Below are 55,679 nucleotides of genomic sequence, written 5' to 3'. Positions count from 1 at the left end.
GCCGCGGATCAGGCTGACGAGCAGCGGGAAGGGCGCGTAGTCCACCTGCATGACGCGCTGCTTGGTCATGGTGCGGTCGCCGCGCGTCAGCAGGTACTGGATGTGGTCGTTGTCCACGATCAGCCGCAGCTCCTGGCGCGACTTCCAGGCCTTCCTGCCGAGGATGACCAGCGGGTCCTCGACGCCGGAGGCGAGGTAGGCCTCGATCAGGCGGCCGACGTTCTTCTTGGGCTCGATCGCGCCGAAGAAGAGGAAGTAGCGCCTGAACTCGAGCCCGAAGCTGCCGGCGACCTCGATTTTCACCTCGTCGAGCGGCTTGTCGGCGTACTTCGCCGGGATCTCGACGCTCTGGTAGGTGTTGGTGACCTTCTCCTCCGGCACGCCGAGCAGGTTGACGATGTCGCGCCGCGAGCACTCGGAGACGGTCACGATGTGGTCGGCGCGGCGGGCGAGCTGGCGCACCAGGCGGAAATAGAGCCGCTTGTTGTCGAGCGTCGTGTAGGGCAGGCGCAGCGGCACCAGGTCGTGCATCGTGTAGACGTTGCGAGCCCCCGCGACCTTGAGCGCGAGCGGATAGGTCCAGTGCATGACCTGCGGCGGGGAGCGGAAGTGCACGTTCATCCGGCTGCGGTAGATCCGGAAGTGCAACTGCGAGGTCAGGAACAGGTTCTGCACGTTCCAGAGATGGTCGAAATGCGGCAGGCGACTCTGGAACTGCGCGCTGATCACGCGCCCGGTCACCGGCACCCGAGTCGCAATCTCGCCGAACGGCGTGCTCATGATACGGCGGATCGTGTGCACGATGCGCTGGAGCTTCGACGGGCGGCCGACCAGCGGGTCGAAGAAGGCGATCTCGCGGATCAGCGGATTGAGCGAGATGGTCGAGCCGCGCGTACCGTAGAGCACCCCGACCTCGGCGCCGATGTCGCGGAGCGCGAAGGAGAGGTTGCGGGCATAAGTCGCCACCCCCGTGCCCTGCTCGAGCGCCAGGTTGTAGCCATCAATGTAGATGCGCGGGCGGCGGTTCTGGTCGCGGGTGGGGGAGAAGAACAATGGTCCTGCCCGTTCCGGTTGCACAGGCGCATGCGGAGCCGGGAGCGCGCCGCGCCGGGAAGATCGCCGCAACCTGTCGTTTGCGCAAGGCGCCGTCAAGCGCGCTTGGCGGGAGGCGCCGTCGGATGCGGGTCGAAGCATTCCGCTGGAAGGCGGCAAGCTCGGATGGCGTGCCGCTCCGCCGCGCCCTGGCGATCGGCCCGGGCGTGGCCGCCGGGCTGGGCGGCGCAGCGGCAGCCCGATCCCCGGAGACGCGCGGCAGCGCCGCGATCCCGCCCCGGCGGCGGGCCCCGGAACCGGCGCCGGCGGCAGCGCCTGGGCGGCGATGCCCCAGTCGCGTTCGCGGACGGCGGCGCCCCTGACGCGGACGTCCGGAACGCCCGCGCGACGCACGAGAGGGTGCGGGGGTTTGCGGCCGCGGTCCGACGGTATGCGGCGGGAAAGACGACCGCGCCCGGCTGGACGGCGGCAGCCTGCCATGGTCGGCTCCGCCGAGGCCGCCTGCCAGGCGGCCAGCGGGCCGGCGGATGGCGGCGGCGACTTCCATGGCCGAGCGAAGGGGGCAAGGATGAACCGAATCGACCTCACGGGCCGGGTGGCGGTGATCACGGGCGGGGCGCGCGGGATCGGCTACGCGGTGGCGGAGCGGGCGCTTGCCTCGGGCGCCGCCGTCGCGCTGTGGGATGCCGATGCGACCAGGCTCGAGCAGGCCCGCACGGCTCTGGCGACGGCGGGTGCCGTGAGCGCGCACGCCGTCGAGCTGACGGACGAGACGGCGGTGGCGGCGGCGACGCGCGCCACCCTCGCCGCGCATGGCGGGCGCATCGACGTGCTGGTCAACAACGCCGGCATCACCGGCGGCAACGCGCCGAGCTGGGAGATCGCGCCGGCCGAATGGCGGCGCGTGATCGAGGTGAACCTGGTCGCGCCCTACCTGGTCAGCCGCGCCGTGGTGCCGGAGATGATCCGCGCCGGCTACGGCCGGGTGGTGAACATCGCCTCGGTCGCGGGCAAGGAGGGCAACCCGAACGCCTCGCACTACAGCGCCTCGAAGGCCGGCCTGATCGGGCTGACCAAGTCCATGGCCAAGGAGCTGGTAGGCAAGGGCGTGCTGGTGAACTGCGTCACGCCCGCAGCGGCGCAGACGGAGCTCTTCCGGCAAATGAGCGAGGCGCAGATCGCCTACATGCTCTCGAAGATCCCGATGGGCCGCTTCGTGCGGGTCGAGGAGATCGCCGCGCTGGTGTGCTGGCTCGCCTCCGAGGAGTGCTCCTTCTCCACCGGCGCGGTGTTCGACATTACCGGCGGCCGCGCCACCTACTGAGGGCGGCGCCGCACGCGTCAGAACATCCCCGGCCGCGCCGAGGCGTGGTGCTCCTTGAGCACCGCCTCGGTCTTCGGGTCGATCTCCTTGAGCACGACGTCGTAGCCCCATAGGTCGGCGAGGTGCTGCAGCACGAGGCGCGCGTCCTCGGCGTCGAGCAGCCGCCGGTCGGGCGCGCGGTGATGCAGGATCAGCCTGCGGTCGCCGGCGAGGTCCACGTCCACGACCTGGATGTCCGGGTCCTGGTGGCCGACGTCGTACTGCCGCGAGAGGGCGCGGCGCACGCGGCGGAACCCGCGCTCGTCATGGATCGCCGCGACCTCGAGGTGGTCCTCCTCGGAGTCGTCCACGAGGTAGAACAGACGCAGTCGCCGAATCAGCGCGGGGCTCAGGAACTGCGAGACGAAGCTCTCGTCGCGGTAGTTCGCCCAGGCGTGGCGCAGTACGCCGAGCGCGTCGCCACAGCCCGCGAAGTCGGGGAACCACTCGCGGTCCTCCTCGGTCGGGCTGGTGGCGATGCGCGCGATGTCCTCCATCATCGCGAAGCCGAGGGCGTAGGGGTTGATGCCGGAGAAGCGCGGATCGTCGAATTCCGGCTGGAACACGACGTTGGTGTGGGAGTGGAGGAATTCCATGAAATGGCCGTCCGAGATCTGCCCGCGCTCGTGCAGCCGATTCATGATCTGATAGTGCACCCAGGTGGCGCAACCCTCGTTCATCAGCTTGGTCTGCGACTGCGGGTAGAAGTACTGCGCGACGTGGCGGACGATGCGCAGGATCTCGCGCTGCCAGGGCTTGAGACGCGGCGCGGCCTTCTCGAGGAAGTAGAGGATGTTCTCCTGCGGCAGCTCCAGCAGCGCCCGCCGCCGGGCCTCGTCGAGCGAGGGTGCGGGGGGGCCGCCCGGCTTCGCCGGCACGGTGCGCCAGAGGTCGTTGAAAACCCGCTCCTCGTGCTCGCGCCGCTCGCGCTCGCGCCGCTCCTCGGAGCGCAGGTCCGGGCGCTTGCGGCGCGGGTAGCGGTGCACGCCGTGGCTCATCAGCGCGTGGGCGGCGTCGAGTACCCGCTCGACCGCGGCGTGGCCGTGGCGCTCCTCGCACTGCGCGACGTAGCCCTTGGCGAAGTCGAGGTAGGGCAGGATGCCCTCGGCGTCGGTCCACTGGCGGAACAGGTAGTTGTTCTTGAAGAAGTGGTTGTGGCCGAACGCGGCGTGCGCGATCACCAGCGCCTGCATCGTCGCCGTATTCTCCTCCATGATGTAGGAGATGCACGGCGAGGAGTTGATGACGATCTCGTAGGCGAGGCCCTGGAAGCCGCGGCGGTACAGCCCCTCGTTCCGGGCGAAGCGCTTGCCGAAGGACCAGTGCCGGTAGAGCAGCGGCATGCCGTTCGAGGCGTAGGCGTCGAGCATCTGCTCGGCGCTGATCACCTCGATCTGGTTCGGGTAGGTGTCGAGGCCGAGCTCGCCGAGGGCGATCTCCTCGATCGCGTCGTACACGCGCCGGATGGTGGCGAAGTCCCAGTCGGCGCCCGGATAGAGCAGGCGACCGAAACCGCCGTCAGCGCTCATGGCGTGGCCCTTGCCTCCTTCGTCGCGTCGGCTCCCTTCCGGAACAGGTCGCGGAAGACGGGGTAGATCTCGCGGCGATGGCGCACCTTGCGCATCGCGAGCGGATGGCCCTCCTTGCGCAGCGTGCCGTAGGTCCGCCAGAGGTCGCTCTCGCGGGGGATGAAACCCACCGGGTGCATGCCGTCCTCGCGCCCGACCTCGAGATAGGCGTAGTATTGGCAGATCGGCAGGATCTGCTCGGCGAGCAGCCGCGCCGTGCGCTCGTTGTCCGAGGTGGTGTTGTCGCCGTCCGAGGCCTGCGCGGCGTAGATGTTCCAGTCGCGCGGGCTGTAGCGCGCCGCCACCACCTTCAGCATCTCCTCGAGCGCGGTCGAGACGACCGTGCCGCCCGTCTCGGGGCTGCGGAAGAAGGTCTCCTCGTCCACCTCCTTCGCCTCGTGGGTGTGGCGGATGAAGACGATGTCCACGTGGCGGTAGCGCCGCTTGAGGAAGATGTAGAGCAAAAGGTAGAAGCGCTTCGCCAGGTCCTTCATGTGCTCCGTCATGGAGCCGGAGACGTCCATCAGGCAGAACATCACCGCCTGGGCGATCGGCTTCGGCTCCGGCAGGAACTGCCGGTAGCGCACGTCGATCGGGTCGATGTAGGGGATGCGCTGGCTGCGCCGCCGCGCCTGGGCGAGCTCCTGCAGCGCCGCCTCCAGCCGCTCGGCGTCGCCGAGCATCTCGGCCGCGTCGCGCTCGGCCTCCAGCCGGTCGACCTCGCCCGGCTTGGGGCGTCGGAGCGCGATGCGGCGCGAGAGGCTGTTGCGCAGCGTCTTGACCAGCGCCAGATTGGCCGGCGAGCCGGAGATCGAGTAGCCGGCGCGCCGCCAGGTCCTCGCCTCCCCGTCGGTGAACCGGCGCTTCGCGAGGTCGGGAAGCTCGAGATCCTCGAGGAACAGATCGAGGAACTCCTCGTGGGTGAGGGCGAAGCGGAAGGCGTCCTCGCCGCCGCCGTCGGGGCTGCCCTCGCTGCCGCCCGCCCCGCCGCCGGCGGGCGGGCGGGGGATGGTCTGGCCCTCGACGTACTCCTTGTTGCCGGGGAGCACGTGCTCGCGCCGTCCACCGGGGGCGCGATGGAAGGTCGGCTCGCGCACGCCCGAGCCGGGGATCGTCACGGTGGCGCCCTGCTCGGAGTCCTTCACGCTCCGGCTGCCCGCGCTCTCGCGCACGGCCTCGCGCACCAGCGCCTTGGCGCGGCGGAGGAAGCGCTGCCGGTTGGCGAGGCTCTTCCCGCCGGGATTGAGGCGGCGATCGATGATGTACATCGCACTCCGCTCCGCGTGGGCCTTTTCCGCGCCTGGGCGTCAGCCCGCCTGCTTCACCCGCATGTACCACTCGACCAGGCGGCGGACCTGGCGCTGGGTGTACCCGCGGGAGACCATGCGCTCGACGAACTCGGCGTGCTTCTTCTCCGTCTCGCTGTCGCGCTTCGAGCCGAAGGAGATCACCGGCAACAGCTCCTCCACCTGGCTGAACATGCGCCGCTCGATCACCTCCCGGATCTTCTCGTAGCTGGTCCAGGAGGGGTTGCGCCCGCCATTGTTGGCGCGCGAGCGCAACGCGAACTTCACGACCTCGTTCCGGAAGTCCTTCGGGTTGGCGATGCCGGCGGGCTTCTCGATCTTCGTCAGCTCCAGGTTGAGCATCTCGCGGTTGAGGAGCTGCCCGGTGTCCGGGTCCTTGAAGTCCTGGTCCTCGATCCAGGCGTCGGCGTAGGCGACGTAGCGGTCGAACAGGTTCTGCCCGTAGTCGTGGTAGCTTTCGAGGTACGCCTTCTGGATCTCGTTGCCGATGAACTCCGCGTAGCGCGGGGCGAGCTCGCCCTTGATGAACTCCAGGTAGCGCTTCTCGGTGTCCTCCGGGAACTGCTCGCGCCGGATCTGCTGCTCCAGCACGTACATCAGGTGCACCGGATCGGCCGCGATCTCCTGCGTGTCGTGGTTGAAGGTGGCGGCGAGCACCTTGAAGGCGAATCGGGTGGAGATGCCGTCCATGCCCTCGTCCGGCCCGGCGGCGTCCTTGTACTCCTGGAGCGAGCGGGCGCGCGGGTCGGTCTCCTTCAGGCTCTCGCCGTCGTAGACGCGCATCTTCGCGTAGAGGTTGGAGTTCTCGTGCCGGCGCAGGCGCGAGAGCACCGAGAAGCGGGCCAGCATCTCGAGCGTGCCGGGCGCGCAGGGGGTGCCGGCGAGCTCGCTGCCGCGCACGAGCTTCTCGTAGATCTTCTGCTCCTCCGTCACGCGCAGGCAGTACGGGACCTTGATGACGTAGATGCGGTCGATGAAGGCCTCGTTGTTGCGGTTGTTCTTGAAGGTCTGCCACTCCGCCTCGTTGGAGTGGGCCATGATGATGCCCTGGAAGGGGATGGCGCCGATGTTCTCGGTGCCGATGTAGCTGCCCTCCTGCGTCGCGGTCAGCAGCGGGTGCAGCATCTTGATCGGCGCCTTGAACATCTCGACGAACTCGAGCAGGCCCTGGTTGGCGCGGTTCAGGCCGCCGGAGAAGGAGTAGGCGTCCGGATCGTTCTGCGCGTAGGTCTCGAGCCGGCGGATGTCCACCTTGCCGACGAGCGAGGAGATGTCCTGGTTGTTCTCGTCGCCCGGCTCGGTCTTGGCGACGGCGATCTGGCGCAGGCGCGAGGGGTGGACCTTCACCACCCGGAAGCGGGAGAGGTCGCCGCGGAACTCGTCGAGCCGCTTCACCGCCCAGGGGCTCATGAACCCGGTCAGCCGCCGGCGCGGGATGCCGTAGCGGTCCTCGAGCACGGGGCCCATGCGCTCCGGGTCGAAGAGGCCGAGCGGGCTCTCGAACACGGGCGAGATCTGGTCGCCCGCCTTGAGCACGTAGATCGGCTCGACCTCCATCAGCGCCTTCAGGCGCTCGGCGAGCGAGGACTTGCCGCCGCCGACCGGGCCGAGCAGGTAGAGGATCTGCTTGCGCTCCTCGAGCCCCTGCGCGGCGTGGCGGAAGAAGCCGACGATCCGCTCGATCGTCTCCTCCATGCCGTAGAACTCGGAGAAGGCCGGGTAGCGCCGGATGGTGCGGTTGAGGAAGATGCGCCCGAGCCGCGGGTCCTTCGAGGTGTCGATGACCTCGGGCTCACCGATCGCGGCGAGCATGCGCTCGGCCGCGCTGGCGTACATCATCGGATCGCGCCGGCAGCCTTCCAGGTACTCGGCGAGAGAGAGCTCGGTCTCCCGCCGCTGCTCGTAGCTGCGCGCGAAACTGGCGAACAGGTCATCCACGGCGTAAGACGTGATCAGCATCAACCGGCCCTCCGGAGGCGGCGCGTCCACTGGAACGCCCGCGGAATTGCTTGGCTGACATCCGCCGGGTCAATTGACCGTGGCCGATAGTCCCCTGGCCGACCCGGTCGGCGCCGCGCCCACCGCGTAGCGTGCCGCGCGATCGCCCTCCCCCATGCACTCATCATACCACTGACGTTGTTGCCAATGCGACAATGCCGTGGTGTCCGTGCGACGAAGCGCGCCGTCGGCACCACGGTTCCCCCACCCGCCCCATCCGCGAGCGCCGCGCCGCCGCATGGCGGCATCGCGGGCCCCGCGCCATTCGCAGGACTCGCCGCCCGAGTCGGGAATGCGGCGTGCAACGTCTCCCCGCGCCCCGCGCGGAACGCAACGGCGCGGCAGCACTGCAGCGCGTCGGCTGCCAGCCGCCGGCCGCGCCACCGAGGCCGGCGGTCCTCGCGCTGCCCGTTCCCGCGGCGCGTTGCCTTCCGCGCGGGCAGCGCCGATGCTCCCGCCATCCGCATCGAACCGGAGAGGCCGCACGCCCGATGTCCGCCACGCAGCAGCAGAAGATCGCCCTCGTCACCGGCGCCGGCTCCGGCGTCGGCCGCGCCTGCGCCCTCGGCCTGCTCGCCGCCGGCTGGGCGGTCGCCCTGGCCGGCCGCCGCCGCGCCGCGCTCGAGGAGACCGTCGCCCTCGCCGGGGAGGAGGCGCGCTCCCGCGCCCTCGTGGTGCCGGCCGACGTCGCCGACCCGGCCGCGGTCGACTCGCTCTTCGCCGCGATCCGGCAGCGATTCGGCCGGCTCGACCTGCTGTTCAACAATGCCGGCGGCAACGTGCCCGGCACGCCCTTCGAGGACCTGAAGGTCGAGGACTGGAACCGCGTGGTCGCGGTGAACCTGACGGGGTCCTTCCTCTGCGCCCAGGCGGCCTTCCGAATGATGAAGGAACAAACGCCCCGCGGCGGCCGCATCATCAACAACGGCTCGATCAGCGCGCATGCCCCGCGCCCCGACTCGGCACCCTACACGGCGACCAAGCACGCCATCACCGGGCTGACCAAGAGCATCTCGCTCGACGGGCGGAAGTACGACATCGCCTGCGGGCAGATCGACATCGGCAACGCGGCCACTCCGATGACCGAGCGCATGCAGCGCGGGGTCAAGCAGGCCAATGGAGAGGTGATGGTCGAACCGACCATGGATGTACGGCATGTCGCAAATGCACTCGTACACATGGCGTCGCTGCCGCTGGATTCCAACATCCAGTTCCTGACGATCATGGCGACGAAAATGCCCTTCATCGGGCGCGGCTAGCGGCGCGGGGCGGGCGCAAGCGCCCCCCTCCGGCACCGCCCATGTCGGCGGGCCGGCTTCCGGCGCCCGCGCCGGAGGCGGCGCCGGGGCGCCGGGGCTCCGGAGCGGCGAGGATGCAAGGCGGCTGCCATCCGCGTGCCGCATGCGCCTCGGCCTCCCGGCCTGCCTGCGGTCGGCAGGCCGCCAAGCTCAGCGTAGGCGCGCGGCGGCCGCATTTCAAGGTATTATTTCCTAATCCCGACGCCCTGTCTCGCGCATCAGCGCCGCCTCGCAGCCGCTGCGCCATCGTCCGCGCCGGACCGGCCCCGGGCGGCGCCCGGACCAGGCTGACATCGCGGCCTCCACGGCGGCATAAAGGGCGGCGGAAAGGCCCGTTCCGCCCGCCGGCACGCCCGCGTCGGCGGCCGGACGGCCGCGCGGACACGACACGAGGAAGACGTCACCATGTCGGCCCAGCTCCAGCCCCCCTCCGGCGAGGCCGGTCCGGCCGCGCCACCCCTCCTGCTGCGCCGCGACGAGGGCGGCGGGGTCCATGTCCTCACCCTGAACCGGCCGGCGGCGCGCAACGCCCTCTCGCTCGCCATGCTCGACGCGCTCGCCGCGGCATTCGCGGAGATCGCCGCCGACCCCGCGGTGCGCGCCGTGGTGCTCGCCGCCGAGGGGCCGGTGTTCTCCGCCGGGCACGACCTGCGCGAGCTCACCGTCCGCCGCGCCGACCCGGACCGCGGCCGCGCCTTCTTCGAGACCACCATGACGCGCTGCGCCGAGGTGATGCAGGCCATCACCGCCCTGCCCCAGCCCGTAATCGCCGCCGTCCAGGGCGTCGCCACCGCCGCCGGCTGCCAGCTCGTCGCCACCTGCGACCTCGCTGTGGCCTCGACCGAGGCGCGCTTCTGCACCCCCGGCGTGGACATCGGCCTGTTCTGCTCGACCCCGGCGGTCGCCCTCTCGCGCGCGGTGCCGCCGAAGCCGGCGATGGAGATGCTGCTGCTCGGCGAGATGATCCCGGCCGAGGAGGCGCGGCGCATCCACCTCGTCAACCGCGTCGTGCCGCCGGAGCAGGTGATGCCGACCGCGCTCGACCTCGCGCGGCGGATCGCGGCGCGCTCGGCGCTGACGATCCGGCTCGGCAAGCGGAACTTCTACCGCCAGCTCGGCCGGCCGCTCGGCGAGGCCTATGCGTGCTCCTCGGCCGTGATGGTCGAGAACCTGCTGGCGGAGGACGCGGCGGAGGGCATCGGCGCCTTCCTCGGCAAGCGCAAGCCGGTCTGGAGGGACCGCTGACCATGCCCACCGCCGGTTACGACGCGCTGCCGCGGGTCCCCGCCAACCACCAGCCCCTGACGCCGCTGCTGTTCCTAGAGCGCGCCGCGCAGGTCTTCCCCGAGCATCCCGCGGTGCTGCACGCCGGGCGGACGCTAGCTTACCGGGAGTTGCGCGACCGCTGCGTGCGCCTCGCCCACGCGCTGACCCGGCGCGGCATCGGGCGCGGCGACACGGTGGCGGCGCTGCTGCCGAACGTCCCGGCCATGCTCGAAAGCCACTACGGCGTGCCGATGGCCGGGGCCGTCCTCAACACCATCAACACGCGGCTCGACGCCGGCACCATCGCCTACATCCTCGACCACGGCGAGGCGAAGGCGATCCTCGTGGACAAGGAGTACATGCCCGTGCTGCGGGCGGCGCTCGCCAGGTGCTCGGCGCGGCCCCTGGTCGTCGAGGTGGACGACCCCCTGGCGCCGGAGGCGGCGCGGGGCGAGACGCTGGGGGGCGTGCCCTACGAGGCATTGCTGGCCGAGGGCGACCCCTCCTTCGACTGGCCGATGCCGCGCGACGAGTGGGACGCGATCGCCCTCAACTACACCTCCGGCACGACCGGCCGGCCCAAGGGGGTGGTCTACCACCACCGCGGGGCGCACCTGCTGGCGGTGGGCAACGTGCTCTCGGCAGGGCTGGGGAAGCATCCCGTCTACCTGTGGACCCTGCCGATGTTCCACTGCAACGGCTGGTGCTTCCCCTGGACGATCTGCGCCGTCGCCGGCACGCACGTCTGCCTGCGCGCCGTGCGCGGGCCCGACATGTGGCGCCTGATGGCCGAGCACGGCGTGACCCACATGTGCGGCGCGCCGATCGTGATGGCGACGCTGCTCGGCACGCCCGAGGCGGAGAAGCGTCCCCTGCCCCGCCGGGTGCAGTTCGTCGTCGCCGGCGCGCCGCCGCCCGAGGCGGTGCTCGCCGCGATGCGCGCCGCCGGCTTCGCCGTCTGCCACGTCTACGGCCTGACCGAGGTCTACGGCCCCGCCGTGGTGAACGAGTGGCATGCCGAGTGGGAGGCGCGGCCCGCCGCCGAGCAGGCCGCGCTGATGGCCCGTCAGGGGGTGCGCTACCTCGCCCTCGAGGGGCTGGAGGTGATGGACCCCGCCACGATGCGCGCGGTCCCGGCCGACGGCGCGACGCTCGGCGAGGTGATGATGCGCGGCAACGTGGTGATGAAGGGCTACCTCAAGGACCCGGCCGCGACCGAGGCCGCCTTCGCCGGCGGCTGGTTCCACACCGGCGACCTCGCGGTCCGCCACCCGGACGGGTACATCCAGCTCAAGGACCGCTCCAAGGACATCATCATCTCGGGCGGGGAGAACATCTCCTCGATCGAGGTCGAGGATGTGCTGTTCAAGCATCCGGCGGTCGCGCTCGCCGCGGTGGTCGCGAAGCCGGACGAGAAGTGGGGCGAGACGCCCTGCGCCTTCGTCGAGCTGAAGCCGGGCGCGAGCGCCACCGCGGAGGAGCTGATCGCCTTCTGCCGCGAGCGCCTGGCGCACTTCAAGGTGCCCCGCGCGGTGGTGTTCGCCGAGCTGCCGAAGACCTCGACCGGCAAGATCCAGAAGCACGTGCTGCGGGAGATGGCGCGCGCGGGCGGCTGAACCGCCGGCCGCCCCGCGCCGGCCCGCTCAGGCGCGGCGCCAGCCGAGCGGCACGTGGCGGAAGGGCAGCGCGGCGAGGTCGAGCGCGGCCGGCCCCGGGCAGTCGCACTCGACGATCGCGCTGCACCGGCCAGCGAAGGCGGCGCGGAAGTGGTTCTTAGCCTTGTTGGCGAGCAGCCGGGTCGCGCCGAGGTCTATCCCGTGCAGGGCGAAGAAGGCGGGATCCACGGCCGCCTCCTTGCGCTCGGTGCAGATCACGCGGAGCGCAGGGCCGAGGCGCAGCACGCAGGTCGCGCCGAGGTCCACCGGCGCGCCGCGCTCCATCGGGCCCTCGTTGACGAAGCGGCCGTCGGTCAGGCGTTCGACCTCGGCCTCCGCGACGACCGGCGGGCCGAACGTCTCCGTCAGCCGGCCGCCGAGCCAGCGGGTGATGCGGGCGCCGACGCCGGCCTCCCGCGCCGCGGCGACGGAGACCGGGTCGTGCAGGAAAGCGAACACGGCCGGAACCTCGAGCCGCGCCTCGACCAGCGCGCGCAGCAGGCCCGGCGTGTCGGCGATGCCCCCCGAAAGCGGGTTGTCGGCCGGGTCGAGCAGCGCGACCAGGCCGGGCGGGGCGGCGAGCGCCTGGCGCAGCGCCGTCGCCGGGTCGGGCAGCGTCACCGCGAAGCGGGCGCGGCGCGCGGCGATCTGATCCGCCAGCCGCTCGGCCAGCGCGCGGGCGGCGCCGGCGTCCTCGGCCCAGACCATCGCGGAGGGGCCGGCGTAGGGGCTATCGCCCCAGGCGAAACCGCCGAAGATCGAGGCGTCGAGCACCGGCGGCCGCTCCGCCGCGGCCGCCTCCGCCCATACCTCCGCCATCGGGCCGTCCTCGTGGCGCATGTGGAAGCTGTGCAGCACCATCGGCCGCTTGGCGATGTGGCCCCGCGCGCGGGGGGCGCCGCCGAGCGCGCGCTCGAGCAGCGCCAGCGCGCGCATCGCCGCCCGGTCCATGTCCACGTGAGGATAGGTGCGGTAGGCCGAGGCGCCGTCGAGCAGCTCCGCGGCCTCCGACGCCATGTTGGCGTGGAAGTCGAAGCTCGCGGCGATCGGCACGTCCCTGCCGACGATCGAGCGGATGCGGTGCAGCGTCGTGAGGTCGGCCTCCGGGTCGCTCTCCGTCACGCAGGCGCCGTGCAGGGAGAGGTAGATGCCGTCGAACCGCCCTGCCCGCAGCGCCCCCTCGACCTCGCTCCGCCAGGCGGCCATGGCCTCGTCGGCCATCGGTCCGCCCGGCTGCGCGGCGGCGCAGCGCAGCACCGTCGCGCGCCAGCCCGGCCGGGCGGCGAGAAAGGCGCCGACCGCGCCGAGCTCGGTTGCCGTGCCGGCGTAGCGTTCCAGCGCCTCCCGGCCCGCGGTCCATTCGCGGGATTCGAAGGCGGATTGCGGCGTCGGAACGGGCGCGAAGGAGTTCCCCTCGAACCACAGGCGGGCTACGGCGATGTGCGGCATGGCGGCGCCAGCCTAGGGCGCACTCCTTTCCTTGCCCAGCTGAGGCCGGGCGGCCACGGCTCGGGGCGCCTGAAGGCCGGGGGCAAGGCCAGGGAAGCGCAGCGCCTGTCGCCGCGAGCCGCACCGCTGGCGAGCGGTTCCGCCCTTGCGGCATCGTGAGGCCGGCTGGGGCGCAGCCGGAACAGGGGCAGCCGATGCAAGACGCGGGCATCGCTGTCGCGGTGATCGCCGCGACCATGCGCCTTATCCTGCCGGTCGCCATGCCGGTCCTCGCGCGGCTCCAGGGGAGGCCCCGGAGGCGGCTGGCGCGGCTCGCGACGACGACGGGCCGGGTGCGCAGGGCCGAGCTCCGCGGCCGATGGGGCGCGAGGCCCCGAGCCAGCGGGTCGTGGACCTCGCGGTCGAATTCGCGGCGCAGGGGCGAAGCCATGTCTGCCGCGACCTGGACTTCAGCACCGACCGCCGCGCGACGGGAGAGGCGATGCGCGCCGCGCGGCCTCGCCCCAGGCGCGGGTCTGGCACGGCCCGGACAACCCCGCCCGCTGCGCCTTGAGCCCGAAGGTTCCGGGCGATCCCGGCCTGCTCGCGCGGGTCGCCCTCGGTCTGGCGCCGATCGCCGCGATCGGCGGCGATGGCGGTGCTGGGCTGACGGCGCGGCCGCCGGGGATCCGCCTTCCCCCGCCCTGGCGCGCGCGCGGCCGCTGCGGCATGGTGCGCGCCGTCATGGAAGGGCTGGGCACCGACGCCGTCTGGAACGCACTGCGCGGCCTGCGCAACGGCGGCGATCCGGCCTCGCTACCGCCGGGCGTCCTCTCGGACCTGTTCGCGCCGGTGCTCGCGCCGCCGACGGCACCCGACGGCTGCCGCGTGATCGGCCGCCTGGCGCAGACGCTGGACGGGCGGATCGCCACCGCCAGCGGGTCCTCGCAATGGATCGGCGGACGCGGCGACATCCTCCACACCCACCGCCTGCGTGCGCTGTGCCATGCAGTGATCGTCGGCGCGGGCACGGTGCGCCAGGACGATCCGCGCCTGACCACGCGCGAGGTGCCGGGGGAGAGCCCGGTGCGCGTCGTGCTCGACACGGAGCGCCGCCTCTCGCCGGATTTCCGGGTGTTCCGCGACGGCGGCCCGGCGACGCTGCTGGCCTGCGCCGAGGATGCGCCGGGCCCCGACCCGTTGGGCGCGGCGGAGGTGCTGCGCCTGCCCCGCGCGCGCTCCGGCGGCGGCCTCGATGTTCCGGCGCTGTTGCGCGCGCTCGCCGGGCGAGGATTGACGCGGCTGTTCGTCGAGGGTGGCGGCGTCACGGTCTCGCGCTTCCTCATCGCCGGCTGCCTCGACCGGCTGCACGTGACGGTGGCGCCGGTGCTGCTCGGCTCCGGCATCCCCGCCTTCACCCTGCCCGAAGTGGGTCGGATCGCCGACGGGTTGCGCTTCGCCTGGCGCGTCTTCCCGCTCGGGCCGGGGGGCGGCGACGTGTTGTTCGACATCCCGCTCGACCGGGCACGCCCCGGAGAGCGCACGGGATGAAGGCCTCCGCGTTCTGGACGGTCGCCGCCGGCCGCGGCGAGCTCCGCGCGGAGACGCTCGGGCCGCCCGGTCCCGGCGAGGTGCTGGTGCGCGCGGTCGCGAGCGGCATCTCGCGCGGCACCGAGCGGCTGGTGTGGGAGGGCCGCGTGCCGCCGGGCCAGCGCGAGGCGATGCGTGCCCCGCTGCAGCGGGGCGAGTTCCCGTTTCCGGTGAAGTACGGCTACAGCGCGGTCGGCGTGGTCGAGGCGGGCCCGGCGGAGCTCCTCGGCCGGCGCGTCTTCTGCCTCCACCCGCACCAGGACCGCTTCGTGGCGCCCGCCGCGCTGTGCCAGGCGGTCCCCGACACGGTGCCGGACCATCGCGCGGTGCTCGCCGCCAACATGGAGACGGCGGTGAACGTCCTGTGGGACGCGCAGCCGCGCCTCGGCGAGCGGGCGCTGGTGATCGGCGCCGGGGTCGTCGGGCTGCTCTGCGCCTTCCTGCTCGCGCGCATCCCGGGGCTGGACCTGACGGTGTGCGACACCGACGAGCGCCGCGGCGCGGCTGCAGCCAGGCTCGGTGTGCGCTTCGCCAGGCCGGAGGAGGCGCCGCGCGAGTGCGATCTGCTGGTCCACGCCTCGGCCACCGAGGGCGGGCTGCGCCAGGCATTGCGGCATGCCGCCTTCGAGGCACGCATCGTCGAGGCGAGCTGGTTTGGCGACCGCGAGGTCGTGCTACCGCTCGGCGAGGCGTTCCACGCCCGGCGGCTGTCGCTGGTCTCCAGCCAGGTCGGCGCGGTGGCGGCGCCGATGCGCGCGCGGCGGACGCGCGCGGAGCGACTCGCGCTGGCGCTCGCGCTGCTCGGCGAAAACGATTGTCTCGACGCGCTGCTCGGCCCCTCGGTGCCCTTCGAGGCGCTGCCGGAGATGATGGGCCGGCTGCTCGAACCCGCGGCGCCCGGCCGCCCGGCGCCGCTCTGCCCCGTGATCACCTACCAGTGAAAGGCCGGCCGCACAGCATGTTCAGCCTGACCGTCGCCGACCACATCATGGTCGCGCACAGCTTCCGCGGGGCCGAATTCGGCCCGGCGCAGCGCGTGCACGGCGCCACCTTCGTCGTCGAGGCGGAGTTCCGCGCGCCGGCCCTCGACCCCCTGCACCTGCTGGTGGACATCGCCGCGGCGCGGACCGAACTGCGGCGCGTCCTGGACACGCTCGACTACCGCAACCTCGACGCGGAGCCGGTGTTCGCGGGGAAGAACACTACGACCGAATACCTCGCCTTCCACATCCACGGGCTGCTCTGCGCCGCGCTGCGCGAGGGACGGCTCGGCGAGGGCGGCAGGCGCGTGACGGCGCTGAAGGTGCTGCTGCGCGAGAGCCCGCTCGCCTGGGCGGCCTTCGAGGGTCCGGTCGCGGAGCCGACGGAGGTGGCGGCATGAGGATCGCGCTGCTCGTGCCCGGCCCCTTCGACGCGATCTCGGGGGGCTACAATTACGACCGCCGCATCGTCGCGGGCCTGCGCGCGCGGGGCCACGCGGTGGAGGCGATCGAGCTGACCGGCCGGCACCCGCTGGCGGACGGCGCGGCCGAGGCGTCGGCGCGCGAGGCGCTGGCGCGGTGCGGCGAGGAGGCGCGCATCGTCATTGACGGCCTCGGCCTGCCCGCCTTCCTGCCGCTGCGCGAGGAGCTCGCCCGCCGCCGCGCGGTGGCGCTGATCCATCACCCGACGGCGCTGGAATCGGGGCTGCCCGAGCCCGACCGCGCCGCGCTCAGGGCGCGGGAGCGCGCGCTGCTCCCGGCGATGGCGCGCATCATCGCGGTCTCCGCGCCCGTCGCGGCGCGGCTCGCGGAGGAGTTCGGCGCCGATCCGGCGCGCATCGCCGTCGTCGAGCCGGGCACCGACCCCGCGCCGCGCGCGGCGGGATCGGGCGGTCCGGGCTGCGCCATCCTCTCGGTCGGCGCGCTGGTGCCGCGCAAGGGGCACGACGTGCTGCTGCGGGCGCTCGGGCGGCTGACCGACCTCGACTGGACGCTCACCATCGCCGGCGGCGAGGCGCGCGATCCCGTCCACGCCCAGGGGCTGCGCGCCCTCGCCGCGGAGCTCGGCATCGCCTCCCGCGTCACCTTCGCGGGCGAGGTGGACGCGGCGACGCTCGAGGCGCTCTACGCGCGCGCCGACCTCTTCGCCCTGGCGACGCGCTGGGAGGGCTACGGCATGGCGGCGGCGGAGGCGCTGGCGCGCGGCCTGCCCTGCGCCATCACCACCGGCGGCGCCATCGGCGAGGTGGTGCCGATCGAGGCCGGCGTGCGCTCCGCGCCCGGCGACCACGAGGCCCTCTCCAAGGCGCTGCGCCGGGTGATCTTCGACACCGGGCTCCGCGCCGCCATGGCGGAGGCGGCCTGGCAGGCCGGCCAGCGCCTGCCGCGCTGGGAGGACCGCGCCCGCGCCTTCGCGGAGGCGCTGCTCGCCGCGGACCGCGAGGCAGGATGAGCGAGACGTTCGACGGCGACTGGCTCGACCTGCGCGAGCCGTTCGACGCGCGGGCGCGCGATCCGGCCCTCGCCGCGCGCCTTGCGCGCGCCCTCCCCGCGCGGCCGCGCCTCTTCGACCTCGGCGCCGGGACGGGCTCGCTGCTGCGCTGGCTCGGCCACTTCATCGGCCGGGCGCAGGCCTGGACGCTGGTGGACGCGGACGCGGCGCTGATCGAGCGCGCCTTCGAGACCGTCGCCGAGCGCGCCGAGCAGATCGGCTGGCGCGTGACCTGGCCGGGCCGGAAGACGCTGCTCGTGCACACGCCGCACGGCGCCTGGCGGGTGGAGGCGCTGGTCGCCGACCTCGCCGAGGCGCCGGACAACCTGCCGCTCGGCGCGGCGGACGCGGTGGTGTGCAGCGCCCTCTGCGACCTCGTCTCGCGCGACTGGGTGGAGCGCATGGCCGCGGCCTGCGCGGCGCGCCGGCTGCCCTTCTATGCGGCGCTGAACGTCGCCGGGCGCGACCGCTTCACCCCGCCGCACCCGGCGGACGCGCTGGTGGCGCGCGGCTTCCGGCGCGACCAGGCGCGCGACAAGGGCTTCGGCGGCGCCGCGCTCGGCCCGGACGCGCCAGGGGTGCTGCGCGCCGCCTTCGAGGCGCGCGGCTACAGGGTGCACACGGCACCGAGCGACTGGATCCTCGACCCGCGCGAACGGGAGATCGCCGACGCGCTGGCCGTCGGCCACGCCCGGGCGGCGATGGCGCAGGAGCGGCGCGGCGCGCGGCGCATCGCGGAGTGGCTCGCGGCGCGCCGCCGGCTCGCGGAGGCCGGCCGGCTCGCGGTGCGCGTGCCGCACCGCGACCTGCTGGCCCTGCCGTCGCCTCCCCTCACCTGATCGGCATCGCGTACATCAGCCCGCCGCGGGTCCAGAGATCGTTGAGGCCGCGCGCGAGGCCGATCGGCGTCTCGCGCCCGAGGTTGCGCTCGAAGATCTCGCCGTAATTCCCCACCGCCTTGATCGCGTTGTAGGCCCAGCGGCGGTCGAGGCCCATCAGCGGGCCGTGGTCGCCGGCGACGCCGAGGAGCCGGCGGATCGCCGGGTTCGGGCTGTTCAGCATCTCGTCCACATTGGCCTGGGTGACCCCGAGCTCCTCCGCCTCGATCAGGGCGAAGATGGTCCAGCGCACGATGTCGAACCACTGGTCGTCGCCGTGGCGTACCGCCGGCGACAGCGGCTCCTTGCTGATGATGTCGGGGAGGAGGACGTGCTCGGCCGGGTTGGACAGCGCGGTGCGGACGCCGGCGAGCTGGCTCGCGTCCGTGGTGAAGGCGTCGCAGCGCCCGCTCTCGTAGGCGCGGCGGGTCTCGTTGTTGTCGTCGAACACCACCGGGCTGATACGGACGTTGTTCGCGCGCGCCCAGTCGGCGAGGTTGAGCTCGTTCGTCGTGCCCGAGGTGACACAGATGGTCGCGCCGTCGAGTTCGCGCGCGCGCTGCACGTTGGCGGAGCGACGCACCAAGAAGCCCTGCCCGTCGTAGAAGGTCACGGCGGTGAAGTTGAGGCCGTTCGCCGTGTCGCGCACGTGCGTCCAGGTCGTGGTGCGCGGCAGCACGTCCACCTGGCCGGACTGCAGGGCCGGCAGCCGCTGCTGGCTGGTGAGCGCCACCCAGCGGATCCTCGTCGCGTCGCCGAGCACCGCGGCGGCGATGGCGCGGCAGATGTCGGAGTCGAGGCCGCGGTAGACGCCCTGGCTGTCGGGCAGCGAGAAGCCGGGCGCGCCCGGGTGCGCGCCGCAGGCCAGCACGCCGCGCGCCCGCACGGCCGCGAGCGTCGGCCCGGCCGCCTGCGGCTGCCCCTGGGCGAGCGCCGGCACCGCCGTGGCGACGGCGGCGAGCGCCCCGAAGATCAGTGAACGAATTGCCTTGCGCATCGTGGTCCCCCCTCGGTTCCGCGGTCAGCCGGCGCGAGCGCCGGCAGCATACATCGGCCCGCGGTCGGGGCGACGGCGGAGATGGCTTCCCCGATGGCCGCCGATCGGGAAGTCGCGCAGATCGCGCCGGCGCCAGGCCGTCCGGCCGCGCGCCGCCGGCCTCGTCCGCGGTCCGGCGGCCTCAGCAGGGCTCGGCCGCGAAGACCCGCGATGGGGCCACGAACTCCTCCTGCGCCTCGACCAGCAGGACCTCGCGCGATCCGGCCTCCGCCGTGCGTCGCAGCAGGCCGAAGATCGAGGAGGCGGCGGCGGACAGCGCCGGGGGCGCCGCCCCCGAACGCAGGCGGTGCAACAGGAACAGGGCCGTGATCGCGTCGCCCGCGCCGTTGACCGCGATCGGCAGGCGCGGCGTGCGAAGGCGCCAGAAGCCGCCGCCCTCGCCCGCCAGGAGGTCGATCGAGTCGGGTGGCGTGTCGTCGAGGTGCAGGCTGGTGACCAGCACGCAGCGCGGACCGAGGGCCTGCAGCGCGGCGACGGCGTCCTTGGCCTCGGCGGCCGATCGCACCGGCCGTCCGGTGAGCCACTCGAGCTCGAACTGGTTGGGCGTGGCGAGGTCGGCCGCCGGCAACGCGCGGTCGCGCAGGAACTCCGGGATGCCCGGCCGGACGAACACGCCGCGCCCGACGTCGCCGATCACCGGGTCGCAGCAGTAGACCGCGGCCGGGTTCGCGGCCCTCGTCCGCGCCACGGCGTCGAGGATCGCCTCGCCGATGGCGGCGTCGCCCATGTAGCCCGAGAGCACGGCGTCGCACCGCGCCAGCGCGCCGCGCTCCTCGATCCCCAGCACGCAGTCGCGCACCAGCCCGGCGCCGAACACCTGCCCGCGCCAGGTCCCGTAGCCGGTGTGGTTGGAGAACTGCACGGTGTTGACCGCCCAGACCTCGGCGCCGAGCCGCTGGAGCGGAAACACCGCGGCGGCATTGCCCACATGCCCGTAGGCGACCCATGACTGGATCGAGAGGATGTTCATCCGCGACTCCGCCGGAGCGGTCGCAGCCGCGTGACATCCGCACGCGCGGCCCGGCCGCGTCCCGTTCCGCGCCTTCAGGGGGGCGGGGACGCTAGGCGCCGCGCCGGCGGCGGTCAATCCGCGCGGCCCCTGCGTGCCCCCTTCACGCCACCGGCGCGGCCCGGCATCCTGCGAGCACGAACGGCGCAGCCCGGCGGGCACCGACCGGGCGCGGGGGAGACGAACGGAGGAGATGCCAAGCATGAGCACCCAGACCCAGCTGAGCCGCCGCGGCGCGCTGGCGGTCGCGGCCGGCGCCGTCTCCGGCAGCCTGCTCTGGCCGGGCAGCGGCAGCGCCCAGGCCCAGAAGCCGGCGGAGCTGAAGGTCGGCATCACCACCTTCCTCTCCGGCCCGGCCAGCGTGTTCGGCGTGCCCGCGCGGCACACCGCGGAGATGCTGTTCGAGGAGATCAACCGGGCGGGCGGGATCGGCGGCGTCCCGGTGCGCGCGCTCTTCGTGGACGAGGCGCCCGGCACCGACCACCTCGTCGGCGAGTTCCGCCGCCTGGTGCAGAACGAGGGCGTGCACGTGATGTTCGCCTCGATCTCCTCGGGCTCCTGCCTCGCCTGCACGCCGCTGTCGGACGAGCTGCGCAAGACCACCATCCTCTGGGACTGCGGCACCCAGCGGATCTTCGAGGAGGGGCGCCACCCCTACGCCTTCCGCACCCAGGGCTACGCGACGCCGGAGGTGCTGGCGCCGCTGCTCTACCTGCTCAAGACCAGGCCCGACTTCCGCACCCTCGCCGTGATCAACCAGGACTACGCCTGGGGCCGCGATTCGTGGGAGATCTGGAAGACGGCGATGGACGCGCTGAAGCCGGGGGTGCGGGTCGTGGCCGAGCTGTTCCCGCGCCTCGGCGCGCCGGACTACTCGACCGAGGTCACCCGCCTCCTCGCCGCGCGGCCCGACGTCATCTACTCGACCCACTGGGGCGGCGACCTGGTGACGCTGGTCCGCCAGGCGGCGGAGCGGCGGCTGTTCGACCGCTCGACCTTCGTGCTGCCGGTGGCCGAGGCGTCGCTGCAGATCCTCGGCCGCACCATGCCGGCCGGCCACATCATCGGCACGCGGGGCGACCACTGGAACAACCACCCGCGGCCGCGGGACCCGGCGCGGCTCTCCCGCTTCGTCGAGAGCTACCGCCGGCGGCAGAACGAGTATCCGATCTACCCCTGCCACCACATGTACCAGGCGATCTCCGCCATGCAGGCGGCCTACGAGAAGGCGATCGCGGCCAAGGGCGGCGGCTGGCCGAACGACCAGGAGCTGGCGGCGGCGTTCCGCGGCCTGGAGTTCGCCACCCCCACCTCCACCATCACCCTGCGCGAGGACGGCCAGGGGCTGGAGGACCAGATCGTCGGCGTCAGCAGCTTCACCGACCGCTTCCCCTTCGCCGTGCCGAAGGACATGATCATCTTCCCGGCCGCCATGGTCAGCACGCCGGTCGGGCAGAAGAGCGTGGACTGGCTGAAGACCCTCAAGCCGGACCTGCTCGCGCAGGTACCCGCGCCGATCGCCGGCTGAGGACGCGCGGCGATGGCCGGGTGGCTCGAACAGAACGCGCTGCTGCTCGGCCTCGCGCTGCTCGATGGCCTGGCCTACGCGGCGTTGGTGTTCATGGTGGCGGTGGGGCTGAACATGGTGTTCGGCGTGCTGCGCATCATCAACATCGCGCACGGCAGCCTGTTCGCCATCGGCGGCTACGCCGCGGCCTCGCTCGGCCTGTTCCTCGCCGCGCGCGGCCTGCCCGACTGGACCGGCTACGTCGCGCTGGTCCTGGCCGCGGCGCTGGTGGGCGGCATCCTGGGGCCGGTGATCGAGCGGGGGGTGCTCCGCCGCATCTACGGGCACGAACAGGTGCTGCAGCTCCTCGTCACCTTCGCGCTGTTCATGATCCTGGAGGATGCGCAGAAGCTGATCTGGGGGGTGCAGCCCGTCTCGAACGACGCGCCGCTCCGGCTGCTCGGCACGGTGGACGTGCCGTTCGGCGAGGATGTGATCCCCTTCACGGCCTACCAGCTCTTCGTCCTGCCGGGCGTGGCGCTGGCGACGCTCGTCGGCCTCGCCTGGTTCCTGCGCCGCACCCTGACCGGCCGGGTCATCGTCGCCGTCACCACGGACCGGGAAGCAGCGACGGCGATGGGGATCGACGCGCGGCGCGTCTTCCTGCTGACCTTCACCTTCGGCGCCGGGCTCGCGGCGCTCGGCGGCGCGCTCGCCTCGCCGACGACGACGCTGGTGCCGGGCCTCGGCGCCGCGACCATCGTGCTGTCCTTCGCGGTGGTGGCGACCGCGGGCCTCGGCCAGATCGAGGGGGCGGCGATCAGTGCCCTGCTGATCGGCATCGGCCGCTCGGCCGCCGTCTACCTCGCGCCGGAGTTCGAGGTGGTGGTGCCCTACCTGATCATGGTCGCGGTGCTGCTGGTGCGGCCGCAAGGGCTGTTCGGCGTGGTCGAGACGCGGCGGGTGTGATGCGGCGCGGCGCGGAGATCTCGCTCGCGCTGCTTGGCGTGGCCGGCGTCCTGGCCGCGGCCTGGGCAGCGCCCTGGCTCAGGTTCGTGCTGACCATCGCGCTCGCCAAGGGCATCGCGGTGCTCGGCATCCTGCTGCTGCTGCGCGCGGGGCAGGTGAGCTTCGGCCATGCGCTCTACCTGTCCTCCGGCGCCTATGTGGTGGCGTTCCTCGCGCCCTCGCTGCCGGAGGCGCTGCTGCTGCTGCCCCTTGCCGCCCTCATCGCCGGCCTGATCGGCCTGGTCGCCGGGCTGTTCCTGGCGCGCTACCGCGACATCTTCTTCGGCATGCTGAACCTCGCGATCAGCATGGTGTTCTATTCTCTGCTCGAGAAGCTGTACGAACTGACCCGGGGCACCGACGGCATCCGGGTGGAGCCGCCCCGTGTCGCGGGGCTCGCGCTCACGCTCGAAGCCTATGTCTGGGCGATGCTGCTGGTGGCGCTGGTCCTCGCGGTGGGCTTCGGCATGCTGGTGCGGGCCTACCTCGCCTCGCCGATGGGCCAGGCGCTCGCCGGGATCAAGACGCGCGAGACGCGGCTCGAGTTCATGGGCGTCTCGGCGCGGCGGGTGCTGCTCGCGGCCTATGTGCTCTCGGCGCTGATGGGGGGCGTCGCGGGGGCGATCGTGGGCATGACGACGCGCCACGTGACGCCGCTGCTCGCCTACTGGACCACCTCGGGCGAGCTCGTCTTCATCGCCATCCTCGGCGGCGCCGGCGGCGCGCTCGGCCCCTTCCTTGGCGCCGTGACCTACGAGCTGGTGCGCGTGTACGCCGCGGCGGCCTTCGCCGAGGCGTGGCAGGCGATCCTTGGCGTGGTCCTGCTGCTCGTGATCCTGTTCGCCCCCGGCGGGCTGTGGGGCATGTTGCTCGGGCTGCTCGGCCGGCGCCCGGGGAGGGCCCCGTGAGCGAGGCGCTGCTGCAGGCCCGCGGCCTCCATCTCGCCTTCGGCGGCGTCAAGGCCGCGGACGGCATCGACCTCGACGTGCTGCGCGGCGAGTTCCTCGCGATCATCGGCCCCAACGGCGCGGGCAAGACGACCTTCCTCAACATGGCCACCGGCTACCTCCGCCCGCAGGCCGGGACGATCGCCTACGAGGGCGAGTCGATCCTCGGCCTCGCGCCACGCGCCATCGTCCGCCGCGGGATCGGGCGCAGCTTCCAGCTCCCGCAGCTCTTCACCGAGCACACCGTGCTCGAGAACGTCGCCCTCGCCGTCGCCGCGCGGGAGGGCGTGTGGTCGCCGCTGCGGCCGCTGCTGCGACCGGCGTGGCGCGAGGAGGCGACCGAGGTCCTGGCCCGCTTCGGCCTCGCCACCCTTGCCGGCGCGCGCGCCGATGCGCTGAACGAGGGCGCGCGCAAGCTGACCGACATCGCGATGGCGGTCGCGCTGAAGCCGCGCCTGCTGCTGATGGACGAGCCGACCTCCGGCGTCGCCGCCGCGGAGAAGATGGCGATCGTCGAGACGCTGGCGCGCGTGCTGCGCGAGACCGGCGTCACCGCCGTCTTCGTCGAGCACGACATGGACGTGGTGGAGCGCTTCGCCGACCGCGTGGCGGTGTGGAGCCAGGGCCGCATCGCCGCGCTCGGCCCGCCGGGCACGGTGCTTGCCGACCCCGCCGTGCAGCGCGAGGTGATCGGGATCGAGGGCCCGGGCGCGGCCGCTGCGGGCCTGCCCGGCGGGATTGCGGCGGGCCATGCTTGAGCTCGCGGGCGTCACCGTCGAGATCGCCGGCGTCACCGTGCTGCGCAACGTCTCGCTGCACGTCCCGCCCGGGGGCCGCGTCGCCCTCATCGGACGCAACGGCGCCGGCAAGACGACGACGCTGCGCGCCCTGATGGGCCTGCTCCCGTCCCGCGCCGGCCGCGTGCTGATCGACGGCGAGGATGAGACGCGACTGCCGGCACACCACCGCCCGCGCCACGGCATCGGGTACGCGCCGGAGGACCGGCGCCTGTTCGGCAGCTTCACGGTGCGCGAGAACCTGCTCCTGCCGGTGCAGGTGCTGAGGCTCCCCGCCGCCGAGCAGTCACGGCGGCTCGACCTCGTGTTCGCGCTGCTTCCGGAGCTCGCCGACCTCGCCCCGCGCAAGGCGGCGGGCCTGTCCGGCGGGCAGGGCAAGATGGTGGCGCTCGGCCGCGCGCTGATGGCCGGCACCCGCGCGGTGCTGCTCGACGAGCCCTTCCAGGGCCTCGCGCCGGCGCTGGCCCTGCGCTACGCGGAGGCGCTGAACCGGCTGCACCAGGCGCTGCCCGAGGTCGCGATCCTGATCACCGAGAGCAACCCGGAACTCCTGCGCTCGCTCGTCGAGCGGACCTTCGTGATCGAGCGCGGCGAGATCGCGCCGGCGGACTGAACCCCGCCCGCCGGCGCGACGAGCGGGTAGCCGCGATCAGCCGCGGCCGACGGCGGCGCGGGCGTGCTCGATCTCGGGCAGCCCCGGATCGGCGCGCGCGGCGATCCTCAGGAGGGCCTCATAATGCTGCCGCGCCGCATCCCGGTCGCCCGCCCGCTCGGCGGCGCGTGCCGCGCCGTACACGGCGCGGAAGCGGCGCGGCTCGGTCTGCTGCACGGCCTCGAACTCGCGCCGGGCCTCGGCGGGACGGTCCATCAGCATCAGCATCTCGCCGAGCTGCTCGCGCGCCGGCAGCAGGGGGCCGGGGGTCACCGGATGCTTGTCGGTGCGGGCCTCGCGCTCCGCCGCCTCGCGCATCGTCGCGAGGGCCAGGTCATGCTCCCCGCGCGCGTAGGCCACCCAGGATTCGGCCGCGAGACGCAGGATCTCGGTCTGCTCCGCCCAATAGGCATCGCTGCCGCGCAGCGCGGCGGCTGCGGCCTTCAGCGCCTCGACATCCGCCGCCGCCGCGTCGGGGCGGCCGGCGCGCGCGGCCCCGACCGCGCGGGCGAAATGCGTGTTCGCGACCACGAGCGGCGCGGTCTGCCGCCCCACGGTCAGCGACGCCGCCTCCTCCCACGCGCCGCGCTCCAAAGCGAAGCGCGCGGGCATCACCGTCAGCGCCCAGGCGAAGATCGGCGCCGGCGCATTCCACTCCGCGAAGCGCGGCAGCTCGGCGATGGCGCGTTGCGCCGCCTCGCGCTGGCCGGTCTGGAGGTAGCCGTAGACCATGTAGTCGAGCGCGTGGATCTCGTCGAAGACCGCCTGCCGAGCGCGTGCGGTCTCGGCCGAGCGGCGGTTGGTCTCGATCGACTCCTCCCAGCGCCCGACGCGGGTGAAGATGTGCGAGGGCATGTGCAGCGCGTGCGGCGCGTCCGCGGCGATCCCGGCGTAGCGCTCGGCCGCGGGAACGCCGCGCGCGGCGAGGGCCGGCACGTCGTAGGTGTGGATCAGGTAGTGCGCAATGCCTGGATGCTGCGGCTGGCGCTGCCACTCGCGCTCCAGGATTTCCGCCGCCCGGAGCTGGCGGGCGTAGGTCTTGTCGGTTGCTGGCGCGGCCATGACGAGGGCGAGCGCGTAGTGGATGCCGATCTCGGGGTCGTCCGGGAAGCGCTGGTGGAGCTGCGCCATCGCCTGCTCGTAGCGCTCGACCCGGGCGCGGTGCGTCGCCGGGTTCTCGTCGCCGTAGAGTTCGGAGAGCGCCGCGATGAAGCCGGCCTCGCGCTCGCTCCGCGCGCCGATGCGCCGCGCCTCGGCGAGCAGCGCGCGGCCGGCGCGCAGGTTGGCGGCGGTCGTCACGGTGAAGGGGTTGACCAGCAGCGCCATGGCCTCGCCCCAGTAGGCCATGACGCAGTTCGGGTCGCGGTCGCGGACGCGGCGGAAGGCTCCGCCCGCCGCCTGGTACCAGAAGGAATGCTGCAGCCTCATCGCCTCGTCGAAGGCGGCCTGCGCCTCCGGCGCGCAGCTCACCGGGAAATGGACTTGGCCCAGGGTCGCAGGCGGCGTGCCGGCGTGGGCGTGCGCTTGAGGCTGCTGCCGGGCGGATGCCGGCGTGGCGGCAACCGCGAGCACCACTCCGCCTACGACGGCGAGGCGGCGCGCCGAGGTGGTGGCGCGTGACATGGCGACGCGTCCTCCCGGGGCTGCCGGCCCCTTGCGGGCCGAGCCGGGCGCCCCGGATCTGCTAGCACAGGCCGGTGGTCGCATGTGAGCGAAACCGCGTGATCGCCTTGCAGCGACGCTCGCGCCGGACTGTGCATGCCGTCGGCCCCGGCGCGGCGTGGGCCGCCCCTCCAGAGTGCCGCGGACGCCCGGCCTCAGCCCCGTTCCGCGAGCACCTCCCGAATCACGTCGAGCGCCTCCTCGACCATCGCGGCTGTCACGTCGAGATGCGTGCAGCCGCGGATCCTTCCGCCGAGCAGGCTGATCTGGATGCCGCGCATGCGCAGCGCGCGCACCAGTTCCGGCGCGCTGACGCCGGCGCCCGAGGGATCGAAATAGACCAGGTTCGTGTCCGGCTCGACCACCTCGATGCCCGGGATCTGTCGCAGCCCGCGGGCGAAGGCCTTGGCGTTGGCGTGGTCCTCCGCCAGCCGGTCCACGTGATGATCCAGCGCATACAGGCACGCCGCGGCGCAGATCCCGGCCTGGCGCATCGCCCCGCCGAGGCGCTGCTTCCAGCGCCAGGCGGCGTCGATGAACTCCGCGGTGCCGCACAGCACGGCGCCGAGCGGCGCGCCGAGCCCCTTGGTGAAGTCGAGCCAGACCGAATCCCAGCCCGCCGCCATCTCCGCCGGCGCGATGCCGGAGGCGACGCAGGCGTTCATCAGCCGCGCTCCGTCCATGTGCGTCGCGAGCCCGTGCTCCTTCGCCACCGCCGCGACCGCGTCGAGCTGCGCCTTCGGCCAGACGGCGCCGCCGCCGAGGTTGGAGGTCTGCTCCACCTCCAGCAGCGTCTGCGGCGGGGCGTGGCGCCGGCGCGGGCGGATCGCGGCGCGCACCTCCTCCGCCGTGAACATGCCGCGCGGCCCGCGCAGCGGCGTGATCTGCACGCCGCCGAGCGCGGCGTGGCCGCCGCCCTCGCTCGTCAGGATGTGCGCCGTCTCGTGCGCGAGGATCTCGTCGCCGGGCCGGCAATGGGTGAGCGTGGCGATGATGTTGCACATCGTGCCGGAGGGCAGGAACACCGCCGCCTCCTTGCCCGTCAGCGCCGCCATGCGGTCGCAGAGCGCGTGCACGGTCGGGTCGTCGCCGTGCTGCTCGTCGCCGACCTCGGCGCGCATCATCGCCTCCTTCATCGCCGGCGTCGGCCGTGTCTGGGTGTCGGAATAGAGGTTGATGCGCACCGGCGGCGCGCCGGGGTCGGGGCGTTCGGGAGCGTGGACCATCAGGCAGGCCTTTCACGAGAGCGCGCACAGTGTGCCAGCGAGACCAACCGCCGGCCAGGGCGGGCTCACCGACCCGCATCGAGCGAGGCATCCGCGGCACCCCGATGCGGCGGCGGAAAGGCCGGGCGATCGCGCCGGCAGTCCGGCGACCTGTGCTTTCCTCGTCGGAGTCGTGCCGTCGTCCCTCACGCGTTGAGGGATGGGAAGCGTCCGCGGTCCGGCAGCGAAGCAGGGAAACACGCGCGATGGACAGGATCGCCACCGCCTCCGGGCCGCGGAGCCCCGCGGGGGCGCCCTGGCCGGCGACGGATCCCGGACGCCGCTGGAAGTTGGCCGAGCGGTCGGTGGCGCCGCAGTGGCAGGCCGCGGAGACGGCCATGCTGCTGGCCCACGAGATGACGGGCTTCATGACCCGGCGCCTCCGGGCGCAGGTGGCGCTGTTCGAGACGCTGAGCCGCTGCACCGACTTCAACGCCGCGCTCAGGGCCCGGCTCGACTTCCTGAACGAGGCCAGCGCCGGCCGCGCCGACAAGCTCGGCCACCTTGCGAGGGTGGCGCAGCACCGGCTCGCGGCCCCTGGCGCGACACCCGGTGCGGCATGACGGCGAGCCCCCTCCGCCGCCCGGCAGCGGCGGAGGAACGGGCTGCGCGGACCGCACGCCTCCGCTACACTGCGAGGCCGCAGCATCGGGGGGCGCCGCATGTCCGGCCTCAGGATCAGCGCCGCGGGTCTCGCCGACCTCGCGCGCGGCAAGGAGCGGCAGGCAAGGGCGGCGGGCGCCGACGGCCTGGACCTCCGCCTGTCGGCGGAGTCCGGGATGGACGCGCGGGACATCATGGTCCTGCGCCGCTTCACCGCCGAGCGCAACCTGCTGATCATCTTCCGCTGCCCCCGGCGGGCCGCGCGTGCCTTCCACGGCACGCTGCCGGCCAAGACCTTCGCGACCAAGGCCAAGACCAACGAGACCGGCACGGTGCTCGGCCACGGCGGGCAGCTCATGGTCTCCGACTACGACATGATGAGCTGCTGGCGCTTCACCGGCACGGGCTTCCAGAAGATCTCGATCTCCGCGCTCGAGCCGGGCGCGCCGCGCGGCCGCTGGAGCCCGGAGGCGCGCGACCTGGTGCGCGAGCTGAACCGCCACCTGGTCACCAAGCTCCAGCACGGATGCCAGGACGATTTCCTGAACGCCGAGAAGAACCCCGGCGTCAAGCTCGCGGACCACTTCCTGGCGATCCGCATGGGGGACGGCGTGTACCTGCCCGACCCGATCCACTGCGAGAACTTCTACCTGGCCCACGCGCTGTTCTGGCCGTACCTGTCGAACGGAAGGCATCGCGGCAGCGGCCCGGCGGCGGGCGCGGGATGATCCGGCCATGACCCCGGCGATCCGCAAGCTGGTGCTGACGCGCGAGCAGGTCTTCTCCGAGCTGGGACGCGAGGCGCCGCGCCCCGTGGTGCGCGCCGTGGCGCTCGCCGTGATCGCGAACCCCTTCGCCGGCCGCCACGCGGCGGATCTGCGCCCGCTCTGGGAGGCCGGCGCGGCGCTCGGCGAGCGATTCATGGGCGAGCTGGCGAGGCTGCTCGGCGGACCCGCGGTGAGCTACGGCAAGGGCGCGATCGTCGGCGTCGCCGGGGAGATGGAGCACGGCGCGGCCTGCGTGCACCCGATGCTCGGCCGGCCGATGCGCGCGGCGATCGGCGGCGGCAAGGCGGTGATCCCGTCGAACGTGAAGGTCGCGGCGGCGGGCGCGACGCTGGACCTGCCGCTCGGCCGCAAGGACGACGCGTGGTCCTTCGCGCATTTCGACACGATCACGATCGGCATCGCCGACGCGCCGCGGCCCGACGAGATCGTGGTCGCGATGGCGATCGCCGATGGCGGGCGGCTGGAGAACCGCTGCGGGACGGCGCCGGCGCGCTAGGACCGGCCTCACGCGGCGCCGAAATGGCGCTCCCAGACCGGTGCGATGGCCGGGCGCGCGGCGACCGCCCGGGCGAGTCGCGCCATGCGCGGACAGCTCCCCGGAAGCCAGGCCGCGCCACCCATCCAGCGCGACAGCACGGCGAGGTAGATGTCGGCGATCGAGAAGCGCGCACCGAGCAGGAAGGGCTCCTCCCCACCATCGCGCAGGCCGGCGTGCTCCTCGACGACGCGCCAGGCCGCGCGGCCCATCTCGACCGCGCGGGCGCGGATCGCCGGCCAGTGGGCGGGGTCGGGACTGAAGCGCTCCGGATAGTCGTGGCGGGTGACGTGCGGATAGAACTCGCCGGCGGCGAGCGCCATCCAGCGCAGCGCCGTGGCGCGCGCGGAATCGCCGGGCGGCGGCAGCAGCGCGGCCTGCGGATGCCGGTCGCAGAGCGTCAGCAGGATCGCGAGCGATTCCGTCACCACCGTGCCGTCCGGCAGCACCAGAACCGGGATCCGGCCCATCGGGTTGAGGCGCAGGTGCCCGGCCGCGCGTTGCGCCTCGCGCTCCAGCGGCACCGCGCGCAGCGCGCAGGGGGCGCCGATCTCGGCCAGCGCCATCTCCACCGCGGCGGAGCCGGAGCCGCGGTCCCCGTACAGCAGGTAGGTCATGCGCGCCAGCCTGCCGCGTCCCGGAGCGGCGGGCCAACGCAAAGCGTTGATGCCGCCGATCAGGGCCGCTGAACGGCTCCGCGGTCAGGAAGGCGCTGGCGCCGGGGTCGGCACGCCGGGGGGCCGCCGGCCGTAGAGCAGCATCGCGCGGCGCTCGAAGGCGCGGACCATGAGCCGCACCGCCTCGTTGAACACCACGCCGATCGCCGCCTGCAGGATGCGGCTGCGGAACTCGAAGTCCACGAAGAAGTCCACCTCCGTCCCGCCATCGACCGCAGTGAACCGCCAATGGTTGTTGAGATAGCGGAACGGGCCGTTGAGGTACCTGACGTGGACCTGGTGCGGCCGCTCCAGCACCACATGGCTGCGGAAGGTCTCGCGGAAGATCTTGAACCCGATGGTGAGGTCGGCGACGAGCTCGGTCTCCGTGCGCGAGAGCACGCGCGCGCCGACGCACCAGGGCAGGAACTCCGGGTAGCGCTGGACGTCCGCCACCAGGTCGAACAGCTCCTCCGGCGTGTAGCGGAGCACCCGCTTCTCGGCGTGGGTCGGCATGCGGCGCGGCGGCCTCAGGCGGGCGCCGCGGCCGCGAGCTTCGCCTCGCGGGCGGCGCGCAGCGCGGCGAAGTCGCGGTCCGCGTGGTAGGAGGAGCGGGTCAGCGGCGTCGCGGACACCAGCAGGAACCCCTTGGCGCGCGCCAGGCGCGCGTAGTCCTCGAACTCCTCCGGCGTGACGAAGCGGTCCACCGCGGCGTGCTTCGCCGTGGGCTGCAGGTACTGGCCGATGGTGAGGAAATCCACCTCCGCGCTGCGCAGGTCGTCCATCACCTGCATCACCTCGGTCCGCGATTCGCCGAGGCCCACCATCAGCCCCGACTTGGTGAAGAGCGCGGGATCGAGCTGCTTCGCGCGGTCGAGCAGGCGCAGGCTGTGGTAGTAGCGGGCGCCCGGCCGGATCGTCGGGTACAGTCGCGGCACCGTCTCGAGGTTGTGGTTGAACACGTCGGGCCGCGCCGCGACCACCACCTCCAGCGCGCCGTCCTTGCGGAGGAAGTCCGGGGTCAGGACCTCGACGGTCGTCCCCGGCGCCGCGGCGCGGATGGCGCCGATGGTCCGCGCGAAATGCGCGGCGCCGCCGTCCGCCAGGTCGTCGCGGTCCACCGAGGTCACCACGACGTGGCGCAGGCCGAGCCTCGCCACCGCCTCGCCCACCCGCCGCGGCTCGTCGGGATCGAGCGCGCGCGGCAGGCCGGTCGCGACGTTGCAGAAGCCGCAGGCGCGGGTGCAGATGTCGCCCATGATCATCATGGTGGCGTGGCGCTGCGACCAGCACTCGCCGATGTTCGGGCAGGCGGCCTCCTCGCAGACGGTGACCAGCTTCTGCTCGCGCATCAGGGCCCGCGTCTCGTGATAGACGGGGTGCGTGGGCGCCTTCACCCGGATCCAGGCGGGCTTGCGCTGGATCGGGTTGTCCGGGCGGTGCGCCTTCTCCGGGTGGCGCGGCGCCGCCCGGTCCGCCCCGCGATGGTCTATCTCGATGCGCATGGCCATGGCGGGGCTAGATGTGGATCACCCGGCCATAGGCATCAAGCACCGCCTCGTGCATGGTTTCGCTGATGGTCGGGTGGGGGAAGACGGTCGCGATCAGCTCCGCCTCGGTCGCCTCCAGGGTGCGGGCGATGGCGTAGCCCTGGATCAGCTCCGTCACCTCGGCGCCGACCATGTGGGCGCCGAGCAGCTCGCCGGTCCGCGCGTCGAACACCGTCTTCACCAGGCCCTCCGGCTCGCCGAGCGCGATCGCCTTGCCGTTGCCGATGAAGGGGAAGCGGCCGATCCGCACCTCGTAGCCGGCCTCCTTCGCCGCCGCCTCGGTCAGGCCGACCGAGGCGACCTGCGGGCGGCAGTAGGTGCAGCCCGGGATGTTGCGGACGTCGAGCGGGTGCACGCCCTCGACCCCGGCGATCTTCTCCACGCAGAGCACGCCCTCGTGCGAGGCCTTGTGGGCGAGCCAGGGAGGCCCGCAGAGGTCGCCGATGGCGTAGACCCCCGGCTCCCCGGTGCGGCACCACTCGTCGGTCACGACATGGGTGCGGTCCACCTTCACGCCGGTGCCCTCGATGCCGATGTCCTCGACGTTGCCGACGATGCCCACCGCGGAGATCACCCGGTCCGCCGCGATCTCCTGCACCCTTCCGTCCGCCTCGACGATCGCGGTCACCTCGTCCGCGCCCTTGCGCACGCCCTGCACCTTCGCGCCGGTGAGGACCTTCATCCCCTGCTTCTCGAAGGCCTTGCGGACGAAGGCGCTGATCTCCGCGTCCTCCACCGGCAGGACGCGGTCGAGCACCTCGATCAGCGTCACCTCGCTGCCCATGTCGAGGTAGAAGGAGGCGAATTCGGACCCGATCGCGCCGGAGCCGATGACGATCAGCCGCCTCGGCAGCGCCGGCGGCACCATCGCCTCCCTGTAGGTCCAGATCAGCCTGCCGTCCGGCTCGATCCCCGGCAGCACGCGCGCGCGCGCCCCGGTCGCGAGGATGATGTGCGGCGCGGCGAGCTCCGCGACGGGCCTGCCGTCCTTGCTCACCGCGAGCTTCCCCTTCCCCGCGAGCCTGCCGTGCCCGTCGAGGACGGTGACCTTGTTCTTGCGCATGAGGAAGCGCACGCCGTCGCTGAGCTGCCTGGCGACGGCGCGCGAGCGCTGGATCACCTTGCCGAAGTCGTAGCGGACGTTGTCGGCCGCGAAGCCGTAGCGGTCGAGCGTGCGCAGCAGGTGGTTGATCTCGCTCGTGCGCAGCAGCGCCTTGGTCGGGATGCAGCCCCAGTTGAGGCAGATGCCGCCCAGGTGCTCGCGCTCGACCAGGGCGGTCCGCATGCCGAGCTGGGCGGCGCGGATCGCGGCGACGTAGCCGCCGGGCCCGCCGCCAAGCACGATCAGGTCGAAGCTCTGCTCGGCCATTCCTCCGGTCCCCTCAGGCGGCGGCCAGCGCGGCGAGCGCGGGGCCGCTCAGGCGTTGCAAGGTCCATCCCTCGCGCGGGCGCGCGCCGAGGGAACGATAGAACGCGATGGCGGGCGCGTTCCAGTCGAGCACCGACCACTCCATCCGTCCGCAGCCCGCCGCGAGGGCCCGCCGCGCCAGGTCGCGGAAGATCGCGCGCCCGATGCCGCGGCCGCGATGCGCCGGCTCGACGAACACGTCCTCGACGTAGAGCGAGGGCTTCGCGAGGAAGGTCGAGACCGCGTAGTACCACAGCGCGAAGCCGACCGGCGCGCCGCCGGATTCGGCGATCAGCGCCTCCGCGCGCGGCGGCGTGCCGAACAGCAGGCGGCGGAAGTCCTCCTCCGTGCCGACCGCCTCGTGCTCCAGCCGCTCATAGGCGGCGAGGGCGCGCACGAAGCGGGCGAGGAGCGGCGCGTCCCCCGGCGCCGCGTCGCGGAGCAGGAGCCCCGGCGGGGTCACAGCATCAGGCTCAGCGGGTCCTCCACCGTGCGCCGGAAGTCGGCGAGCCACTCCGCCGCCAGCGCGCCGTCCACCACGCGGTGGTCCACGCTGAGCGTGCAGGTCATCACCGTCGCGATCGCGAGCGCCCCGTCCTTCACCACCGCCCGCTTCTCGCCCGCGCCCACGGCGAGGATGGCGGCCTGCGGCGGGTTGATGACCGCGGCGAAGTCGCGCACGCCGTACATGCCCATGTTGGAGATGGAGAAGCCGCCGCCCTGGAACTCCTCCGGCTTCAGCTTGCCGGCCCGGGCGCGCTCGGCGAGGTCGCGCATCTCGTTGCTGATCGCGGCGAGGCCCTTCTGGTCGGCCTTGCGGATGATCGGCGTGATCAGCCCGTCCGGGATCGCCACGGCGACCGAGATGTCCACGTCGTGGTACCGGATGATCGCGTCCTCGGTCCAGGAGGCGTTGACGTTCGGGAAGCGCCGGAGCGTCACGGCCGCCGCCTTGATGATCAGGTCGTTGACCGAGAGCCGGAACGCGCCCGGCGCCCCCTCCTTCGGCGCGCGCGCGTTGAGGTCGGCGCGGAGCTTCAGCAGCGCGTCGAGCTCGACGTCCATCGAGACGTAGAAGTGGGGGATCGTCGCCTTCGACTCGGAGAGGCGGCGCGCGATCACCCTGCGCATCGTGCTGTGCGGCACGGCGGTGTGCGGCGCGGCGATCGGCGGCGGCGGGGCGGCCGGGCGGGCCGCGGCCGGCGCGGGCGCGGCGGGCGCCGGCGCGGCCACCGGCTGCGGCGCGCCGCGCGCGAGCGCCGCCTCGACGTCCGCCTTCACGATCCGCCCGCCCGGTCCGCTGCCCGCGATCCGCGACAGGTCGAGCCCCGCCTGCTGCGCCATGCGCCGCGCGAGCGGCGAGACGAAGAGGCGCTGCGCCGCCCTGTCCTGCCCGTTCCCGCGCGGAGGCGGTGCCGGCTGCGGAGCCGCGGCGGCGGGCGCGGCCGGCGCAGGGACCGCCGCTGCGGGCGCGGGCGCCGGCGCCGCCGCCGGGCCGCCCGGCACCGCCTCGCCCTCCTCGACCAGCACCGCGATCGGCTGGTTCACCTTCACCCCCTGGGTGCCGTCGGGGACGAGGATCCTGCCGAGGATCCCCTCGTCCACCGCCTCGACCTCCATGGTCGCCTTGTCGGTCTCGATCTCGGCGATCACCTCGCCGGCCTTGACCCGGTCGCCCTCCTTCTTGAGCCAGCGCGCCAGGTTGCCCTCCGTCATGGTCGGGCTCAGCGCCGGCATCAGGATGTTGGTCGCCATCTCGGTCCCGCTCCCCTTCGCGCGCCGGCCGGCGCCTACGACCTGTATGCCACGCGCTTCGCCGCCTCGACCACCTGCGCCGCGCTCGGCAGCGCCAGCTTCTCGAGGTTGGCGGCGTAGGGCATCGGGACGTCGAGGCCGGTGACGCGCACCGGCGGCGCGTCGAGCCAGTCGAAGGCGTGCTCGATCACCTGCATCGCCACCTCCGCGCCGATGCCGGCGAACGGCCAGCCCTCCTCGACGGTGACGAGGCGGTTGGTCTTGCGCACGCTGCGCACCACGGTCGCGATGTCGAGCGGGCGGAGCGTGCGCAGGTTGATCACCTCCGCCTCGATCCCCCCGCGCGCCAGCTCCTCCGCCGCCTGCATGGCGAGGCCGACGGCGATCGAGTGCGCGACCAGCGTCACGTCCCTGCCCTGGCGCTCCACCTTCGCCCTGCCGATCGGCAGGACGAAGTCCTCGGCGACCGGGCATTCGAAGGTGTGGCCGTAGAGGATCTCGTTCTCGAGGAAGATCACCGGGTTCGGGTCGCGGATCGCCGCCCGCAGCAGCCCCTTCGCGTCCGCCGAGGACCAGGGGGCGACCACCTTCAGCCCCGGGCAGTGCGCGTACCAGCTCGAGAAGTCCTGGCTGTGCTGCGCCGCCACGCGCGCCGCCGCGCCGTTCGGTCCCCGGAAGACGATCGGGCAGCGCACCTGGCCGCCGCTCATGTAGTGCGTCTTGGCGGCGCTGTTGATGATCTGGTCGATCGCCTGCATGGAGAAGTTGAAGGTCATGAACTCGACGATCGGCCTGAGGCCGGCGAAGGCGGCGCCGACCGCCATGCCGGTGAAGCCGTGCTCGGTGATCGGCGTGTCGATCACGCGCCGCGGGCCGAACTCGTCGAGGAGGCCCTGGCTCACCTTGTAGGCGCCCTGGTACTGCGCGACCTCCTCGCCCATCAGGAAGACGCGGTCGTCGGCGCGCATCTCCGCGGCCATGGCGTCGCGCAGCGCCTCGCGCACGGTGATGGGCCTGGTCGGGCCCCAGTCCTTCTCGGGCTCGGCCGCGGCGGCGGCCTCCGCGGCCGCCGCGGCGGGCCGCTCGGCCGCCCCGCGCGCGGCGGCCGCGGCGCGGTCCTCGGCCTTCGGCAGGGGCGCGGCGCGCTCGCGCTGTGCCGGCGCGGGTCCGGGCGCCGCCTGCGGCGCCCCGCCGCCGTTCAGCTCGGCGATCGGGGCGTTCACCGCGACGCCCTCCGTGCCCTCGGGCACCAGGATGCGGGTCAGGACCCCCTCGTCCACCGCCTCGACCTCCATGGTCGCCTTGTCGGTCTCGATCTCGGCGATCACCTCGCCGGCCTTGACCCGGTCGCCTTCCTTCTTGAGCCAGCGCGCGAGCTTGCCCTCGGTCATGGTGGGCGAGAGCGCGGGCATCAGGATCTGGGTCCCGGCCATGGCCTAGCGCCCCTCCCCCGCCTCCGCCTCGACCAGCACGTCGGTCCACAGCTCGCTCTCCGGCGGCTCCGGCGACTTCTGGGCGAAGTCCGCGGCGTCCTGGACGACCGCCTTCACCTCGTCGTCCACCTTCTTCAGCGCCGCCTCGTCCAGCCCCATCTCGAGCAGCCGCTTGCGCGCCGTCTCGATGCAGTCGCGCTGCTCGCGCATCTTCTGCACCTCCTCGCGCGTGCGGTACTTCGCCGGGTCCGACATGGAATGGCCGCGGTAGCGGTAGGTCTTCATCTCCAGGAGGTAGGGCCCGTTGCCGGCGCGGCAGTAGGCCACCGCGCGCTCGCCCGCCTCCTTCACGGCGATGACGTCCATGCCGTCCACCTGCTCGCCGGGGATGCCCCAGGGCGCGCCGTTCTTCGACAGGTCCTTCGAGGCGGAGGCGCGCTCGACGCTGGTGCCCATGCCGTACTTGTTGTTCTCGATGATGTAGACGACCGGCAGCTTGAACAGCGCGGCGAGGTTGAAGCTCTCGTACACCTGGCCCTGGTTGGAGGCGCCCTCGCCGAAATAGGTCAGGCAGACATGGTCGTTCCGCCGGTACCAGTTGGCGAAGGCGAGGCCGGTGCCGAGCGAGACCTGCGCCCCGACGATGCCGTGCCCGCCGTAGAAGCCCTTCTCGATGCTGAACATGTGCATCGAGCCGCCCTTGCCCTTGGAATAGCCCCCGATGCGCCCGGTCAGCTCGGCCATCACGCCGCGCGCCTCCATGCCGGTGGCGAGCATGTGGCCGTGGTCGCGGTAGCTGGTGATCACCTGGTCGCCGGGCCTGAGGCACATCTGCATGCCCACCACCACGGCCTCCTGGCCGATGTAGAGGTGGCAGAAGCCGCCGATCAGGCCCATGCCGTAGAGCTGGCCCGCCTTCTCCTCGAAGCGTCGGATCAGCAGCATGTCCCGGTAGGCGCGCAGGAGCTCGTCGCGGGTCATCGCGGGCGGCTCCTTGCCCTTGGCGGCGCGGCGCTTGGCGGCGGCGGTGGCGACCTCAGCCCCCTGGACCATCCGGCGTCTCCTCGTTGAGCGGCGGCCCCGGATCCGGGGCCGCGGAACCCGCACTTACGATCGCGCTCCCGACCGTGCAAGCGAGATGCGAACGAAAAACCCTTCTTTTGCAACGCAATAAGACACTTAACCGACTTTCGGTTAAGTGCGCTGGATCACCCGGGTCCGGGCACGACGGGCGGAAGGTCCACGGGATGGCGAAGCGGATGCCCGCGCCCGGCAAGAGGAGCCCCCGTGGCCCGGCCGGCCGGCGCGCCGCCCACTCCCCGCTGCTCGCCGTGCTCCGGTTCGGGCACGGCTTTCCGCGGAGCGTCACCGGACACCGCTGCGGCGGGCGCTCGGCCGGATCGGCACCCCCGTCCATCCGACGGTCGGCCCGATGGCCCGCCGCCGTCATGACGCTCGCGCGATGCTCGCCTCGTCTCCGCCGCGGCCACCGCCCTGTCCGCCCCCGCCGGCAACGGCGCGGCTAGTACAGCCGCTGCCCCGGCGCGTAGGGCATGACCAGCTCCTCGCGCGCCACCAGGTTCAGCAGCGCCCGCGCCCGCTCGTCGAGCTGGTCGCGGTCGAGCACCTCGCCGCGCAGGCCGGCGACGCGCCGCTCCATCGCGTCGCGTTCCGCCTCGGCCCGGGCGAGTTCCGCCCGCGCGGCCGCGATCTCCTGCGCGCGCTGCTCGCGCGCGAGGAGGCCCCGGGGCCCGTGGACGGAATGCCAGAGGAAATATCCGCAGACGGCACCGAACAGCACGGGAAGCAGCGCCTCGCGGGCGCGCCGCCTCATCCCCCGCCCGAACGCGGCTAGCCGACCCGACATCGCGGAAGACCCCCTCCTGCGCGCGTCTCGAACGGTGCGCGCGTCGCGAACGGAATGATACGCGCGGCGGCGCTTCTTGGCGAGCGCCAAGTCCCGGTCCGGCGCGCGGCTCAGCGGCGCAGCGCGCCCCGCCCGGCGTAGCGCGCGGCGACCCCGAGCCCCTGCTCGATGCGGATGAGCTGGTTGTACTTCGCCAGCCGGTCCGAGCGGCTGAGCGAGCCGGTCTTGATCTGCCCGCAATTGGTCGCGACGGCGAGGTCGGCGATGGTCGCGTCCTCCGTCTCGCCGCTGCGGTGGCTCATCACCGCCCGGTAGCCGGCCCGGTGCGCGGTCTCGACCGCCTCCAGCGTCTCGGTCAGGGTGCCGATCTGGTTGACCTTGACCAGGATGGCGTTCGCCACCCCCCGCTCGATGCCGAGCCGCAGCCGCTCCGGACTGGTCACGAAGAGGTCGTCCCCGACGAGCTGGACCCTGGCGCCGAGCCGGTCGGTGAGCAGCCTCCAGCCCTCCCAGTCGTCCTCCGCGCAGCCGTCCTCGATCGAGACGATCGGCCACCGGTCGCAGAGCGCGGCCAGGTAGTCCACCATCCCGCCGGCGTCGAGCGTCCGGCCCTCGCCCTCCATCGCGTACCTGCCGTCCCGGAAGAACTCGGTCGCGGCGCAGTCGAGGGCGAAGACCACCTCCTCGCCCGGGCGGTGCCCCGCCGCCTCGCAGGCCCTGGCGATGAAGCCGAGCGCCTCGTCGGCGCTCCGGAGGTTCGGCGCGAAGCCGCCCTCGTCGCCCACGTTCGTGCTGTGGCCGGCCTCGTGCAGCGCCTTCCGCAGCGCCGCGAACACCTCGGCGCCGATCCGCACCGCGTCCGCCATCGTGCCCGCGGCGACGGGCAGGATCATGAACTCCTGGATGTCGATCGGGTTGTCCGCGTGCCTGCCGCCGTTGACGATGTTCATCATCGGCACCGGCAGGGTGCGCGCGAACACCCCCCCGACATGCCGGTAGAGCGGCACGCCGAGATGCGCCGCCGCCGCCCTCGCCACGGCGAGGCTCACCGCGAGGATCGCGTTGGCGCCGAGGCGCGCCTTGTTCGGCGTGCCGTCGAGCTCGATCATCGCCTCGTCGATCGCGACCTGCGCGGTCGCGTCCATGCCGCCGATGGCGTCGAAGATCTCGCCCTCGACGGCGGCGACCGCCTTGCGCACGCCCTTGCCGCCGTAGCGCGCGCGGTCGCCGTCGCGCAGCTCCACCGCCTCGTGCGCGCCGGTCGAGGCGCCGGAAGGCACGATGGCGCGGCCGGTCGCCCCGGAATCCAGCACCACCTCCGCCTCCACGGTCGGGTTGCCGCGCGAATCGAGGACCTCGCGCGCGACGATGTCGGCGATGGCGGCGGACGAAGCGGTCATGGATTCCTCCGGGCGAGCCCCTGCCGAGCCGCCCGCCGGTCTTGGGGCGGGCGACGCGATGCGCGCGATAGGCCCCCGCCGCGGCGACGGCAAGGGGAACGGACGTCACGCCGCGCGGACGGCCGGCGTTCCGCCCAGGGAAAGGCTCACTCCGCCGCGGCGCGTTCCGGCGCCCACTCCGCCTCCTCCAGACGGTCCACGGCGGCGGAGAAGGCCGCGACGCGCTGCGCGGCCGCGACCGGGTCGGCCGAGGCGAGCGCGGCGTGCGCGGCCGGCAGCGCCGAGAGCATCCCGACCGCCGCGGCCAGCACCGCGTCGGGCGGCAGTTCCGCCTCGGCGCGCATCGCGCTGTGGTACAGGGCGTAGCGGCCCAGGACGCCGAGGGAGGAATCGCGCCGCGCCGCGGCCAGCAGCGCCGCCTGCGCGCGCATCGCCTCTTCCCGCTCGGCCGCGAGCCGCGCGCGCAGGCCGCTCTGCGGATCCGCCCCGATCACCGCGCGCAGGAGCACCGTCAGCGCCTCGACCGCCGGCTGACGCTCGGAGACGTAGTCCGCGAAATCGGCGCCCTCGGCCGGCGGGACGGCGAGGGCGGCGACGGCGGCCAGCCCCGCCTCCCGCTCGGCGGCCGTCAGTGGCAGGCGACGACGCAGCGCCGCCTCGTAGCGGGCGAGGCCCTGCTCGGCCTCGCGCCGCAGCTGCGCCGGATCCGGATCCGGCAGTCCGGGCGGCAACTCCCCGGCGAGGCCGGCGAGACGACGGCCGTGAAGGACGAGCGCGTCGAAGGCCGGCGCGAGCACATCGCCCGCTGCCATCGCGGCGGTGCCGTTCGCGGCGACGGCGGCCGCCCGCCCCGACGGCGGGACGCGGCCGCCGGTGGCGTAGGCGATCGCCGCCGCCTCGCGGCGGTTGCGTTGCGCGAACTCGCCGATCCGGCCGATCGTGCGCTCGACCGCCGCGTCGGCGTCGGCGAGGTCCGCCGCCAGCTGCACCGCCGCTGCGGGGACCGAGTCCGCGACCCCGGCCTGCCCGGTCCCGCCGCCGGGCGCGGCGCAGCCGGCGCCCATGAGGGCACCGGCGAGGACGAGGATCGGACCGAACCGGCGGTACCTTTGCCAGCGGGGCATGTCGTGGCCTCCTGCAACCTGTCGGGTGGCAAGCTAGGCGCGGCCACGGCGCCGGCAAAGCCATCGCGACGGTCACGTCTCGGTCGGGCCGGCGGCGACCGGGCCCGGCCCGCCGGCCCTCGCTCAGCCGCCGCCGTCCCGCGCCGCCGCCTTCGCTACCGCATCGAACGCCTTGAGCCGCGCCATCAGCGCCGGCATCGCGCGCAGCGGGATCATGTTCGGCCCGTCGGAGGGCGCGCGGTCCGGATCGGGATGGGTCTCGATGAACACCGCCGCGACACCGACCGCGACGGCGGCGCGCGCGAGGACGGGCGCGAACTCGCGCTGCCCGCCGCTCGAGCTCCCCTGCCCCCCCGGCTGCTGCACCGCGTGCGTCGCGTCGAACACCACCGGGTAGCCGGTTGCCGCCATGATCGGCAGCGCGCGCATGTCCGCGACCAGCGTGTTGTAGCCGAAGCTCGCGCCGCGCTCGCAGAGCAGGATGTTCCGGTTGCCGGTGCTCGCGATCTTCGCCGCGACGTTCGGCATGTCCCAGGGCGCGAGGAACTGCCCCTTCTTGACGTTGACCGGCCTGCCGGTGCGCCCCGCGGCGAGGAGCAGGTCGGTCTGGCGGCAGAGGAAGGCCGGGATCTGCAGGCAGTCCACCGCCTCCGCCGCCGGCGCGCACTGCTCCGGCGCGTGCACGTCGGTGAGCACGGGCAGGCCCGTGCGCTCCCGCACCTCGGCGAGGATGGCGAGGCCCTCGGCCATGCCGATGCCGCGCGCCGCGTCCACGCTGGTGCGGTTCGCCTTGTCGAAGGAGGACTTGTAGACCAGCGGCACGCCCGCGGCCCGCGCCATCTCGGCGAGCGCCGCCGCCACCTCCAGCGCGTGCGCGCGGCTCTCGATCTGGCAGGGGCCGCAGATGAACGCGAGCGGGCGGTCGTTGGCGATCGCGACGCCGCCGATGCGGACGGTGCGCGCCATCAGACGAGCCGCGCCTGGCGCACCGCCGCGCCGATGAAGCCGGCGAACAGCGGGTGCGGGTCGAAGGGCTTGGACTTCAGCTCCGGATGGAACTGCACGCCGATGAACCAGGGATGGTCGGGATACTCGATGATCTCCGGCAACTGCCCGTCGGGCGACATGCCGGAGAAGCGCAGCCCCGCCTCCTCCAGCCGCTCCCGGTAGCGGATGTTCACCTCGTAGCGGTGGCGGTGCCGCTCCCGGATCTCCGCGGCGCCGCCATAGACCTCGCGCACCAGCGAGCCCTCGGCGAGCCGCGCCGGATAGGCGCCGAGGCGCATCGTGCCGCCGAGTTCGCCGCCCGCGCTGCGGCGCTCGACCTCATTGCCGCGCAGCCATTCGGTGAGCAGGCCGACGACCGGATCCTCGCAAGGTCCGAACTCGGTGCTGCTTGCCCCCTTGAGGCCGGCCAGGTTGCGCGCCGCCTCGATCACCGCCATCTGCATGCCGAAGCAGATGCCGAGGAAGGGCACCTTGCGCTCGCGCGCGAAGCGCACCGCCTCGATCTTGCCGGCGCTGCCGCGCTCGCCGAAGCCGCCGGGGACGAGGATGCCGTGCACGCCCTCGAGCCGCGCCACCGCGTTCTCCTCCCCGCCCTCGAAGATCTGGCTGTCCACCCAGTCGAGGTTGACCCGGACCTTGTGGGCGATGCCGCCGTGGACCAGCGCCTCGGCCAGGGATTTGTAGGCGTCGAGCAGGTTGGTGTACTTGCCGACCACGGCGATCGTCACCTCGCCCTCCGGCGCGCGGATCGCCTGGACGATGCGCTCCCAGCGGCGCATGTCGGGCTGGCCGTAGATGGACAGGCCGAAGTGCCGCAGCACCTCGCGGTCCAGGCCCTCGTTGTGGTAGCTGATCGGCACCTCGTAGATCGTCTTCGCGTCGAGGGCCGGGATCACGCTCTCCGGCCGGACGTTGCAGAACAGCGCGATCTTGCGCCGCTCGTTCTCCGGGATCGGGCGGTCGCAGCGGCAGAGCAGAATCTGCGGCTGGATGCCGACGCTCAGCAGCTCCTTCACGCTGTGCTGGGTGGGCTTGGTCTTCAGCTCGCCCGCGCTCGGGATGTAGGGCACGAGGGTGAGGTGGACGAAAAGGCTCCGCTGCTGGCCGACCTCGTTGCCGAGCTGGCGGATCGCCTCCAGGAACGGCAGCGATTCGATGTCGCCGACGGTGCCGCCGATCTCGACGATGACGAAGTCGTAGCCCTCGGTCTCCGCCTGGATCACCTCCTTGATCTTGTCGGTGATGTGCGGAATGACCTGCACCGTGCCGCCGAGATAGTCGCCGCGGCGCTCCGCCGCGATCACGTCGGCGTAGATCCGCCCCGTCGTCCAGTTGTCGGCGCGCGTGGCGTGCACGCCCGTGAATCGCTCGTAATGGCCGAGGTCGAGGTCGGTCTCCGCCCCGTCATCGGTGACGAAGACCTCGCCGTGCTGGTAGGGGCTCATCGTCCCCGGGTCCACGTTCAGGTAGGGATCGAGCTTGCGCAGCCGGACCTTGTAGCCGCGCGCCTGCAGCAGCGCGCCGAGGGAGGCCGCCGCGATACCTTTGCCGAGGGAGGAGACCACGCCGCCGGTGATGAAGACGAACCGCGTCATGGGCGGCCTCCATAGCGCGCCGCCCGAGTCCGCGTCACCTCCGCCGGACGGGAAGCGGCATTGCACGGCACGGGGGGCGGCGCCGCGGGGCGCAGCCCGGTCAGTTGGTCGGCACCGCGGGCGGCTGGGGCGCTGCCGGAAGGGCGGGCGCGGCCGGCGCCGGCGGCGGCGCGTCGAGGATCGAGCGCGGCTGGCCGCCACTGCCGCGGTGGATCAATGCCAGGGCGATGGACAAGGCCATGAAGATCACGGCCAGGATCGCCGTGGTCCGTGTCAGCAGGTTCGCCGTCCCGCGCCCGGTCATGAACGCGCCCATCCCCTGCGAGGAGCCGATCCCGAGGCCCCCGCCCTCGCTGCGCTGGAGCAGCACCACGCCGATCAGCGCGAGGGTGACGAACAGGTGGAGTATGAGCAGGACGGTGGACATCGCGGGGCTTCCCTCGGGCGGCGCGCTTTTATCCGCTGCCGTCCCGCGAGGCTAGCCTTCCGTCCCGGCCGCTCCCGCGGGGCGGGAGGCTTCGCCATGCCCCAGGCGCTCGGCGGCCGCCACCAGGACGGAACGCCGCCCGGACCGGCGCGATGGCCAGCGGCACGGCGAGCGCCCGCGGCAGCCCGCGGGGGGCCCTGCCGTCGGTTCCGGTTCGGCCTGCCGCGCCACGGCCGGCGCCCCGCTGCCGCCCCGCGCGGCAGCGGCGTCGGGCGCGGGCCGGAACACGGGACACGACGGCCATGGTCGCCCTGGCGATCCCATCCGGGCGAGGCGGGCAGCGGCACGCAGGATCTCGGAACCTCACGATGGCGCGAGATATCTGTATATCTTGTTCGATCAACGCGCGCCAGCTTTATGGCGCGATCATGGCGACCGCGGCGAATTCGCGTCGCGGGACGCTCGCCCTGCGGCCCCGCCTGCCTACAGCGGCCAGAACGCCAGGATCGCCGGCACGCCGATCGCCAGCACGATCACCTCGAGCGGCAGGCCGAGCCGCCAGTAATCCCCGAAGCGGAACCCGCCGGGCCCAAGGATGAGCGTGCTGTTCTGGTGCCCGATCGGGGTGAGGAAGGCGCACGAGGCCCCCACCGCCACCGCCATCAGGAACGGGTCAGCCGCCACGCCGAGCTGCTTGGCCGTGCCGAGCGCGATCGGGCACATCACCGCCGCCGTCCCGGCGTTGTTCATGAAATCCGACAGCGTCATGGTGACGACCATGACCAGGGCGAGCGCCGCCACCGGCCCCAGTTCCCGCACCGGCGCGATCAGCGCGCTCGCCACCAGGTCCGCGGCTCCGGTGCCGGCGATGGCGTCGGCGACCGGGAGGAGCGCGGCCAGCAGCACCACGACCGGCCAGTCCACCGCATCGTAGAGCCGGCGCGCCGGCAGCAGACCGAGCACCGGCACCGCCAGCACCCCTGCGGCGAAGGCGACCGCCGCCGGGACCAGGCCCAAGGCCGCCCCCCCGACCGCCATCGCCATCACGACCCCGGCGAGGAGCGCCTTGTGCGGCGCCGGCAGGCGCAGCGCGCGCTGGGCCAGCGGCACCAGGCCGAAACGCTGCGCGAACTCGGCCATCGCGTCCGGCGCGCCCTGCAGCAGCACCAGGTCGCCCTCCCGCAGGGCGAGGCTGCGCAGCCGGCCGGTGGTGCGGACCCCGCCGCGGGAGACGGCCAGGAGGTTGATCGCGAACCGGCTGCGCAGGCGGATGTCGCTCGCCGACCGCCCGGCGATCTCGGCCCGAGGCCGCACGGCGAACTCCGCCAGCACCACCTCGTCCGACTGCAGCGCCGCCGCGCCGCGGGGTCCGCCCGTCCGCCCCGCCCCCTCGGCCGGCTCGCGCACATCCGCCTCCAGCCGCAGCCCTAGCTCCGACAAAGCGGTAGCGAGCGCCTCGGGCTCGGCCTCGATGAGCAGGATGTCGCCGGCGCGCACCTCGCGCGACGGGTGGGGGGCGGGGATGCGGCGCTCGTCCCGGATCAGGCCGAGCACCTGCGCGTCGCTTTCCCCCAGCGCGTCCTCGACGGCGCCGAGCGACATGCCGGCGGCCTTGGCCCCCTCCGGCACGCGCGCCTCCGTGATGTAGGGGCCGGCGGCGAAATCCTCGGGGCTGCCGACCGGGCGGGAGGGCACGAGGCGCCACCCCCCGAGCGCGATGAAGGCGAGGCCGCCGAGCGCCACCGCGGCCCCCACAGGCGCGAAGTCGAACATCGCGAAGCCGCCGCCTCCCTCCTGCCCTCGGAACCCCGAGACGATGAGGTTCGGCGGCGTCCCGATCAGCGTCGTCATGCCGCCGAGGATCGAGCCGAAGGCGACCGGCATGAGCAGCCGGCCCGGCGGCATGTCCAGCCGGCCCGCGGCATGGACGGCGACCGGCATGAGCAGCGCCAGCGCCCCCACGTTGTTCATGAACCCCGACAGCACCGCGGCCAGACCGCCGACCGCCGCGATCGTCAGCGTCGGCCCCGCCGCCCGCGGCACCGCCAGGCGCGCGAGCGCGTCCACCGTACCGGCGGCCTGCAGGGCGGCGCTCAGGACCAGCACGCAGGCGACGGTGACGACGGCGGGATGGCCGAAGCCCGCGAAGGCCCCGGCCGGCGGCACGAGCCCGGCGGCGACCGACGCCAGCAGCGCGCCCATCGCCACCAGGTCGTGCCGCCAGCGGCCCCAGACGAACATCGCCACCGTGGCGGCGAGGATGGCGAGGATGGTGAGCTGCGGCGCGGTCATCATGTCGTCCCGTCCTGCTCGCTTATCGGCAGGCGCCGCGCAGGGACAGCCCCGCGGTGGCCGGGGCCGTCGGCCCGGCTCGCACGGCGCCGCGGCGGGCTTGCGCCCTTTCCGCGCCGATGCCACGTCCGGGCCATGCCGACGCTAAAGGCCCGGCCCCGTTGCGCTTGCCCCGCCGGGGCGCGCCTCCGTCCGGTCGCGGGGCCGGCGCGCGTGCGACGAGGCTCTGCGCCTGCCCTCGCCCTCCTCGCCATGCTGGCGTCGGGCGCGGCGTGCGCCACGGGCGATGCGGCGCCGCCGGCTTCTCCCGAGGCAGCCTGCGCCCGGCTGGCGGCGACGCGCACCGACCTCCTCGGCCGCCCCTGGGAGACGGCAAGGGGGCGGCTGGCACCGCCCGCCCGCGGCCGCCTCCGCGTCCTCCGGCCCGGCGAGGCGGCGACGATGGAGTTCGACCCGCGTCGCCTCAACGTCCATCTGGACCGGGACGGGCGCGTGATCCGCCTTTCCTGCGGCTAGCCTCCGCCAGCGCCTGCCGCCGGCGAGGAGGGCGCGCCGCCGTCCGGGCGGCCTCGTCCGCGCCGGCCCAGGGCGCGCTATCCCGTCATCATCAGGCGGGGGAGGAAGAGGATCAGTTCGGGGAACGCGATGAACACGCCGACGGTGAGGAGGTCGGCGACGACGAAGGGCCAGACGCCGCGGAAGATCTCCTGCAGCGGGATGTCGGGACGGACGCCCGCGACCACGAAGCAGTTCAGCCCGATCGGCGGCGTGATCAGGCCGATCTCGACCATCTTGACCACGATGATTCCGAACCAGATCGGATCGTAGCCGAGCGCCACCACCGCGGGAAAGACCACCGGCAGGGTCAGCAGCAGCATGCCGATGCCGTTCATGAACATGCCGAGGACCATGTAGCCGGCGAGGATCATCAGCAGCGTCATCAGCGGCGACAGCGGCAGCGCCACGATCCACTCCGAGAACGCGCCCGGCAGCCCGGCGAAGGCGAGGAAGCGGACGAAGATCAGCACGCCCCAGATGATCGAGAAGATCATCACCGTGAGCCTCGCCGTCTCGAGCAGGGCGCGCCACAGGTTGCGCGCGGTCAGCCCGCCGCGCATCAGCGCCATGACGAACACCACGAAGGAGCCGAGCGCGCCGACCTCGGTCGGCGTCGCCCAGCCCGTGTACATGCCGCCCATGACGATGGCGACCACCACCAGGATCGGCAGGATCTCCGGCAGCGTGCGCAGGCGCTCGTCCCAGCCGATGTCGGTGATCGGGCGGCCGAGGGCGGGGTTGAACCGGAACCGCAGGAGCAGCAGCCCGGCGTAGATCAGGGCCGAGATGATGCCGGGGATGAAGCCGGCGAGGAGCAGCGCGCCGATCGACTGCTCGACGATGATGCCGTAGACGACGAGGATGGCGCTCGGCGGGATCAGCGTGGCCAGCGTGCCGCCGGCGGCGACGACAGCGGCCGCGAGGCGCGGGTGGTAGTCGTAGCGCAGCAGCTCCGGGATCGCGACGCGGGCGAACACCGCCGAGGTCGCCGTCGAGGCGCCGGAGACCGCGGCGAAGCCCGCCGTGGCGAAGATCGTGCCGATCGCGAGCCCGCCCGGCATCCACCCCATCCAGGCGCGCGCGCAGCGGTAGGCGCCCTGGATGATCCCCGCGAAATGCGCGAGGAAGCCGATCAGGATGAACAGCGGCAGCACGCTCAGCGCGTAGGAGGTGGTCTGCTGGTGCGGCACGATGCCGGAGATGCCGGCCGCCACGTCCCAGTTGCGCAGCGCGGCGAGGCCGACCAGCCCGACCAGCCCCGCGGCGACGAAGATCCGCACGCCCATCAGGATCAGCACGCTGAGCGCGACGAGACCGATCACGCCGTAGGTGACGGGTTCCAGGTCGAATTCCATAGGCTCGCTCGCTCCCTCCCGGCGTGTGCCTGCTCAGTCCACGGCTTCCCGCGTGGGATCGGGGGGCATGGGCACGGCGATGGCCGGGCGCGCCGGATGGACGATGAGGCGAAGCCACGCCGCGATCTCGACGACGAGGCGCAGCCACAGCACGCCGAGACCGACCGGAACCGCCAGCTTGGAGGGCCAGGTCGGCATCCCGGTGTTCATCGTCGAGTCGCCGATCTGATAGGCGTTGAGGAAGTACTGCCACGTCCCCGGCAGGATCAGGGTGACGAAGACGAAGGCGGCGCCGGTCGCGGCCAGCTCCGCGGTCCAGCGCGCCCGCCCCGGCAGGCGACGGACCGCGAGATCCATGCGCACGTGCGACGCCTTGCGCCAGCAATAGGAGATGCAGAGCACCGTGAAGGAGATCATGGTCAACTCGACCATGTCGAGGTGTCCGTAGATCGGCGCATTGAACAGGCCGCGCCCGAGGATCTCGAGCACGCCGGCCAGCATCAGGGCGAAGATCACGATCGCGGCGATCGCGGCGCACGCCAGCTCGACTGCCATCAGTCCGCGGTCGGCGAGTGAGAGCGCACGGGTGCCCGGGCCGTCATGCATGGCGGTCTCGCTCATCGGTGGGCTCAGCGACGCGGACGACCGGCGCGGCCGCCCGCGCCCTCGCCGCGCTCAGGCGGACGCGCGCGCGCTCAGCGCTGCGCCTGCTGCGAGTATTCGCGCGCCTTGTTCAGCACCAGGTCGAGCAGCTCGCGCCCCGGCACGCCCTGGCGCTCCATGTTCCGGACCCACTCGTCCCAGACCGGTTGCCCGCCAACCCGCCGGATCTCGTCCAGCACATCCTGGCCGTAGGTGATCTCGCGCAGGCCGGCTTGGCGCCATGCCGCCAGGTCGCGCTGCTCGGCTGCGGTCTGGGCCTCGACCAACGCCTCGAATGCCTTTTCCTTGCCCTCCTCGATCAGCTGCCGGTACTGGGGCGGAAGGCGGTTGAGGGCGTTGAGGTTCACCACCGACGGGCAGTTGTTCGCCCCCGGCGCAAGGTTGGTGGTGTACCAGCTCGAGATCTCGTTGATCCGGTACGCCGCGAAGGAATAGGTAAAGGGGAAGGCCACGGCATCGATGATGCCGCGCTCGAGCGCGTTGTACACCTCGGTCGCCTGCATCGTCGTCGGTACGGCGCCGAGCCGGCGCAGCGCCTCGCCGGTGCCGCCCAGCGCGCGGATGCGGCGGCCGCGGAAGTCCTCCAGCCGCTCGATCGGGCGGCCGCGGCCCATCAGCTCCGACTGCGGCTGCAGGATCGAGAGCACCAGCCCCGCGTTCCAGCGGCGGAACTCCTCGACGATGTAGGGGTGGTTGTACACCGCCATGTGCACCCGCCAGTGCACGCGCCGGTCGGAGAGGGGCAGGAAGGGCAGGTCAAGGACGGTAAGGCCCGGGTTCTTCCCCGGATGATAGGAGGTGCAGATCGTCGCCATCTGGAAGGCGCCGAGCTTGATGTTGTCGAGGTTGTCCGGCCCGGCGGAGAGCGCGCCGCCATAGTGGATGCGAATGGTGAAGCGCCCCCCCGTGCGCTCCTGCACGTGCCGCGCCAGGGCCTCGATCCCGGCGCTGGCCACGCGCGGTGGGCCCCAGATGGAATAGTCCCAGCTCACTCGCGGGCCCTCCACCGTCGCCTGCTGCGCGGCCGCCGAGGTGTTCCAGGCAACACAGAACGCCGCCGCTCCGAGCGTGGCGGTCAGGATCCCGGCCGTCTTCGCCATGACGCCCCCTCCTCGCTATGTTCTTGTGCTGCCGCCCACTATGCGGCGGTCCGCGAACCTCCGCAACCGGATCGAGCGTCCGCGTCTGCCGCCGTCGCGCTCACGCCGACGCGGTCGAGCGCGCGACCCGCTCCTGTCGCCGGCGAGGGACGACCGGGGCCGGCGCGGACCGGGTGCATGCCGCGTCGGCGGCATCGCCCCATGCGCCGACACAGCGGCCGGGCCTCGCGACGCGCCGCGTCGCGTCGGGCGGCGGCCCGTCGCCGGTCCCGACGCTTGCGGCGCGCGGGCCGGCAGGGTGTGCTAGCGTCCTGCGGCGATCACCAGCCCGGCACGGGACGGGGCCGGCGCCGGCCGCCCTCAGGCATCGTCGGCCGCACCGCGCCCGGATCGGCCCGCAACGCGAGAGGGACGGCCATGGCCAGCGACGACGCACCCATCGCCCTGCGCATGGCGGAGCGGATCTGCGCCTATTCGCGGCGCGACCTGACGCCGGGCGCGCTCGGCCGGGCGTGCGCCGCCATCGCCGACACCATCGGCGTCGCCCTCGCCGGGCTGCCGGAGGACTGCACGCAGGTCCTGCTGCGCACGCCAGGCGTGGCCGTCGCGCCGGGCCGTGCGCTGATCTTCGGCACGGCGCGGCGCACCGCGCCGCTCGATGCCGCGCTGGTCAACGGGACGGCGAGCCACGCGCTGGACTACGACGACTTCAGCAGCGACATGGGCGGCCACCAGTCGGTGCCGCTGGTCGCGCCGCTCTTCGCCCTGGCGGAGGAGCGCGGCGCCTCGGGCGAACGGCTGGTGCTCGCCTACGTGATCGGGATCGAGGCGATGATCCGCCTCGCCCGGGCGGTCAATTTCGTCCACTACGACAAGGGCTGGCACCCGACCGCGACGCTCGGCGTGTTCGGCGCGGCCGCGGCCTGCGCGCACCTGCTCGGCCTCGACGCGCGGCGGACCGCCACGGCGCTCGCGCTCGCCGCGTCGATGGCCTCGGGCCTGAAGGCGAATTTCGGAACCATGACGAAGCCCTTCCACGTCGGGCATTGCGGCCGCAACGGCCTGCTCGCCGCGCTGATGGCCGAGCAGGGCTTCGAGGCGCGGCTCGGCGCGCTGGAGCACCCGCAGGGATTCCTCGACGTGTTCAACGGCCCCGGCCTGCACGACGCCGCGCGCATCTTCGCCGGCTGGGGCGATCCGTGGGAGATCGAGGCGCCGGGCATCGCCCTCAAGCAGTTCCCCTGCTGCGGCAGCACCCACCCCGCGATCGCGATGATGCTGCGCCTCGCGCGCGAGGAGCGCCTCGCCGCCGGCGACGTGGCGCGGATCGAGATCCTCGTGCACCCCCGGCGCCTGCCGCACACGGACAACCCCTGGCCGAGGACGCCGCTCGAGGCGAAGTTCAGCATCCAGTACGCGGTGGTGCGCGCGCTTCTTTCCGGCACGCCGCGGCTCGCGCATTTCGAGGGCGAGGCGGCGCTCGAGCCCGAGGTGAGGCGGCTGCTCGCCCTCACCACGGCCGCGCCGCACCCCGACATGCCGGCCGACGGGCCGAACCATTGGGGCGCGGAGGTCGTCGTCACGCTGCGCGATGGCCGGCGCCTCTCGCGCCGCGTGGCGCAGCTCGTCGGGCGCGGCGGCGACGACCCGATGTCGCGCGAGGAGCTGTGGGCGAAGTTCCGCGACTGCGCCGAGCGGGGCGCGTTGCCGGCCGCGAATGTCGCCCCCCTCTTCGACCGGCTGCTCGCCCTCGCGGAGGCCGCCGACGTCAGGGACGTCACGCGGCTGCTCGAGCGCCCGGCGCCGCCCCGGACCGACGCGCGCGTGCCCGCGCCGCCCCTCGCAAGGCCGGAACGCGACGGGTCGCGGCCGGAGGCGATCCCGCGCCACTGACCGCGCGCCGGCCGGCGGGACCGCCCGATGCTCCGCCGCCGCGGCGGCGGTGGAGGGCGGGCCCGACGGTTCGCCGTTCCGGCCGGCCGCGCCTTGACCGCCGGCGCGCCGCCGCTGCACAGCGAGGAGGCGGAACCGGAGGCCACCATGACCCGTCGCGAACCGAATCCCATCCGCTCCGACATCGCCTGGAGCACACGCGACCGCATCACGGTGCGCGGCCGCGACCTGCCGGGGCAGATCCTCGGCCACATGAACCTCGGCGACTTCGCCTTCCTCCAGCTCACCGGCCGGGAGGCGACGCCGCAGCAGTCGGCGGTGTTCAACGCCATGGTCATCACCCTCGTCGAGCACGGCATGACGCCGAGCGCGATCGCGGCGCGGATGACCTACGCCGGGGCGCCGGAGGCGCTGCAGGCGGCAGTCGCGGCGGGCCTCTGCGGCCTCGGCTCGGTGTTCGTCGGCAGCATGGAGGACGCGGCGCGCCTGCTCTCCGAGGCGCTCCCGCCCGGCCAGGACCATTCCGGCGCCGACCTCCAGGCAATCGCGCGCGACAAGGTCGCCGCCTATCGCCAGGCCGGGCGCATCCTCCCCGGGATCGGGCATCCGATCCACAAGCCGGTCGATCCGCGCGCCCCGCGGCTGTTCGAGATCGCCGCGGAGAACGGCATGGCCGGCCCCTATGTCGCGCTGATGCAGGCGATCGCCGCGGAGGCCGAGCGCGTCTACGGACGGTCGCTGCCGGTCAACGCCACCGGCGCGATCGGCGCGATCTGCTGCGAGTTCGGCTTCCCCTGGCGGATCGTGCGCGGCTTCGGCGTGATGGCGCGCGCCATCGGCCTCGTCGGCCATCTCCTGGAGGAAGGCGAGCGGCCGATGGCGCGCGAGATCTGGCTGCGCGTCGAGGACGAGGCGAGCGCGCACCTGCGGCCGGAGTGACCTCCCGGCCGCTGCCGTCCGGTCCGACGCCCCGCTGGGTCGCGCCCGGGGCGGCGCGCGCCGGGCGACCGGCGCCCGCGGCATCCGGCCGGGGGGACGGGGGCGACGGGCGCCCCCGCCGTCCGCGACGCGGGCACCCGGCCGCGGCACATCTCACTCGCCCGGTCACTCGCCCGGCCGGCGCCCCGCCGGCCGGATCTCGCCGGCCACCCGCCGCCGCCGCGGGTCGACCAGCACCACCAGCCCCTCGCCGTCCGGCCGCTCCAGCCAGATCGCGAGGTGGTCGCCGGCCGCCGCGATCCCGGCGATCCGCGCCCCCGCCGGCTGATCCAGCGCCAGCGTCGGCGCCGGCGCCCCGGCCCCGTCGCCGAGGCGCTGGACGATCGCCACCACGAGCGTCACGGTGCCGGCGACGATCAGCGCCCCCATCACCACGACCAGCCACTTGAGCGCGCGCAACGACACGACCCCACCGCCCTCCGCCGAGACCATCGCGCTCACCGCCCCGGCGGACGCCGCCGGCGAACGGACCGACCGCTTTCTCGCCGACGCGATAGGCTCGCTCTCGCGCTCGCGCGTCAAGGCGCTGATCGAGGCCGGCCAGGTGCGGCGCGACGGCGCGCCGCTGGCCGATCCGGCCCAGCCGGTGCGCGCCGGCGCGCGCTACGAGGTCCGCCTGCCCCCGCCCGAGCCGGCCGCACCCCTGGCGCAGGCCATGCCGCTCGCCATCCTGTTCGAGGACGCCGACCTGATCGTGCTCGACAAGCCGGCGGGCCTCGTGGTCCATCCCGGACCCGGCAACCCCGCCGGCACACTGGTCAACGCCCTGCTCGCCCATGCCGGTGCCGAGCTCACCGGCATCGGCGGCGAGATGCGGCCGGGCATCGTGCATCGGCTGGACAAGGACACCTCCGGCCTCATGGTCGTCGCCAAGTCGGAGAGGGCGCACCAGGCGCTGAGCGAGGCCTTCGCCAGCCGCAGGGAGGATCTGGAGCGCGCCTACCTCGCCCTGGTCTGGGGGCTGCCCGCCCCGCCTGCCGGCGCGATCGAGGCCCCGATCGGCCGCCACCCCGCCGACCGGAAGCGCATGGCAGTGGTGCCGGCGGGGCGCGGCAAACCCGCCCTCACCCGTTACGTGACCGAGCGCACGTTCGGCACCGCCTGCGCCCTGCTGCGGTGCCGCCTGGCGACCGGCCGGACCCACCAGATCCGCGTCCACCTCGCGCACATGGGACATCCCGTGGTCGGCGATCCGCTCTACTGTCGCCGCGTCCCGGCAGCCGCGCGCGCGCTGCCGGAGCCGCTGCGGGCCGCGCTCCTCGCCTTCCCGCGCCAGGCGCTGCACGCGGCGACCCTGGGCTTCCGCCACCCCGTGACCGGCGCGGCGCTGCGTTTCGAGTCGCCCCTGCCGGCCGACATGGCGGAACTCCTGCACCGCCTGTCGGGTTACGCAGGCAGCGGGTAACGGAGAGTAACCGAGCGCCGAACTCGGTTTTTCTTGCCAGGCGCGGCACGAACGAGTAAGAATCGCCCGTCGAATGGCGCCGGGTGCCTTGAACAATCCGTGGCTGAACTCGCCCCGTCGTGACCGGGGCGTGGCCGGCACGGGCGGGCCCGGAAGGCGTTCGACGCATTCCGATCGTACGCCGGCCAGGGGCCCCGCCGTCACGGGGCGGTCCCACCGGCCAGGAGGCAGTGACAACATGGCTTCCAGCTCGGTCATCCCGGTGGCGCCGGAAGGGAACCTCGCGCGGTATCTCCAGGAGATCCGCAAGTTCCCGATGCTGACTCCGGAAGAGGAATACGCGCTCGCCAAGCGCTGGAAGGAGCATGGCGACGTCGAGGCGGCGCACAAGCTGGTCACCTCGCACCTGCGCCTCGTCGCGAAGATCGCGATGGGCTATCGCGGCTATGGCCTGCCGCTCGGCGAGCTGATCTCCGAGGGCAATGTCGGCATGATGCAGGCGGTGAAGCGGTTCGACCCGGACCGCGGCTTCCGCCTCGCCACCTACGCCATGTGGTGGATCCGGGCCGCGATCCAGGAATACATCCTGCACTCCTGGTCGCTGGTGAAGATGGGCACCACCGCGGCGCAGAAGAAGTTGTTCTTCAACCTGCGCCGCCTGAAGGGCCAGATGTCGGCGCTGGAGGAGGGCGACCTCAAGCCGGAGCAGGTGGCGAAGATCGCCAGGACGCTGCAGGTGCCGGAGCAGGACGTGGTCTCGATGAACCGCCGTCTGGCCGCGCAGGACCACTCGCTGAACGCGCCGGTGCGCGCCGAGAGCGAGGGCGAGTGGCAGGACTGGCTGGTGGACGAGAGCGAGAGCCAGGAGGAGGAACTCGCCGAGCGCGAGGACATGTCCAACCGCCGGCAGCTGCTCAACGAGGCGCTGAAGACGCTCAACGACCGCGAGCGCCACATCCTGATCGAGCGGCGCCTGAAGGACGAGCCCACCACGCTCGAGGAGCTTTCCCAGCAGTACGGCATCAGCCGCGAGCGGGTGCGCCAGATCGAGGTGCGCGCCTTCGAGAAGCTGCAGAAGAGCATGAAGCAGCAGATCGCGGAGCGCCGGCTGTCCGTCGGCTGACGCGGGCGTCCACCCTGCGGGATGCAGGCGCCGGCGCATCCGGCGCCTGATCCGTTCGGAGGCTTGCGGATGCCGCGCCCCGGTCCCCGAGGGAGGCGGATCCGCCGGCTCCCGCGACGGCCTCCGCCGGCCCGCCGATGGGCGGCGGCGTCATGCCCCTCCCCCTCCGGCGGCTGCCACCAACGCCTTGCGCTCCGCATCCGGGGAGGCCCGGCCACGCCGCGGCTCCACCCTTCGCGAGCGGCGCTGGCGCGGGCGGCTCCGGCGTCGCGACAGCCTCCCCTCATACGCACGGCACCTGAGTCTGACTCGTGGGGGATTCCGGCTTGGCTGTGATGGTGATTCGCTGTCTTCGCTGAGGA

Annotated in this window: 50 protein-coding genes (1 of these 50 running past the window's edge); 22 read left to right on the top strand and 28 right to left on the bottom strand. The window is 73.3% G+C overall.

The features are described from left to right. On the bottom strand, window positions 1–1,053 hold the 5' portion of the coding sequence (locus tag IEX99_RS13750; RefSeq protein ID WP_229678023.1) for a glycosyltransferase family 4 protein. It extends 315 nt beyond the left edge of the window; the window shows 1,053 of its 1,368 coding nt (coding positions 1–1,053); the start codon lies at window positions 1,051–1,053; its stop codon lies beyond the left edge, outside the window. A 568-nt stretch (window positions 1,054–1,621) separates the two neighbouring features. On the opposite strand from IEX99_RS13750, the gene IEX99_RS13745 reads away from it, so the two are divergent. Then, entirely contained in the window at window positions 1,622–2,377 is a 756-nt protein-coding gene (locus tag IEX99_RS13745; RefSeq protein WP_188901213.1) for an SDR family NAD(P)-dependent oxidoreductase, read from the top strand. A gap of 17 nt (window positions 2,378–2,394) precedes the next feature. Here IEX99_RS13745 and IEX99_RS13740 read toward each other — a convergent pair whose 3' ends face one another. From IEX99_RS13740 to IEX99_RS13730, 3 genes are read right to left on the bottom strand one after another with little or no spacing between them, the layout of a single operon-like run. Next, window positions 2,395–3,945 carry a SpoVR family protein gene (locus IEX99_RS13740; protein WP_188901211.1) on the bottom strand — a complete coding sequence of 517 codons (1,551 nt, stop codon included), beginning with the start codon at window positions 3,943–3,945 and terminating at the stop codon, window positions 2,395–2,397. Then, window positions 3,942–5,252, bottom strand: coding sequence for a YeaH/YhbH family protein (locus IEX99_RS13735; RefSeq protein ID WP_188901208.1), 1,311 nt, complete (start codon window positions 5,250–5,252; stop codon window positions 3,942–3,944). The genes IEX99_RS13740 and IEX99_RS13735 overlap by 4 nt, the downstream gene beginning before the upstream one ends. Window positions 5,253–5,291: 39 nt before the next feature. Continuing rightward, window positions 5,292–7,250 (bottom strand): PrkA family serine protein kinase, encoded by a 1,959-nt coding sequence (locus IEX99_RS13730; RefSeq protein WP_188901206.1) that lies wholly within the window; start codon window positions 7,248–7,250, stop codon window positions 5,292–5,294. A gap of 530 nt (window positions 7,251–7,780) precedes the next feature. Here IEX99_RS13730 and IEX99_RS13725 point away from each other — a divergent pair. From IEX99_RS13725 to IEX99_RS13715, 3 genes are all read left to right on the top strand, one after another. Next, window positions 7,781–8,548, top strand: a complete 768-nt coding sequence (locus tag IEX99_RS13725) for an SDR family oxidoreductase (RefSeq protein ID WP_188901204.1) — start codon at window positions 7,781–7,783, stop codon at window positions 8,546–8,548. 444 nt (window positions 8,549–8,992) lie between these two features. Next, entirely contained in the window at window positions 8,993–9,832 is an 840-nt protein-coding gene (locus IEX99_RS13720) for an enoyl-CoA hydratase (protein WP_188901202.1), read from the top strand. A 2-nt stretch (window positions 9,833–9,834) separates the two neighbouring features. Further along, window positions 9,835–11,469, top strand: a complete 1,635-nt coding sequence (locus IEX99_RS13715; protein WP_188901200.1) for an acyl-CoA synthetase — start codon at window positions 9,835–9,837, stop codon at window positions 11,467–11,469. Window positions 11,470–11,496: 27 nt separating this feature from the next. On the opposite strand, the gene IEX99_RS13710 is transcribed toward IEX99_RS13715, so the two are convergent. Continuing rightward, a complete protein-coding gene (locus tag IEX99_RS13710; protein WP_188901198.1) occupies window positions 11,497–12,957 on the bottom strand; it encodes a M81 family metallopeptidase in 1,461 nt (486 codons plus the stop codon). A gap of 549 nt (window positions 12,958–13,506) precedes the next feature. On the opposite strand from IEX99_RS13710, the gene IEX99_RS13705 reads away from it, so the two are divergent. Genes IEX99_RS13705 through IEX99_RS13685 form a run of 5 tightly spaced genes read left to right on the top strand, consistent with a single transcriptional unit; the run spans window position 13,507 to window position 17,837 of the window. Next, a complete protein-coding gene (locus IEX99_RS13705) occupies window positions 13,507–14,487 on the top strand; it encodes a RibD family protein (protein ID WP_229678022.1) in 981 nt (326 codons plus the stop codon). Next, window positions 14,484–15,467, top strand: coding sequence for a zinc-dependent alcohol dehydrogenase (locus IEX99_RS13700; RefSeq protein ID WP_188901195.1), 984 nt, complete (start codon window positions 14,484–14,486; stop codon window positions 15,465–15,467). The genes IEX99_RS13705 and IEX99_RS13700 overlap by 4 nt, the downstream gene beginning before the upstream one ends. A gap of 17 nt (window positions 15,468–15,484) precedes the next feature. Further along, window positions 15,485–15,907: a 6-pyruvoyl trahydropterin synthase family protein gene (locus IEX99_RS13695; RefSeq protein WP_188901193.1), complete on the top strand. Its 423-nt coding sequence runs from the start codon at window positions 15,485–15,487 to the stop codon at window positions 15,905–15,907. Then, window positions 15,904–16,959 carry a glycosyltransferase family 4 protein gene (locus IEX99_RS13690; protein WP_188901190.1) on the top strand — a complete coding sequence of 352 codons (1,056 nt, stop codon included), beginning with the start codon at window positions 15,904–15,906 and terminating at the stop codon, window positions 16,957–16,959. Before IEX99_RS13695 ends, IEX99_RS13690 begins: the two co-directional genes overlap by 4 nt. After that, entirely contained in the window at window positions 16,956–17,837 is an 882-nt protein-coding gene (locus IEX99_RS13685; protein ID WP_188901189.1) for a class I SAM-dependent methyltransferase, read from the top strand. The genes IEX99_RS13690 and IEX99_RS13685 overlap by 4 nt, the downstream gene beginning before the upstream one ends. On the opposite strand, the gene IEX99_RS13680 is transcribed toward IEX99_RS13685, so the two are convergent. Both IEX99_RS13680 and pdxY read right to left on the bottom strand, forming a co-directional pair. Further along, complete coding sequence (locus tag IEX99_RS13680; protein ID WP_188901187.1) at window positions 17,830–18,873, bottom strand: amino acid ABC transporter substrate-binding protein; 1,044 nt, start codon at window positions 18,871–18,873, stop codon at window positions 17,830–17,832. The two genes, IEX99_RS13685 and IEX99_RS13680, sit on opposite strands and share 8 nt — an antisense overlap. A 181-nt stretch (window positions 18,874–19,054) precedes the next feature. After that, window positions 19,055–19,903 (bottom strand): pyridoxal kinase PdxY, encoded by an 849-nt coding sequence (gene pdxY, locus IEX99_RS13675; protein WP_188901185.1) that lies wholly within the window; start codon window positions 19,901–19,903, stop codon window positions 19,055–19,057. Window positions 19,904–20,144: 241 nt separating this feature from the next. Here pdxY and IEX99_RS13670 point away from each other — a divergent pair, with 241 nt between their 5' ends. Genes IEX99_RS13670 through IEX99_RS13650 form a run of 5 tightly spaced genes read left to right on the top strand, consistent with a single transcriptional unit; the run spans window position 20,145 to window position 24,814 of the window. Then, entirely contained in the window at window positions 20,145–21,470 is a 1,326-nt protein-coding gene (locus tag IEX99_RS13670) for an ABC transporter substrate-binding protein (protein ID WP_188901183.1), read from the top strand. 12 nt (window positions 21,471–21,482) lie between these two features. Beyond that, window positions 21,483–22,418, top strand: a complete 936-nt coding sequence (locus IEX99_RS13665) for a branched-chain amino acid ABC transporter permease (RefSeq protein WP_188901181.1) — start codon at window positions 21,483–21,485, stop codon at window positions 22,416–22,418. Beyond that, window positions 22,418–23,365, top strand: a complete 948-nt coding sequence (locus tag IEX99_RS13660) for a branched-chain amino acid ABC transporter permease (RefSeq protein WP_188901179.1) — start codon at window positions 22,418–22,420, stop codon at window positions 23,363–23,365. Before IEX99_RS13665 ends, IEX99_RS13660 begins: the two co-directional genes overlap by 1 nt. Next, the gene (locus tag IEX99_RS13655; protein WP_188901177.1) at window positions 23,362–24,162 is read left to right on the top strand and encodes an ABC transporter ATP-binding protein; all 801 of its coding nucleotides are present in this window, start codon (window positions 23,362–23,364) and stop codon (window positions 24,160–24,162) included. Before IEX99_RS13660 ends, IEX99_RS13655 begins: the two co-directional genes overlap by 4 nt. Then, complete coding sequence (locus tag IEX99_RS13650; RefSeq protein ID WP_188901175.1) at window positions 24,155–24,814, top strand: ABC transporter ATP-binding protein; 660 nt, start codon at window positions 24,155–24,157, stop codon at window positions 24,812–24,814. The genes IEX99_RS13655 and IEX99_RS13650 overlap by 8 nt, the downstream gene beginning before the upstream one ends. A 36-nt stretch (window positions 24,815–24,850) precedes the next feature. Here IEX99_RS13650 and IEX99_RS13645 read toward each other — a convergent pair whose 3' ends face one another. Together IEX99_RS13645 and IEX99_RS13640 are read right to left on the bottom strand one after the other, a co-directional pair. Further along, complete coding sequence (locus tag IEX99_RS13645; RefSeq protein WP_188901173.1) at window positions 24,851–26,323, bottom strand: hypothetical protein; 1,473 nt, start codon at window positions 26,321–26,323, stop codon at window positions 24,851–24,853. A gap of 347 nt (window positions 26,324–26,670) precedes the next feature. Continuing rightward, window positions 26,671–27,741: a threonine aldolase family protein gene (locus IEX99_RS13640; protein WP_188901171.1), complete on the bottom strand. Its 1,071-nt coding sequence runs from the start codon at window positions 27,739–27,741 to the stop codon at window positions 26,671–26,673. 245 nt (window positions 27,742–27,986) lie between these two features. On the opposite strand from IEX99_RS13640, the gene IEX99_RS13635 reads away from it, so the two are divergent. The 3 genes from IEX99_RS13635 to IEX99_RS13625 all read left to right on the top strand — a co-directional run bounded on the left by IEX99_RS13635 (window position 27,987) and on the right by IEX99_RS13625 (window position 29,667). Next, entirely contained in the window at window positions 27,987–28,343 is a 357-nt protein-coding gene (locus IEX99_RS13635) for a hypothetical protein (protein WP_188901170.1), read from the top strand. 99 nt (window positions 28,344–28,442) lie between these two features. Then, window positions 28,443–29,111, top strand: a complete 669-nt coding sequence (locus tag IEX99_RS13630) for a hypothetical protein (protein ID WP_188901168.1) — start codon at window positions 28,443–28,445, stop codon at window positions 29,109–29,111. Window positions 29,112–29,118: 7 nt separating this feature from the next. Next, the gene (locus IEX99_RS13625; protein ID WP_188901166.1) at window positions 29,119–29,667 is read left to right on the top strand and encodes an amino acid synthesis family protein; all 549 of its coding nucleotides are present in this window, start codon (window positions 29,119–29,121) and stop codon (window positions 29,665–29,667) included. 8 nt (window positions 29,668–29,675) lie between these two features. On the opposite strand, the gene IEX99_RS13620 is transcribed toward IEX99_RS13625, so the two are convergent. From IEX99_RS13620 to IEX99_RS13550, 15 genes are all read right to left on the bottom strand, one after another. After that, window positions 29,676–30,323, bottom strand: a complete 648-nt coding sequence (locus tag IEX99_RS13620; RefSeq protein ID WP_188901164.1) for a glutathione S-transferase family protein — start codon at window positions 30,321–30,323, stop codon at window positions 29,676–29,678. A gap of 84 nt (window positions 30,324–30,407) precedes the next feature. Beyond that, complete coding sequence (locus tag IEX99_RS13615; RefSeq protein ID WP_188901162.1) at window positions 30,408–30,878, bottom strand: type II toxin-antitoxin system RatA family toxin; 471 nt, start codon at window positions 30,876–30,878, stop codon at window positions 30,408–30,410. A gap of 14 nt (window positions 30,879–30,892) precedes the next feature. Beyond that, on the bottom strand, window positions 30,893–31,867 hold the full coding sequence (gene lipA / locus IEX99_RS13610) for a lipoyl synthase (protein ID WP_188901429.1): 975 nt from the start codon (window positions 31,865–31,867) through the stop codon (window positions 30,893–30,895). 13 nt (window positions 31,868–31,880) lie between these two features. Then, on the bottom strand, window positions 31,881–33,281 hold the full coding sequence (lpdA, locus tag IEX99_RS13605; protein ID WP_188901160.1) for a dihydrolipoyl dehydrogenase: 1,401 nt from the start codon (window positions 33,279–33,281) through the stop codon (window positions 31,881–31,883). Window positions 33,282–33,294: 13 nt separating this feature from the next. Continuing rightward, complete coding sequence (locus tag IEX99_RS13600) at window positions 33,295–33,783, bottom strand: GNAT family N-acetyltransferase (protein ID WP_229678021.1); 489 nt, start codon at window positions 33,781–33,783, stop codon at window positions 33,295–33,297. After that, entirely contained in the window at window positions 33,780–35,075 is a 1,296-nt protein-coding gene (locus IEX99_RS13595; protein ID WP_188901158.1) for a pyruvate dehydrogenase complex dihydrolipoamide acetyltransferase, read from the bottom strand. Before IEX99_RS13595 ends, IEX99_RS13600 begins: the two co-directional genes overlap by 4 nt. A 35-nt stretch (window positions 35,076–35,110) precedes the next feature. Then, complete coding sequence (locus IEX99_RS13590; RefSeq protein WP_188901156.1) at window positions 35,111–36,508, bottom strand: pyruvate dehydrogenase complex E1 component subunit beta; 1,398 nt, start codon at window positions 36,506–36,508, stop codon at window positions 35,111–35,113. A 3-nt stretch (window positions 36,509–36,511) separates the two neighbouring features. Beyond that, window positions 36,512–37,489, bottom strand: coding sequence for a pyruvate dehydrogenase (acetyl-transferring) E1 component subunit alpha (gene pdhA / locus IEX99_RS13585; protein WP_229678041.1), 978 nt, complete (start codon window positions 37,487–37,489; stop codon window positions 36,512–36,514). Between the two features lie 541 nt (window positions 37,490–38,030). Then, window positions 38,031–38,342: an FtsB family cell division protein gene (locus IEX99_RS13580; RefSeq protein WP_188901152.1), complete on the bottom strand. Its 312-nt coding sequence runs from the start codon at window positions 38,340–38,342 to the stop codon at window positions 38,031–38,033. Window positions 38,343–38,485: 143 nt separating this feature from the next. Beyond that, window positions 38,486–39,775: a phosphopyruvate hydratase gene (gene eno / locus IEX99_RS13575; protein ID WP_188901150.1), complete on the bottom strand. Its 1,290-nt coding sequence runs from the start codon at window positions 39,773–39,775 to the stop codon at window positions 38,486–38,488. Window positions 39,776–39,921: 146 nt separating this feature from the next. Beyond that, window positions 39,922–40,899, bottom strand: a complete 978-nt coding sequence (locus IEX99_RS13570; protein ID WP_188901148.1) for a hypothetical protein — start codon at window positions 40,897–40,899, stop codon at window positions 39,922–39,924. 123 nt (window positions 40,900–41,022) lie between these two features. Next, window positions 41,023–41,865, bottom strand: coding sequence for a 3-deoxy-8-phosphooctulonate synthase (gene kdsA / locus IEX99_RS13565; protein ID WP_188901146.1), 843 nt, complete (start codon window positions 41,863–41,865; stop codon window positions 41,023–41,025). Further along, window positions 41,865–43,502 carry a CTP synthase gene (locus tag IEX99_RS13560; protein ID WP_188901144.1) on the bottom strand — a complete coding sequence of 546 codons (1,638 nt, stop codon included), beginning with the start codon at window positions 43,500–43,502 and terminating at the stop codon, window positions 41,865–41,867. Before IEX99_RS13560 ends, kdsA begins: the two co-directional genes overlap by 1 nt. A 100-nt stretch (window positions 43,503–43,602) precedes the next feature. After that, window positions 43,603–43,929, bottom strand: a complete 327-nt coding sequence (gene secG, locus IEX99_RS13555; RefSeq protein WP_188901141.1) for a preprotein translocase subunit SecG — start codon at window positions 43,927–43,929, stop codon at window positions 43,603–43,605. Between the two features lie 483 nt (window positions 43,930–44,412). Next, window positions 44,413–46,224 carry an SLC13 family permease gene (locus IEX99_RS13550; RefSeq protein ID WP_229678020.1) on the bottom strand — a complete coding sequence of 604 codons (1,812 nt, stop codon included), beginning with the start codon at window positions 46,222–46,224 and terminating at the stop codon, window positions 44,413–44,415. Between the two features lie 210 nt (window positions 46,225–46,434). Here IEX99_RS13550 and IEX99_RS13545 point away from each other — a divergent pair, with 210 nt between their 5' ends. After that, window positions 46,435–46,737 carry an I78 family peptidase inhibitor gene (locus tag IEX99_RS13545; RefSeq protein WP_188901139.1) on the top strand — a complete coding sequence of 101 codons (303 nt, stop codon included), beginning with the start codon at window positions 46,435–46,437 and terminating at the stop codon, window positions 46,735–46,737. 77 nt (window positions 46,738–46,814) lie between these two features. On the opposite strand, the gene IEX99_RS13540 is transcribed toward IEX99_RS13545, so the two are convergent. The 3 genes from IEX99_RS13540 to dctP form a co-directional block, all read right to left on the bottom strand. Next, on the bottom strand, window positions 46,815–48,134 hold the full coding sequence (locus IEX99_RS13540; protein WP_188901137.1) for a TRAP transporter large permease: 1,320 nt from the start codon (window positions 48,132–48,134) through the stop codon (window positions 46,815–46,817). A 33-nt stretch (window positions 48,135–48,167) separates the two neighbouring features. Further along, window positions 48,168–48,755 carry a TRAP transporter small permease gene (locus IEX99_RS13535; RefSeq protein WP_188901135.1) on the bottom strand — a complete coding sequence of 196 codons (588 nt, stop codon included), beginning with the start codon at window positions 48,753–48,755 and terminating at the stop codon, window positions 48,168–48,170. A gap of 74 nt (window positions 48,756–48,829) precedes the next feature. Continuing rightward, window positions 48,830–49,897 (bottom strand): TRAP transporter substrate-binding protein DctP, encoded by a 1,068-nt coding sequence (dctP, locus tag IEX99_RS13530; protein WP_188901133.1) that lies wholly within the window; start codon window positions 49,895–49,897, stop codon window positions 48,830–48,832. Window positions 49,898–50,314: 417 nt separating this feature from the next. On the opposite strand from dctP, the gene IEX99_RS13525 reads away from it, so the two are divergent. Both IEX99_RS13525 and IEX99_RS13520 read left to right on the top strand, forming a co-directional pair. Then, window positions 50,315–51,790, top strand: a complete 1,476-nt coding sequence (locus IEX99_RS13525; RefSeq protein ID WP_188901131.1) for an MmgE/PrpD family protein — start codon at window positions 50,315–50,317, stop codon at window positions 51,788–51,790. A 147-nt stretch (window positions 51,791–51,937) separates the two neighbouring features. Then, window positions 51,938–52,729 carry a citryl-CoA lyase gene (locus IEX99_RS13520; protein WP_188901129.1) on the top strand — a complete coding sequence of 264 codons (792 nt, stop codon included), beginning with the start codon at window positions 51,938–51,940 and terminating at the stop codon, window positions 52,727–52,729. Between the two features lie 165 nt (window positions 52,730–52,894). Here IEX99_RS13520 and IEX99_RS13515 read toward each other — a convergent pair whose 3' ends face one another. Continuing rightward, complete coding sequence (locus IEX99_RS13515) at window positions 52,895–53,194, bottom strand: DUF6476 family protein (protein ID WP_229678019.1); 300 nt, start codon at window positions 53,192–53,194, stop codon at window positions 52,895–52,897. Between IEX99_RS13515 and IEX99_RS13510 the strand changes: the two genes are divergently transcribed. Both IEX99_RS13510 and rpoH read left to right on the top strand, forming a co-directional pair. Further along, window positions 53,175–54,194 (top strand): RluA family pseudouridine synthase, encoded by a 1,020-nt coding sequence (locus tag IEX99_RS13510; RefSeq protein ID WP_188901127.1) that lies wholly within the window; start codon window positions 53,175–53,177, stop codon window positions 54,192–54,194. The two genes, IEX99_RS13515 and IEX99_RS13510, sit on opposite strands and share 20 nt — an antisense overlap. Window positions 54,195–54,432: 238 nt before the next feature. Continuing rightward, on the top strand, window positions 54,433–55,317 hold the full coding sequence (gene rpoH / locus IEX99_RS13505; protein ID WP_188901125.1) for an RNA polymerase sigma factor RpoH: 885 nt from the start codon (window positions 54,433–54,435) through the stop codon (window positions 55,315–55,317). The last annotated feature ends 362 nt before the right edge of the window (window positions 55,318–55,679 follow it).

The organism is Caldovatus sediminis, from assembly GCF_014644455.1.
Classification (GTDB): Bacteria; Pseudomonadota; Alphaproteobacteria; order Acetobacterales; family Acetobacteraceae; genus Caldovatus; species Caldovatus sediminis.
This window is presented reverse-complemented; position numbering and strand designations above follow the sequence as displayed.

Coding starts and splice junctions, on each gene's coding strand:
- IEX99_RS13745 (WP_188901213.1), top strand. CDS start 1,622: ATGAACCGAATCGACCTCACGGGCCGGGTGGCGGTGATCACGGGCGGG.
- IEX99_RS13740 (WP_188901211.1), bottom strand. CDS start 3,945: ATGAGCGCTGACGGCGGTTTCGGTCGCCTGCTCTATCCGGGCGCCGAC.
- IEX99_RS13735 (WP_188901208.1), bottom strand. CDS start 5,252: ATGTACATCATCGATCGCCGCCTCAATCCCGGCGGGAAGAGCCTCGCC.
- IEX99_RS13730 (WP_188901206.1), bottom strand. CDS start 7,250: ATGCTGATCACGTCTTACGCCGTGGATGACCTGTTCGCCAGTTTCGCG.
- IEX99_RS13725 (WP_188901204.1), top strand. CDS start 7,781: ATGTCCGCCACGCAGCAGCAGAAGATCGCCCTCGTCACCGGCGCCGGC.
- IEX99_RS13720 (WP_188901202.1), top strand. CDS start 8,993: ATGTCGGCCCAGCTCCAGCCCCCCTCCGGCGAGGCCGGTCCGGCCGCG.
- IEX99_RS13715 (WP_188901200.1), top strand. CDS start 9,835: ATGCCCACCGCCGGTTACGACGCGCTGCCGCGGGTCCCCGCCAACCAC.
- IEX99_RS13710 (WP_188901198.1), bottom strand. CDS start 12,957: ATGCCGCACATCGCCGTAGCCCGCCTGTGGTTCGAGGGGAACTCCTTC.
- IEX99_RS13700 (WP_188901195.1), top strand. CDS start 14,484: ATGAAGGCCTCCGCGTTCTGGACGGTCGCCGCCGGCCGCGGCGAGCTC.
- IEX99_RS13695 (WP_188901193.1), top strand. CDS start 15,485: ATGTTCAGCCTGACCGTCGCCGACCACATCATGGTCGCGCACAGCTTC.
- IEX99_RS13690 (WP_188901190.1), top strand. CDS start 15,904: ATGAGGATCGCGCTGCTCGTGCCCGGCCCCTTCGACGCGATCTCGGGG.
- IEX99_RS13685 (WP_188901189.1), top strand. CDS start 16,956: ATGAGCGAGACGTTCGACGGCGACTGGCTCGACCTGCGCGAGCCGTTC.
- IEX99_RS13680 (WP_188901187.1), bottom strand. CDS start 18,873: ATGCGCAAGGCAATTCGTTCACTGATCTTCGGGGCGCTCGCCGCCGTC.
- pdxY (WP_188901185.1), bottom strand. CDS start 19,903: ATGAACATCCTCTCGATCCAGTCATGGGTCGCCTACGGGCATGTGGGC.
- IEX99_RS13670 (WP_188901183.1), top strand. CDS start 20,145: ATGAGCACCCAGACCCAGCTGAGCCGCCGCGGCGCGCTGGCGGTCGCG.
- IEX99_RS13665 (WP_188901181.1), top strand. CDS start 21,483: ATGGCCGGGTGGCTCGAACAGAACGCGCTGCTGCTCGGCCTCGCGCTG.
- IEX99_RS13660 (WP_188901179.1), top strand. CDS start 22,418: ATGCGGCGCGGCGCGGAGATCTCGCTCGCGCTGCTTGGCGTGGCCGGC.
- IEX99_RS13650 (WP_188901175.1), top strand. CDS start 24,155: ATGCTTGAGCTCGCGGGCGTCACCGTCGAGATCGCCGGCGTCACCGTG.
- IEX99_RS13640 (WP_188901171.1), bottom strand. CDS start 27,741: ATGGTCCACGCTCCCGAACGCCCCGACCCCGGCGCGCCGCCGGTGCGC.
- IEX99_RS13635 (WP_188901170.1), top strand. CDS start 27,987: ATGGACAGGATCGCCACCGCCTCCGGGCCGCGGAGCCCCGCGGGGGCG.
- IEX99_RS13630 (WP_188901168.1), top strand. CDS start 28,443: ATGTCCGGCCTCAGGATCAGCGCCGCGGGTCTCGCCGACCTCGCGCGC.
- IEX99_RS13625 (WP_188901166.1), top strand. CDS start 29,119: ATGACCCCGGCGATCCGCAAGCTGGTGCTGACGCGCGAGCAGGTCTTC.
- IEX99_RS13620 (WP_188901164.1), bottom strand. CDS start 30,323: ATGACCTACCTGCTGTACGGGGACCGCGGCTCCGGCTCCGCCGCGGTG.
- IEX99_RS13615 (WP_188901162.1), bottom strand. CDS start 30,878: ATGCCGACCCACGCCGAGAAGCGGGTGCTCCGCTACACGCCGGAGGAG.
- lipA (WP_188901429.1), bottom strand. CDS start 31,867: ATGCGCATCGAGATAGACCATCGCGGGGCGGACCGGGCGGCGCCGCGC.
- lpdA (WP_188901160.1), bottom strand. CDS start 33,281: ATGGCCGAGCAGAGCTTCGACCTGATCGTGCTTGGCGGCGGGCCCGGC.
- IEX99_RS13595 (WP_188901158.1), bottom strand. CDS start 35,075: ATGGCGACCAACATCCTGATGCCGGCGCTGAGCCCGACCATGACGGAG.
- IEX99_RS13590 (WP_188901156.1), bottom strand. CDS start 36,508: ATGGCCGGGACCCAGATCCTGATGCCCGCGCTCTCGCCCACCATGACC.
- pdhA (WP_229678041.1), bottom strand. CDS start 37,489: ATGACCCGCGACGAGCTCCTGCGCGCCTACCGGGACATGCTGCTGATC.
- IEX99_RS13580 (WP_188901152.1), bottom strand. CDS start 38,342: ATGAGGCGGCGCGCCCGCGAGGCGCTGCTTCCCGTGCTGTTCGGTGCC.
- eno (WP_188901150.1), bottom strand. CDS start 39,775: ATGACCGCTTCGTCCGCCGCCATCGCCGACATCGTCGCGCGCGAGGTC.
- IEX99_RS13570 (WP_188901148.1), bottom strand. CDS start 40,899: ATGCCCCGCTGGCAAAGGTACCGCCGGTTCGGTCCGATCCTCGTCCTC.
- kdsA (WP_188901146.1), bottom strand. CDS start 41,865: ATGGCGCGCACCGTCCGCATCGGCGGCGTCGCGATCGCCAACGACCGC.
- IEX99_RS13560 (WP_188901144.1), bottom strand. CDS start 43,502: ATGACGCGGTTCGTCTTCATCACCGGCGGCGTGGTCTCCTCCCTCGGC.
- secG (WP_188901141.1), bottom strand. CDS start 43,929: ATGTCCACCGTCCTGCTCATACTCCACCTGTTCGTCACCCTCGCGCTG.
- IEX99_RS13550 (WP_229678020.1), bottom strand. CDS start 46,224: ATGATGACCGCGCCGCAGCTCACCATCCTCGCCATCCTCGCCGCCACG.
- IEX99_RS13540 (WP_188901137.1), bottom strand. CDS start 48,134: ATGGAATTCGACCTGGAACCCGTCACCTACGGCGTGATCGGTCTCGTC.
- IEX99_RS13535 (WP_188901135.1), bottom strand. CDS start 48,755: ATGAGCGAGACCGCCATGCATGACGGCCCGGGCACCCGTGCGCTCTCA.
- dctP (WP_188901133.1), bottom strand. CDS start 49,897: ATGGCGAAGACGGCCGGGATCCTGACCGCCACGCTCGGAGCGGCGGCG.
- IEX99_RS13525 (WP_188901131.1), top strand. CDS start 50,315: ATGGCCAGCGACGACGCACCCATCGCCCTGCGCATGGCGGAGCGGATC.
- IEX99_RS13520 (WP_188901129.1), top strand. CDS start 51,938: ATGACCCGTCGCGAACCGAATCCCATCCGCTCCGACATCGCCTGGAGC.
- rpoH (WP_188901125.1), top strand. CDS start 54,433: ATGGCTTCCAGCTCGGTCATCCCGGTGGCGCCGGAAGGGAACCTCGCG.